This window comes from Gordonia jacobaea (assembly GCF_965344965.1).
GTDB lineage: Bacteria > Actinomycetota > Actinomycetes > Mycobacteriales > Mycobacteriaceae > Gordonia > Gordonia jacobaea.
Genome location: NZ_CBDRLS010000007.1, coordinates 113,536 through 171,206 on the forward strand (window position 1 = coordinate 113,536; position 57,671 = coordinate 171,206).

48 protein-coding genes (2 of these 48 only partly in view) are annotated in these 57,671 nt (G+C 65.5%); 18 read left to right on the forward strand and 30 right to left on the reverse strand.

Features of this window, described 5'->3' with window-relative positions; translation table 11 throughout:
• A protein-coding gene (locus ACRVY7_RS20950; protein ID WP_431818502.1) for a hypothetical protein crosses the window boundary here: on the reverse strand, positions 1 to 1,659 show its 5' portion. The gene continues 600 nt to the left of window position 1, outside the view; 1,659 of the gene's 2,259 nt are visible here — the first part of the coding sequence; the start codon lies at positions 1,657 to 1,659; the stop codon falls past the left edge of the window.
• 131 nt (positions 1,660 to 1,790) lie between these two features.
• Entirely contained in the window at positions 1,791 to 2,960 is a 1,170-nt protein-coding gene (locus ACRVY7_RS20955) for a Na/Pi symporter (protein ID WP_431818503.1), read from the reverse strand.
• 208 nt (positions 2,961 to 3,168) lie between these two features.
• On the opposite strand from ACRVY7_RS20955, the gene ACRVY7_RS20960 reads away from it, so the two are divergent.
• Positions 3,169 to 4,725 carry a basic amino acid/polyamine antiporter gene (locus ACRVY7_RS20960; protein WP_431818504.1) on the forward strand — a complete coding sequence of 519 codons (1,557 nt, stop codon included), beginning with the start codon at positions 3,169 to 3,171 and terminating at the stop codon, positions 4,723 to 4,725.
• The gene (locus ACRVY7_RS20965) at positions 4,722 to 5,969 is read left to right on the forward strand and encodes an arginine deiminase (protein ID WP_431818505.1); all 1,248 of its coding nucleotides are present in this window, start codon (positions 4,722 to 4,724) and stop codon (positions 5,967 to 5,969) included. The genes ACRVY7_RS20960 and ACRVY7_RS20965 overlap by 4 nt, the downstream gene beginning before the upstream one ends.
• Positions 5,970 to 5,999: 30 nt before the next feature.
• Here the strand turns inward: ACRVY7_RS20965 and ACRVY7_RS20970 are convergent, their stop codons facing one another.
• The 5 genes from ACRVY7_RS20970 to ACRVY7_RS20990 form a co-directional block, all read right to left on the reverse strand.
• Entirely contained in the window at positions 6,000 to 7,229 is a 1,230-nt protein-coding gene (locus ACRVY7_RS20970) for a lipase family protein (protein ID WP_431818565.1), read from the reverse strand.
• A gap of 116 nt (positions 7,230 to 7,345) precedes the next feature.
• A complete protein-coding gene (locus ACRVY7_RS20975) occupies positions 7,346 to 8,014 on the reverse strand; it encodes a hypothetical protein (protein ID WP_049700208.1) in 669 nt (222 codons plus the stop codon).
• Between the two features lie 5 nt (positions 8,015 to 8,019).
• Positions 8,020 to 10,605 carry an ATP-dependent Clp protease ATP-binding subunit gene (locus ACRVY7_RS20980; RefSeq protein WP_431818506.1) on the reverse strand — a complete coding sequence of 862 codons (2,586 nt, stop codon included), beginning with the start codon at positions 10,603 to 10,605 and terminating at the stop codon, positions 8,020 to 8,022.
• A gap of 268 nt (positions 10,606 to 10,873) precedes the next feature.
• A complete protein-coding gene (glpK, locus tag ACRVY7_RS20985) occupies positions 10,874 to 12,379 on the reverse strand; it encodes a glycerol kinase GlpK (protein ID WP_431818507.1) in 1,506 nt (501 codons plus the stop codon).
• A complete protein-coding gene (locus tag ACRVY7_RS20990) occupies positions 12,376 to 13,134 on the reverse strand; it encodes an IclR family transcriptional regulator (protein ID WP_331436395.1) in 759 nt (252 codons plus the stop codon). Before ACRVY7_RS20990 ends, glpK (ACRVY7_RS20985) begins: the two co-directional genes overlap by 4 nt.
• A gap of 242 nt (positions 13,135 to 13,376) precedes the next feature.
• On the opposite strand from ACRVY7_RS20990, the gene ACRVY7_RS20995 reads away from it, so the two are divergent.
• Together ACRVY7_RS20995 and glpK (ACRVY7_RS21000) are read left to right on the forward strand one after the other, a co-directional pair.
• Positions 13,377 to 14,222 (forward strand): MIP/aquaporin family protein, encoded by an 846-nt coding sequence (locus ACRVY7_RS20995; RefSeq protein WP_431818508.1) that lies wholly within the window; start codon positions 13,377 to 13,379, stop codon positions 14,220 to 14,222.
• Positions 14,223 to 14,272: 50 nt separating this feature from the next.
• Positions 14,273 to 15,790 (forward strand): glycerol kinase GlpK, encoded by a 1,518-nt coding sequence (glpK, locus tag ACRVY7_RS21000; protein ID WP_049700211.1) that lies wholly within the window; start codon positions 14,273 to 14,275, stop codon positions 15,788 to 15,790.
• Positions 15,791 to 15,816: 26 nt separating this feature from the next.
• On the opposite strand, the gene ACRVY7_RS21005 is transcribed toward glpK (ACRVY7_RS21000), so the two are convergent.
• Positions 15,817 to 16,815 (reverse strand): sugar-binding transcriptional regulator, encoded by a 999-nt coding sequence (locus ACRVY7_RS21005; RefSeq protein WP_431818509.1) that lies wholly within the window; start codon positions 16,813 to 16,815, stop codon positions 15,817 to 15,819.
• Positions 16,816 to 16,900: 85 nt separating this feature from the next.
• On the opposite strand from ACRVY7_RS21005, the gene ACRVY7_RS21010 reads away from it, so the two are divergent.
• Complete coding sequence (locus ACRVY7_RS21010; RefSeq protein ID WP_049700213.1) at positions 16,901 to 18,628, forward strand: glycerol-3-phosphate dehydrogenase/oxidase; 1,728 nt, start codon at positions 16,901 to 16,903, stop codon at positions 18,626 to 18,628.
• A gap of 338 nt (positions 18,629 to 18,966) precedes the next feature.
• On the opposite strand, the gene ACRVY7_RS21015 is transcribed toward ACRVY7_RS21010, so the two are convergent.
• The 4 genes from ACRVY7_RS21015 to ACRVY7_RS21030 all read right to left on the reverse strand — a co-directional run bounded on the left by ACRVY7_RS21015 (position 18,967) and on the right by ACRVY7_RS21030 (position 22,577).
• Positions 18,967 to 19,821 (reverse strand): DMT family transporter, encoded by an 855-nt coding sequence (locus ACRVY7_RS21015; RefSeq protein ID WP_431818510.1) that lies wholly within the window; start codon positions 19,819 to 19,821, stop codon positions 18,967 to 18,969.
• 66 nt (positions 19,822 to 19,887) lie between these two features.
• Positions 19,888 to 20,802, reverse strand: coding sequence for a hypothetical protein (locus tag ACRVY7_RS21020; RefSeq protein WP_049700215.1), 915 nt, complete (start codon positions 20,800 to 20,802; stop codon positions 19,888 to 19,890).
• A gap of 56 nt (positions 20,803 to 20,858) precedes the next feature.
• Positions 20,859 to 22,127, reverse strand: a complete 1,269-nt coding sequence (gene serS, locus ACRVY7_RS21025; protein WP_431818511.1) for a serine--tRNA ligase — start codon at positions 22,125 to 22,127, stop codon at positions 20,859 to 20,861.
• A 54-nt stretch (positions 22,128 to 22,181) separates the two neighbouring features.
• A complete protein-coding gene (locus ACRVY7_RS21030) occupies positions 22,182 to 22,577 on the reverse strand; it encodes an ankyrin repeat domain-containing protein (RefSeq protein ID WP_431818512.1) in 396 nt (131 codons plus the stop codon).
• A 58-nt stretch (positions 22,578 to 22,635) separates the two neighbouring features.
• On the opposite strand from ACRVY7_RS21030, the gene ACRVY7_RS21035 reads away from it, so the two are divergent.
• Complete coding sequence (locus ACRVY7_RS21035; RefSeq protein WP_431818513.1) at positions 22,636 to 23,937, forward strand: septum formation family protein; 1,302 nt, start codon at positions 22,636 to 22,638, stop codon at positions 23,935 to 23,937.
• Between the two features lie 14 nt (positions 23,938 to 23,951).
• The gene (locus ACRVY7_RS21040; protein ID WP_431818514.1) at positions 23,952 to 24,302 is read left to right on the forward strand and encodes a metallopeptidase family protein; all 351 of its coding nucleotides are present in this window, start codon (positions 23,952 to 23,954) and stop codon (positions 24,300 to 24,302) included.
• A gap of 56 nt (positions 24,303 to 24,358) precedes the next feature.
• Here the strand turns inward: ACRVY7_RS21040 and ACRVY7_RS21045 are convergent, their stop codons facing one another.
• Positions 24,359 to 25,033 carry a histidine phosphatase family protein gene (locus ACRVY7_RS21045; RefSeq protein ID WP_431818515.1) on the reverse strand — a complete coding sequence of 225 codons (675 nt, stop codon included), beginning with the start codon at positions 25,031 to 25,033 and terminating at the stop codon, positions 24,359 to 24,361.
• On the reverse strand, positions 25,033 to 26,025 hold the full coding sequence (pheA, locus tag ACRVY7_RS21050; RefSeq protein ID WP_431818516.1) for a prephenate dehydratase: 993 nt from the start codon (positions 26,023 to 26,025) through the stop codon (positions 25,033 to 25,035). Before pheA ends, ACRVY7_RS21045 begins: the two co-directional genes overlap by 1 nt.
• Before the next feature lie 227 nt (positions 26,026 to 26,252).
• Between pheA and ACRVY7_RS21055 the strand changes: the two genes are divergently transcribed.
• The 4 genes from ACRVY7_RS21055 (at position 26,253) to ACRVY7_RS21070 (ending at position 31,492) form a co-directional block, all read left to right on the forward strand.
• Positions 26,253 to 27,056, forward strand: coding sequence for a DUF2470 domain-containing protein (locus tag ACRVY7_RS21055; RefSeq protein WP_431818517.1), 804 nt, complete (start codon positions 26,253 to 26,255; stop codon positions 27,054 to 27,056).
• A gap of 216 nt (positions 27,057 to 27,272) precedes the next feature.
• Positions 27,273 to 28,088 carry a CPBP family intramembrane glutamic endopeptidase gene (locus ACRVY7_RS21060; protein ID WP_431818518.1) on the forward strand — a complete coding sequence of 272 codons (816 nt, stop codon included), beginning with the start codon at positions 27,273 to 27,275 and terminating at the stop codon, positions 28,086 to 28,088.
• Positions 28,089 to 28,695: 607 nt separating this feature from the next.
• Entirely contained in the window at positions 28,696 to 29,781 is a 1,086-nt protein-coding gene (locus tag ACRVY7_RS21065; protein ID WP_270485314.1) for an LCP family protein, read from the forward strand.
• A 235-nt stretch (positions 29,782 to 30,016) separates the two neighbouring features.
• On the forward strand, positions 30,017 to 31,492 hold the full coding sequence (locus tag ACRVY7_RS21070) for a MinD/ParA family ATP-binding protein (protein ID WP_431818566.1): 1,476 nt from the start codon (positions 30,017 to 30,019) through the stop codon (positions 31,490 to 31,492).
• A 17-nt stretch (positions 31,493 to 31,509) separates the two neighbouring features.
• Here the strand turns inward: ACRVY7_RS21070 and ACRVY7_RS21075 are convergent, their stop codons facing one another.
• The 8 genes from ACRVY7_RS21075 to ACRVY7_RS21110 all read right to left on the reverse strand — a co-directional run bounded on the left by ACRVY7_RS21075 (position 31,510) and on the right by ACRVY7_RS21110 (position 42,434).
• Complete coding sequence (locus tag ACRVY7_RS21075; protein ID WP_431818519.1) at positions 31,510 to 32,067, reverse strand: RNA polymerase sigma factor; 558 nt, start codon at positions 32,065 to 32,067, stop codon at positions 31,510 to 31,512.
• Positions 32,068 to 32,180: 113 nt separating this feature from the next.
• A complete protein-coding gene (locus tag ACRVY7_RS21080) occupies positions 32,181 to 32,597 on the reverse strand; it encodes a hypothetical protein (protein WP_049700225.1) in 417 nt (138 codons plus the stop codon).
• Positions 32,598 to 32,678: 81 nt separating this feature from the next.
• On the reverse strand, positions 32,679 to 33,095 hold the full coding sequence (locus ACRVY7_RS21085; protein ID WP_431818520.1) for a CD225/dispanin family protein: 417 nt from the start codon (positions 33,093 to 33,095) through the stop codon (positions 32,679 to 32,681).
• A gap of 118 nt (positions 33,096 to 33,213) precedes the next feature.
• Positions 33,214 to 35,475 carry an ATP-binding cassette domain-containing protein gene (locus tag ACRVY7_RS21090; RefSeq protein ID WP_431818521.1) on the reverse strand — a complete coding sequence of 754 codons (2,262 nt, stop codon included), beginning with the start codon at positions 35,473 to 35,475 and terminating at the stop codon, positions 33,214 to 33,216.
• 166 nt (positions 35,476 to 35,641) lie between these two features.
• The gene (locus tag ACRVY7_RS21095; protein WP_431818522.1) at positions 35,642 to 37,159 is read right to left on the reverse strand and encodes a hypothetical protein; all 1,518 of its coding nucleotides are present in this window, start codon (positions 37,157 to 37,159) and stop codon (positions 35,642 to 35,644) included.
• 111 nt (positions 37,160 to 37,270) lie between these two features.
• Positions 37,271 to 39,175, reverse strand: coding sequence for an Hsp70 family protein (locus ACRVY7_RS21100; RefSeq protein ID WP_431818523.1), 1,905 nt, complete (start codon positions 39,173 to 39,175; stop codon positions 37,271 to 37,273).
• A complete protein-coding gene (locus ACRVY7_RS21105; RefSeq protein ID WP_331436388.1) occupies positions 39,172 to 40,605 on the reverse strand; it encodes a GTPase in 1,434 nt (477 codons plus the stop codon). The genes ACRVY7_RS21100 and ACRVY7_RS21105 overlap by 4 nt, the downstream gene beginning before the upstream one ends.
• The gene (locus ACRVY7_RS21110) at positions 40,602 to 42,434 is read right to left on the reverse strand and encodes a dynamin family protein (RefSeq protein ID WP_049700231.1); all 1,833 of its coding nucleotides are present in this window, start codon (positions 42,432 to 42,434) and stop codon (positions 40,602 to 40,604) included. Before ACRVY7_RS21110 ends, ACRVY7_RS21105 begins: the two co-directional genes overlap by 4 nt.
• A gap of 337 nt (positions 42,435 to 42,771) precedes the next feature.
• Here ACRVY7_RS21110 and ACRVY7_RS21115 point away from each other — a divergent pair, with 337 nt between their 5' ends.
• Both ACRVY7_RS21115 and ACRVY7_RS21120 read left to right on the forward strand, forming a co-directional pair.
• Positions 42,772 to 44,019 carry a DUF7373 family lipoprotein gene (locus ACRVY7_RS21115; protein ID WP_431818524.1) on the forward strand — a complete coding sequence of 416 codons (1,248 nt, stop codon included), beginning with the start codon at positions 42,772 to 42,774 and terminating at the stop codon, positions 44,017 to 44,019.
• A 4-nt stretch (positions 44,020 to 44,023) separates the two neighbouring features.
• Entirely contained in the window at positions 44,024 to 45,310 is a 1,287-nt protein-coding gene (locus tag ACRVY7_RS21120; protein ID WP_431818525.1) for a DUF7373 family lipoprotein, read from the forward strand.
• Positions 45,311 to 45,314: 4 nt separating this feature from the next.
• On the opposite strand, the gene ACRVY7_RS21125 is transcribed toward ACRVY7_RS21120, so the two are convergent.
• The 5 genes from ACRVY7_RS21125 to ACRVY7_RS21145 form a co-directional block, all read right to left on the reverse strand.
• Positions 45,315 to 46,301, reverse strand: coding sequence for a DUF5926 family protein (locus ACRVY7_RS21125; RefSeq protein ID WP_331436386.1), 987 nt, complete (start codon positions 46,299 to 46,301; stop codon positions 45,315 to 45,317).
• Positions 46,302 to 46,325: 24 nt separating this feature from the next.
• Positions 46,326 to 47,117 carry a glycerophosphodiester phosphodiesterase gene (locus ACRVY7_RS21130; RefSeq protein ID WP_270485058.1) on the reverse strand — a complete coding sequence of 264 codons (792 nt, stop codon included), beginning with the start codon at positions 47,115 to 47,117 and terminating at the stop codon, positions 46,326 to 46,328.
• On the reverse strand, positions 47,114 to 47,905 hold the full coding sequence (locus tag ACRVY7_RS21135; RefSeq protein WP_431818526.1) for a DUF4328 domain-containing protein: 792 nt from the start codon (positions 47,903 to 47,905) through the stop codon (positions 47,114 to 47,116). Before ACRVY7_RS21135 ends, ACRVY7_RS21130 begins: the two co-directional genes overlap by 4 nt.
• 286 nt (positions 47,906 to 48,191) lie before the next feature.
• The gene (locus ACRVY7_RS21140; protein WP_049700235.1) at positions 48,192 to 48,551 is read right to left on the reverse strand and encodes a rhodanese-like domain-containing protein; all 360 of its coding nucleotides are present in this window, start codon (positions 48,549 to 48,551) and stop codon (positions 48,192 to 48,194) included.
• 430 nt (positions 48,552 to 48,981) lie between these two features.
• Complete coding sequence (locus ACRVY7_RS21145) at positions 48,982 to 49,824, reverse strand: S49 family peptidase (protein WP_431818527.1); 843 nt, start codon at positions 49,822 to 49,824, stop codon at positions 48,982 to 48,984.
• A 72-nt stretch (positions 49,825 to 49,896) separates the two neighbouring features.
• Between ACRVY7_RS21145 and ACRVY7_RS21150 the strand changes: the two genes are divergently transcribed.
• Complete coding sequence (locus tag ACRVY7_RS21150; RefSeq protein WP_431818528.1) at positions 49,897 to 50,640, forward strand: VOC family protein; 744 nt, start codon at positions 49,897 to 49,899, stop codon at positions 50,638 to 50,640.
• A 24-nt stretch (positions 50,641 to 50,664) separates the two neighbouring features.
• On the opposite strand, the gene ACRVY7_RS21155 is transcribed toward ACRVY7_RS21150, so the two are convergent.
• Positions 50,665 to 51,735, reverse strand: a complete 1,071-nt coding sequence (locus tag ACRVY7_RS21155) for a winged helix DNA-binding domain-containing protein (protein WP_431818529.1) — start codon at positions 51,733 to 51,735, stop codon at positions 50,665 to 50,667.
• A 127-nt stretch (positions 51,736 to 51,862) separates the two neighbouring features.
• Between ACRVY7_RS21155 and ACRVY7_RS21160 the strand changes: the two genes are divergently transcribed.
• Both ACRVY7_RS21160 and ACRVY7_RS21165 read left to right on the forward strand, forming a co-directional pair.
• A complete protein-coding gene (locus ACRVY7_RS21160; protein ID WP_197494605.1) occupies positions 51,863 to 52,012 on the forward strand; it encodes a hypothetical protein in 150 nt (49 codons plus the stop codon).
• 267 nt (positions 52,013 to 52,279) lie between these two features.
• A complete protein-coding gene (locus ACRVY7_RS21165; RefSeq protein WP_005206140.1) occupies positions 52,280 to 52,909 on the forward strand; it encodes a superoxide dismutase in 630 nt (209 codons plus the stop codon).
• A 656-nt stretch (positions 52,910 to 53,565) separates the two neighbouring features.
• Here the strand turns inward: ACRVY7_RS21165 and ACRVY7_RS21170 are convergent.
• Both ACRVY7_RS21170 and ACRVY7_RS21175 read right to left on the reverse strand, forming a co-directional pair.
• On the reverse strand, positions 53,566 to 54,312 hold the full coding sequence (locus ACRVY7_RS21170; RefSeq protein ID WP_431818530.1) for an energy-coupling factor transporter transmembrane component T family protein: 747 nt from the start codon (positions 54,310 to 54,312) through the stop codon (positions 53,566 to 53,568).
• Positions 54,309 to 56,501 (reverse strand): ABC transporter ATP-binding protein, encoded by a 2,193-nt coding sequence (locus ACRVY7_RS21175; protein ID WP_431818567.1) that lies wholly within the window; start codon positions 56,499 to 56,501, stop codon positions 54,309 to 54,311. Before ACRVY7_RS21175 ends, ACRVY7_RS21170 begins: the two co-directional genes overlap by 4 nt.
• A gap of 163 nt (positions 56,502 to 56,664) precedes the next feature.
• Here ACRVY7_RS21175 and ACRVY7_RS21180 point away from each other — a divergent pair, with 163 nt between their 5' ends.
• Complete coding sequence (locus ACRVY7_RS21180) at positions 56,665 to 57,189, forward strand: peptidase (protein ID WP_251721540.1); 525 nt, start codon at positions 56,665 to 56,667, stop codon at positions 57,187 to 57,189.
• 119 nt (positions 57,190 to 57,308) lie between these two features.
• Positions 57,309 to 57,671 carry the beginning of a TMEM165/GDT1 family protein gene (locus tag ACRVY7_RS21185; protein WP_431818531.1) on the forward strand. 366 nt of this gene lie beyond the right edge of the window, so 363 of the gene's 729 nt are visible here — the first part of the coding sequence; its start codon is at positions 57,309 to 57,311; its stop codon lies beyond the right edge, outside the window.

Here is a 57,671-nt window from a genome sequence, read left to right on the forward strand (position 1 = left end):
GGTCAGCATTGCCGTCGCCCCGATCATCAACAGCGGCAACACCACTGCGCGACGACCGTCAATGAGGATGAAGCAGATGCAGATTCCCGCTGCCGCGTCGCCCAACCACGCCATGTTCGACGGTGCAAGTCCTCCATTGGCAGACGGTGCCCCACTGATGAGCGGACTCACTGCCGCGACTGTTCCGGCGGCAATCATCCCGACGTAGCCCACGGCGACAACCCTCGCGGGCAAGCGTCCGCCGCGCCGGCCTGCGCTGGTGAGCGTGATCAGCACCGCGGCGACGATAAGCCAGGCAGCGAGTGCGGGCGCGACTGCACGCGTCGACCACCCCGTACGAAACGTGGTTGCCAACAGTGCGACGGCGAAGAACTCGACGAGCAGGATCGGTACCAGCCGCACAGCTATCCCGGATATCGAGTCGGCCAAGATGTTTCGGCCGTCGACGCTCTGCAACGGGGGCACCGTGAGCCTCACCCTGGTTCCCTCACCCGGGGCTGATTCGACATCGACGAGCACCATCGCGTCGCGGGCGCGCAGACTCAGTGCGCGGACGAGGGTCGCGGTGTCGTCGATACCAACACCTTCGTCGCTGATGACGACTCGATTGTCGGACTCGTCGACCGAGATGCCCACTCGGTCTGCTCCGGAGTGCTTGGCGGCGTTGATGATCGACTCACCTATGACACCGATGATTTCTTGCCTTCGCCACTGCGGTTGCCGCGCCACCAGTGCGTCGAGTTCAGCGTGCCCGTGCACCACAAGGTCGATGTCGAGGGTTTCCGCGTAGCCGACAAGGTCGGAGATCGTCGGTGCACCAGGGATACGGAACCGCTCCAAGGCATCGATCGCGCGGACGTCGGCGGCACATCGCGCGCGTATGGCATCGCAGCCGCTGACGATCGCCCCGTTCGCCACGGCGCCGAGCGTGTTCACCACGGTGTCGTGCAGAACGCGGGACTGATGGCTGGCGAGCTCGGCCACGGCGATGCCTCGGACCACCGTGCACTCGGTACGTTCACGAGACGACCGGTGATTGTCGGTCAGCTCGGCGATGTCACGCCAACCCGACGTGAGCAGCGCGACGGCGGCGGTGGAGCACAGGGTGTAGACGGGGATGACCAGTGCGTAATACGAGGTGAACGCATAGGGGTGTGCGGCGCTACCAAAGCCGATGGCGAGGCCCGTCACTCCGGAGAGAACCCCGGCCCCCACCAGTGCGGTTCGCGGCGTCCCCAGTAGCGCGGCGACGATTCCGACGCACAGGCATACGTTCAATACGAGCCGCAGCGCACCGATGCTCGCGCTGTCTGCCGACACCGCGAGCGCGACACACACCAACGCCCACGTGGTCACGGGCGCCCACGCCGATGACCGCAAGGCAACGGTTACCAGCCAACAGCACGCGTGTACGACGAACAGAACACGAATTGCAGTTGCGTGCTGAAAAGAATCCGCGAAATTTTCGAAGACGAAGAACTGGGCCACCGACATAACGCCCGACCACATGAGTGCTGCCGAACGCAATACCCGGGTCACTCCCGTCGAATACGACTCGGAGGTATCGGGCTCACGGTGCACCGGTGAACGCCAGTGCCACAACGGTTCGATGTGCCGATCAGACTGTCGGGCACGCAGCGAGAGCATCGAATCCGACATCTACTCACCTCCGCGCACGAGCGTCTGTCGGGATACTCCCAGAGTGCACGGCGTCGCGCTTCGCAGACAGTCGAATAAGGGACAAAGGTCCTACACACAGATAAAAAGTCCCTGCGGAAACCGACCGAAGCTCAGAAGATGATGCTGAGCACGATCACCGACAGCGGCAGGGCGATGAACACCGATATCAGATACGTCGCCAGGAATCTCTTGTTGTCAACGGAGCGATCCGCGAGCCATTCCGCACATCGGAGCGGAATCCATCGAAGGAACGGGACTCCGAAGATCACCGCCACAGCCGCGACGTTGTACACAACATGAACCAATGCGGTCTGCAATCCGGTCTTCGCGTTGGCTCCGGTAACCGCGAAAGCCGCGAGTAGAGCGGTCAGAGTGGTACCCAGATTGGCGCCGAGCGTTACCGGGTACACCTGCTTCGGTGTGATTGCACCGGTACCGACAAAGGGTACGAGAATCGTATTCGTGACTGTCGAGGACTGGGTCATCACGGTCACACCGAAGCCGGTCAGCATCGCTCGCATCGGACCTCGGTCAACGGCGACCATGAGTGCGCTCCGAGCGCGTCCGACCATCAGATCCTTGAGGAGCGTGGAGAGCAGCCTGATGGCGAAAAAGATCATCGCGATGCCGACCAGAACAACGAGAAGTGCGCCCAGGTATTGAGAGCCGATCCCGCCCACGACGTCGACGACGAGAGTCACCACGGGACGCGTCAGCCAACGAATGACATTCATATTCGACGGATCGGGAAGACTGCTGCCGTACAGCAGATCGGTGAGCCAGCCCGAAATACGCGCCAGCGGGTGAAAGATCAGTTCCAGCGGAAAGAAGATCAACAGCGCCAGCATGTTGAAGAAGTCGTGAATTGTCGACGCCATCAGGGCACGGCGGAACTCCTCACGCGAACCGACGAAACCGAGCGCGACAAAGGTACAGGTAACCGTGGTACCGACGTTCGACCCCATGACGATGGGCACCGACTCGTTCACTGTCAACGCACCCGTACCCACTGCGGTGACGACGATCGCGGTGACTGTCGTCGACGACTGGATGATGACGGTGGCAAGCACACCGACGGCTAGTCCCACAAAGGGATTGCCTGCAAAGGCGAAGAGCTGATGGGCGCGTTCATCGCCCAGCATGCGAAAGCCTCGCCCGATGACGCTCACAGCGCTGATGAGAAGCAACAGTGCAAGCACGACTGCGAGCCACAGACCGGTGGTCCGGAGCACCGATCGTCGAGAAGCGGACTCGCGCTTGGGATTTGGAATCACAGCCATGGCGCCACCGTAGAGACAAGGCCGATTCACGCGTGGTGAACATTTCGTGCACGAATGGCTAACGCCGTACCCGCACACGGCCGCGACCTGCGTAAAACTGCCGGGCGCGGCCTCCGTGACCCCCGAAGTGCGGACACGATTCCGACGGCCGACGACATGACCGCGATGCAGTATTGACCCGCAGCCACCCGACCCCAGGAGCGCGCACATGGCGACTGCCGAACCTGCCACGACCGCCAACGACTCCGACCAGAAGGTCAACCTCCCGACGCTGACCGCGATGGTGGTCGGATCGATGGTCGGATCGGGAGTCTTCTTGCTTCCCAGGCGATTCGGAACCGAGACCGGAGTACTCGGGGCCATCATAGCGTGGGCCATCGCAGGCACCGGAATGCTGATGCTCGCCTTCGTGTTCCAGCGACTCGCGGTGCGCAAACCGACGCTCGACGCCGGCATCTTCGCCTACGCCAAGGCCGGATTCGGCGACTACGTGGGTTTCAACTCCGCGTTCGGTTTCTGGGCGTCGGCCTGCGCGGGAAACACGTCGTACTGGGTGCTCATCATGGCGACGACGAGCGCACTGTTTCCCGCACTCGGTGACGGTTCGACCGTGCTCGCAGTGGTGTTGTCGTCACTGGGGTTGTGGCTCTTCTTCTGGATGATCAGTCGCGGGGTCAAGCAGGCCGCCATCATCAACCGCATCGCAACGGTCGCCAAGATCGTCCCGATCCTCGTCTTCATCGTGCTGGCCCTGGTGATGCTGGATGCAGGCTATTTCAGCGACAACTTGTGGGGCGGCAACGGCATCGAGGTCGGGTCGCTGTGGGAGCAGGTCAAGGGAACCATGCTCATCACGGTCTTCGTGTTTCTCGGGATCGAGGGTGCGAGCATGTACTCCCGATTCGCCAAGAAGCGCGAAGATGTCGGGCGGGCAACAGTTTTCGGCTTCATCGGCGTGCTCGGCGTGTTCGCCCTGGTGACCCTCGTCTCCTATGGCGCGATGCCGCAGGGCGAGCTGGCCGACATCGATCAACCGTCCATGGCATCGGTGTTGGAATCCCTTGTCGGCGAGTGGGGTTCGGTCTTCATTCGCATCGGCGTCATTCTCTCGGTACTCGGCGCTTATCTCGCCTGGACACTGATGGCCGCCGAGGTTCTGTACATCCCGGCGCGCAGCAACGACATGCCCCGATTCCTCAGCCGCGAGAACAAGTCCGGCGCCCCGGTACCGGCCCTCGCGTTCGCGACCGGACTGGTGCAGATCCTCCTCATCGTGATCCTCTTCGTCGACGACGGCCTCGACTTCATGCTCGACCTCACCGCCGCGCTGGCGCTCCTCCCGTACCTTCTCGCGGCCGCCTACATGCTCAAACTGACGCTGACACGCGAGACCTACGGTCCCTCGGAGAGTGGAGCCACCACGAGTCGTCGCTCGGTCGATATGGTGATCGCGGCCGTGGCGGTGATCTACACGGTCTTCCTGGTCTGGGCCGCGGGCTGGGACAAACTGTTGCTGTCGTGCATCCTCTACGCGCTCGGCACGATCCTCTACATCGTTGCCAGGCGTGAGCAACGACTTCCGATCTTCCGGCCTGCCGAAGCCGTACTGTTCGGCGTGTTCCTCGTGGGTGCAATCGGTGGAATCGTCTATCTCGCAACGGGTTCGGAAGACATCTTCGACCATCCCGAACATGAACGGCACTCCTACTACGTCGATGACCCGACCGCGCACCATCATCCCGACAACACGAAAGGCACACCATGACCACAGCAGCATCTCTCTACGGGGTCCATTCCGAAGTCGGCAAGCTGCGCAAGGTGCTGGTGTGCGCACCGGGACTCGCGCATGAGCGCCTGACCCCGTCCAATGCGGACGACCTGCTCTTCGACGACGTGCTCTGGGTCCAGAACGCCAAGCGTGACCATTTCGATTTCATCACCAAAATGCGTGACCGTGGCGTCGACGTCGTCGAACTGCACAACGTGTTGACGGAGACGATGGACATCCCCGAAGCACGAACCTGGCTACTCGACCGCAAGATCGTCGCCAACGAGACCGGGCTCGGTCTGATCGGCGCAACTCGCCAGTTCCTCGATGAATGCGACTCCCGCGAACTGACCAGATTCCTCATCGGCGGACTCTCCACCGTCGACCTACCCGTCGAGTTGAGGCCGAGTTACGTAGCCCTCGTCGACGAGGCCAACGGCCGCGGCGAATACCTGATGCCTCCGCTGCCCAACACGCTCTACACCCGCGACACCACCTGTTGGATCTACGGCGGTGTCACCCTCAATCCACTCTTTTGGCCTGCACGTCACGACGAGACGCTGCTCATGAAGGCGATCTACGAATTCCATCCCGACTTCGTCGGCGCCCAGGTCTGGTGGGGCGACCCCGAAATCAACTGGGGCTCTGCAACTATCGAGGGGGGCGACGTACTGATACCCGGCGACGGGGTGGTCCTCATCGGGATGAGTGAGCGTACGTCGCGGCAGGCGGTCACGCAGGTCGCCGTCGAACTGTTCGCGCGCGGTGCTGCGAGCAAGGTAGTGGTCGCGAGCATGCCGAAACTGCGGTCGGCCATGCACCTCGACACCGTGTTCACCTTTGCCGATCGGGACCTCGTGTCGGTCTATCCGCAAATCGTCGACGCGATCCGTCCCTTCACGCTCGTTCCGTCCGACACCGCACCGGGCGTCGAGGTCATCGCCGAGTCGGACCACTTCCTCACGGTTGTCCGCAAGGCACTCGGCCTCAACGAACTCCGCGTGGTCGAGGCGGGAGGCAGCGCATACGATTCCGAGCGACAGCAGTGGGACAGCGGTAACAACCTCGTGGCCGTCGAGCCCGGAGTCGTGTTCGCCTACGACCGCAACACCTATACCAACGGACTGCTGCGCAAGCAGGGGGTCGAGGTCATCACCATTGTCGGCGCCGAACTCGGTCGCGGACGCGGCGGCGGTCACTGCATGACCTGTCCACTCATCCGCGACGGACTCCCCGCGTGACGCCGAACGGCGCCGCGCGACTATCGCTTGTCAGCAGCGCGGCGCCGGCCGGCCGGCGAACCTGTCGTTGAGGTACGCGAACGCATCACCGGTCCACGGCGCGAGCGCCTCGGCATGGTCGAGGCCCTTGTACACATGGATCGACGTGGAAAGTCCACGCGCACAGTAGCTTCTGCTCAGCCCCACCACATCGGCGGTGAGCATCACACCGTCGCCCCGACCGTCCTTGTCGCCGACGCCGAGCATCATGGGCGTTCGGGGTGTGCCGAGAGAACCCATCACGTTCGCCTTGATCGCCGCGGGGATACCCGGAACGTCGAGGAGTGACGGGTACTGCGGGAGCAGCAACGACGAATCGGTCAGGTTGGGGTACTTGCCGAGAAAGTTGTTGATGCACTCACCGCGGATGTCGCCGAGCACCTGAACCCCCTTGGGCGACAGGTACTTCTCGATGCCGATGCCGTAGGTCTCGTCGTAGACGCTCATGAGCGCGGGGATCACCGCCGACCACCGCGTGGTCCCGTTGACATAGGCGAGGTTGTTTGCGGGGTTGACCAGCACACCACCCGCCGTCGCACCGACCAGGTTCAACTCGGGGGCATACGACGGCGCCAACTCGGCTCCGAATCCTGTCGGGATGGACCCGCCCGAGTATCCGTAGAGGCCGACCGGCGTCGAGGCCGGAGCGCGCAGAAACCGTTGTGCCGCACGGATTCCGTCGAGCGCGGCGTGCGCCGATTCCTTCCCGATGGTCCACCGCATGTTGGGACCCTCGTAGTCGGGAACCACCACCGTGTAGCCGGCCGAGACCATCGACGCGATCATCGTGACATCGACCGCACTCGACGACGACTTGCCACCGCGCAACGTGTACGACGGATCGCACTGGCTGCCGAGCGCGTCGTAGAACTCGTGATACGAGATCATGCGTCGCGGCGTCCCGGGCCTGCTGCCCGGCGGCGAGATGATCGTGGTGACCGTCGACGACGGCGCCCCGAAGGCATCGTTGGTCCGGTACAGCAGTTGCGTGCCCGTCGCGGGCAGGCTCGTGCCGTTCGTGCCGAGCGTCACCACACGCGACGAGATCACCGCGCCGGGCCGCAGCCCACCGATCGGCTCGCTCGGGGTGTAGAACGGGTCGTTCGCAGGCGTAACCGTTGGCGCCGCAGCGGGACTCGCGGCCTGCCCGGTCGACGGGGGTGCCGCCGACGCCGAACCCGCCGAATACCCCGAGTACCCCAGCAGCGACAATGACAACACAAGCGCGACGACGACCGCTCGTACCAACACCGACCGTCGACTCACATCTACTCTGCGCACCCGCTCAAACTAGAACAGCGCCACCATCCGCGCAGCACGATCCACCAAGACGACGATCAGACGACGCCCCCGCGGGTCACTTCGATTGCGCGTTGCTCGATATCGGCGTCGGTCGCAGCGGACAGGTCGATCGCAGCGACGCCCAGAATGCGGTCATAGACGGACTTGTCGTGTTCTGCCAACCACTTCGAGAACTGCTCGGCGACGTCGGCCTTGCCCTTCCCGTGCCCGAGGAGAACGAACGAGCGGTCTTTCAGATCGAGCTTGATCGATCCGGACAATTCCTTGAAGAAGGCGTCGAGCTCCTTCTCGTCGTCGCGGCCGGTTGCGCGTTCGACGGTCCGCAGGTGACGCGCGACGGACTGCTTGTCGCGCACCTGTTCCGCGGCGTCGGTGACCTTCACCTCGTCGAGGTCGTAGGACAGAATCCGCGCGCCCTTGGCGTCGACGGTGACCACGGCCAGATCTCCCTCACCCTGGTCCTCAGGCTTGGCAGCCAGCAGGTGGCGAGCGAGCTCGATGTCCTCGATCGACACGCGCCCGTCGTGCGGGCGGTGAAAGACTTCGCGATGCCCGTTGAGCGATACCGACAGACGGTCGCCGTGCTCCTGCTCGACCTCGTCCGCGACGTCCTCCCACATGTTGATGAACTGCGTCCACTCGATGTCGCGCGGAGCGGGATGTCCGAGGATGGCGTCGCGTGTCTTGCGGTTGTGAGCGTTCACGTGTGTCAGTTCTCCTGTGCCGCACCGGATGCGGCTGGTTGTTGGGATTCCTTTGTAGCGGACGTATCAGTCTTGGTCGGTTCTGCGGACGTCGCGGGCGCCTCAGCGAGCTCGTCGGCCGGAGCCGAAGCCGCTGCGTCCTTCTTCACCGACAGGGTGAGCCTCGGCTCTCCCGCGTCGACGACGACAGTGTCGCCGGGTTCGACCGCACCCTTGAGCACGAGGTTCGACAGCTCGTTGTCGAGCTGCTTCTGAATCAACCTCCGCAGTGGGCGCGCACCGAACTCCGGCTGGTAACCCTCTTCGGCGAGTTGATCTTTCGCGGCGTCGGTCACGTCGAGTCCGATGCTCTGCGACTTCAGCATGCGTCGCGTTCCGTCGAGAGTCAGGTCGACGATCTGGCGTAGTTGCGTCTTGTCGAGTCGATCGAATACGACGGTCTCGTCGATCCGGTTGAGGAACTCGGGACGGAACCGCTGGCGCAGCAGATCCATCACGTCGGGGACCACCTTCTCCACGTCACCGTCGGGTGCGTTGAGGATGAGATCCGAACCGATGTTGCTCGTCATGATCACCAGCGTGTTCTTGAAATCGACTGTGCGACCCTGACCATCGGTCACCCGACCGTCGTCTAGCAACTGCAGCAGCACGTTGAACACGTCCGGGTGTGCCTTCTCGATCTCGTCGAACAGGATCACCGAATACGGCTGGCGGCGAACCTTGTCGGTGAGCTGACCGGCGTCGTCGTATCCGACGTATCCGGGAGGTGCACCGACGAGTCGTGCGACGTTGTGCTTCTCCTGGAACTCGCTCATGTCGAAGCGGATCATCCGGTCCTCGTCGCCGAAGACCGCTGCGGCAAGGGCTTTCGCTAGTTCCGTCTTGCCGACGCCGGTCGGCCCGAGGAAGAGGAACGATCCGATCGGCCGGTTGGGATCGGAGAGTCCAGCCCGCGCCCGGCGCACTGCCTCGGCCACGGCGGTCACCGCCTTGTCCTGGCCGATCACCCTGTCGTGCAGTGTGTTCTCGAGGCCGAGCAACTTCTCGCGCTCCTCGGTGGTCAACTCCGACACCGGGATTCCGGTCTGCCTCGACACCACCTCGGCGATGTCCATGACGGTCACCTCCGGCGTCGGCGACTGACCCGCGGCACCGGCATTCGCGCGCTTCTCGTCGATCTCGGTCTTGAGTTGGTTCGCGCGCTCGTAGTCCTCGTTGGCGACGGCCGATTCCTTCTCGCGTTCGAGGCGAGCGACCTCCTCCTCGAACTCTCGCGTCTCGGGGTCGGGAGTCTTGGTACGCAACCGGACTCGCGCACCCGCCTGGTCGATCACGTCGATCGCTTTGTCGGGCATGAACCTGTCGGTGACGTAGCGGTCGGTCAATTCGGCTGCGGCGACGAGGGATTCCTTCGTGTACCGCACCTGGTGGTGTTCTTCGTAGACGTCGGCGAGACCCTCGAGGATCTGGATCGTGTCGTCCACGGACGGTTCGGAGATCATCACCGGCTGGAAGCGACGTTCGAGTGCCGCATCCTTTTCGATGTACTTGCGGTACTCGTCGATCGTCGTCGCGCCGATGGTGTGCAACTCGCCCCGGGCGAGGGCAGGCTTGAGCATGTTGCCCGCATCCATCGAACCCTCGCCGCCGGATCCGGCGCCGACGATGGTGTGCAGTTCGTCGATGAACAGGACGAGTTCGTCGGAGTGCTCCCGCACCTCGTCGAGCACCTTGGTCAGCCGCTCTTCGAACTCACCGCGATACTTGGCGCCCGCGACCATCGAACTCATGTCGAGCGCGATCACGCGTCGCCCCGCGAGCGTCGACGGGACGTCGCCGTTGACGATGCGTTGCGCGAGACCTTCGACGATCGCCGTCTTTCCGACGCCGGGATCGCCGATCAGCACCGGGTTGTTCTTCCGACGCCGCGAGAGGATCTCGATGGTCTCCTCGATCTCGTCGTTGCGGCCAACCACGGGATCGACGTTGCCCTCCCTGGCCTGTTCGGTCAGATCGCGCCCGTACTCGTCGAGTGTCGGGGTGTCCGACTGTGCTGCAGGCTTGGCCTCGGCCTTGCGTCCCTCCTCGATTCCCGCCCCGCCCTTCAACACTCGCGCAGCCGGGATGTCCGACGGCAACATCGCGATGCCGAGGAGCACGTGCTCCGGCCCCACGTAGCCGACGTTCGCACGAGCCGCCTGCTGCTGCGCATTGCGCAGCGCCTGCCGCGCCGCGGGACTCAGACCGGGACTCTCGTCGCTGGTGCCGCCGCCGTCGACCGAGGAGATCGCCTGCATCTGCGAGGCGACGGTTTCCGGGTCGAGGCCGGTTTGCTCGATGATCGAACGCGACGGCTCGACCTGCGTGGCGCCGTACAGGAGGTGCTCGGGGGTGATCTCGGCGTTGCCCCATTCGACGGCTGCCTGCGCGGCCACCGAGACCAGTCGCTTGGTGTCGTCGCTGAACAATCGATTGACGTCGACGCGCTGTACCTGCGGACGGGTACCGCTGCTGCCGAAGAACCTGTTGAAGATGTCGCCGAAGGCGTCGTTGCTGCTGAAAGGGTCGCTACCAAACCATGATTCGGACAAAGCTTCCTCACTTCACTCGGGCGCGACTTCACTGAGCATTCACTGAGCACGAATTCAGGAGGGCACGCGCAGTTTTCGTGTAGCCATGCGGATGTCTCGGCAGCAGCGACGTGGCCGGAGCCGACACAACGGAACTCCCGGGACGTCGATCGCCCGTCCCGGTCACGCGAAGAGGAACCTCAGTTTCGACGTTAGCCGCTATGTCGAAGCTTTGCCACGAGATCTGCAATGCACCCGACACCGCCGCATCTCGATCGCGTCTCGACGCTCAGACGTCGGCGAGCGCTCGACGCACCGCCGACTGCCAGCCCGCCGCTTCCCGACGCCTGCGCTGCGGATCCATCGCCGGCGTCCACGACGCCGCGACGTGGCGGTTCTCCCGCAGCGAATCGAGATCGTCCCAGTAGCCGACGGCCAGTCCCGCGGCGTATGCCGCGCCCAGCGACACCGTCTCGGAGACGAATGGCCTGATGACCGGAACGTCGAGGACGTCGGCGACGTGCTGCATGAGCAGGTTGTTCGCCGTCATCCCACCGTCGACGGCCAGCCGCTGCAGTTGTATCCCGGCGACGTCGCGCATCGCTTCGACGACGTCGGCCGTCTGCCACGCGGTGGCCTCGAGCACCGCGCGGGCAAGATGCCCCTTTGTGACATACGACGTCAGCCCGGTGACGATTCCCCTCGCCTCCGAATTCCAGTGCGGCGCATACAGTCCGGAGAAGGCGGGTACCACGTAGCAGCCGCCGTTGTCGTCGACGGTGCGCGCGAGCGTCTCGATCTCCGGCGCGGTGTCGATCAGGCCGAGTTGGTCTCGGCACCAGTTCACCAACGAGCCCGTCATCGCGATCGGACCCTCGAGTGCGTACACCGGAGCCTCGCCCGGCAGGCTGTAGGCGATGGTCGGCACGAGGCCACGTGCCGACGGGACAATCGACGTTCCCACGTTCATCAGCACGAAAGCGCCTGTGCCATAGGTACATTTGACGTCACCGGGAGCAAAGCACGTCTGGCCGAACAATGCCGACTGCTGATCTCCGAGGGCACTGGCAATCGGCACGCCGGGCAGGACGCGGGCACATTTGGCATACACCTCGCTACTGCCGACGACCCGCGGCATCATCGCCTCCGGGATGTCGAGGAGACGAAGCATTCGTGAACTCCAGTCGCGTCGTCGAAGATCGAGCAACAGGGTGCGACTGGCATTGGTGACGTCGGTGATGTGGATGCCGCCCTTGGGGCCACCGGTCAGGTTCCAGATGAGCCAGGTCTCCAACGTCCCGAAGAGAACCTCGCCGTGCTGGGCCGACGCTTCCGCGCCGCCGATGTTGTCGAGCAGCCAGCGCAGACGCGGCGCGGCGAAGTAGGTCGCGGGGTCGAGTCCTGTCACGTCGCGGATCTCGCTGGCATGCTCACCGAGTTGGTCGACCATCGGCCCGGTACGCGTGTCCTGCCAGGTGATCGCGGGGGCGAGGGGGCGGCCGGTACGCCGATCCCAGATGACCGTCGTCTCGCGTTGGTTGGCAACGCCGAGCGCGACTACGTCCGACGGGGTTCGGCCGGCGAGGGCCAGCGCCTTGGGTACGACCTTCTGCACGTTGACCCACAGCTCGTGCGCGTTCTGCTCCACCCAACCGGGCCGCGGGAACGACTGCTTCTGCTCGAGTTGGGCGATCGAGACCATGCGGCCGTGCCTATCGAAGAGCATGCAGCGCGACGACGTCGTGCCGACATCGATCGCCGCGACGACCGAACCGTCGTTGGCCTTCACGCTCACCGCGCAGCACCCAACTCCCGGTCGATCGACGTCGCGGCCTGTCGCATCTGATCGATCACGACGTTGCGCGGCAGCGTGCCCGACCGAAAGATCGTCGACGGCGGTCCGACGACGACGAGCGCGCCGATCTCACCGGGCCTGCGACCGTGGACGGGGACGGCCGTCGCCGCACTGCCGCGTTCATATTCTCCGTGTTCGGTGGCCAGTCCGGTTTGACGCACGGTGGCGATCTCGGCGGCGAGATCGGTGCGAGAGACAACGGTGTCCGAGGTGAACCTGTCCAGAATCATGTTGCGCAACAACCGATCCCGATTCTGCGAGTACGCAAGAAGCAACTTGCCGCCAGCCGATGCGTGCAACGGCACGCGCTCGCCGACGCGCATCCGCTGGGGCGAGTCGTCGGGCCTGAAGACGTGATGCACGACGACAGCGGCGTCGGTGTCGAGCACCTCGAGCCAGACCTGCATGTCGAGCATCGCCGCCAGGGTGTCGCACCACCCCATCGCCGCCGACCGCAACACGTTGCCGTCGAGATTCGACGGCGAGCCGTTGTGGTGCACGCCCGTGAGGTAGGAGCCGTCCTCGTCCTGATCGACATAGCCGATATCGAGAAGGGTGCCGAGGATGCCGTGCACCGTCGCCTTCGGTAGGCCCAACTCGGCCGCGATCTCACGGAGCGACAACGACCGCGGACTGCGCTCGAGCAGGTCGAGCGCGGCAGCGGCGCGCTGGATCGACTGGATTGGTCCCGGCACCTTGCCTCCTCCCTGGAGTCCCACTGGTCCTACAACTGGTCCCGTGAGCCTTGTGAACGTGCTCCGTTTGCTCGACTTTACGGCCGCTTACACTCCTTGCGATCGAGAATGGCCGACCTTCGTTCGACATTGTCGAACGACAATCATTGATCTGGGTCACAGTCTCGGCATACTTTCTCCTCCATCCGGCTGGTACCGACAACACCATCAGGACATCGAGCCGGTCACAAAGGAGTGAAACCATGACGAAGAAAACCCCGCTGGTGGGTGAACTCTCCGCAGAATGCCTCGGCACGATGATCCTCATCTTGTTCGGCTGCGGTGTGGTTGCCCAGGTCGTCTGCGGAGGCTTCCCCAAGACGCTCGGTGCGGGCGACCACAACTCGATCGCATTCGCGTGGGGCTTCGGCGTCGCGCTTGCCGTCTATGTCGCGGGTCGCCTCAGCGGCGCGCACCTCAACCCCGCCGTCACCATCGCCCTGGCCGCGTTCAAGGGCTTCGACCGCCGCAAGGTCGCACCGTTCATCGCCGCGCAGATGGTTGGCGCGTTCATCGGAGCGCTGATCGTCCGCTACACCTACGCCGACCAGATCAAGGCGATCGACCCCGACCACACCAAGGCGACTCAGGGAATCTTCTCGACGTCCCCGGGCAGCGGCGTCTCGCTGACCACCGCATTCATCGATCAGATCGTCGGCACCGCGATCCTCGTCGCCGTCATCTTTGCCCTGACCTGCGTGGTCAACAATCCTCCGCTGGGCAACATGGCGCCGCTGATCATCGGCATCCTCGTCGTCGCGATCGGTATGGCATGGGGCACCAACGCCGGCTACGCCATCAACCCGGCCCGTGACTTCGGTCCGCGACTTGCGTCGCTGATCACCGGATACGGCGACGCGATGTACTCCGCGAACGGTCCGGAACTCTACTTCTGGATACCGATCGTCGCGCCTATCATCGGTGGACTACTCGGCGGGGCGATCTTCGTCTTCGGCATCGAACGCTTCCTCCCGACAGAGGGCGACGACAGCCAGGAGATCGGTGTTTCCGAACCCACCGAACCCGAGCACATCAGCGCGCGACACTGAACACACTCATCACCTGACACCTGACTTCATCGAGAACGAGAGATACACCCATGCCAGATTTCGTCGGTTCCGTCGACCAGGGAACCACCAGCACCCGATTCATGATCTTCGACCACGCCGGTAACGAGGTCGCCCGCCACCAACTCGAACACGAGCAGATCCTCCCCCGCGCCGGCTGGGTCGAGCACAACCCGGTCGAGATCTGGGAGCGGACATCGGCCGTCATCCAGACTGCACTCGGCAAAGCCGGGCTGACCTCGAGCGACCTTGCCGCCCTCGGCATCACCAACCAGCGCGAGACCACCGTCGTCTGGGACCGTCGAACGGGACGCCCGTACTACAACGCGATCGTGTGGCAGGACACCCGCACCGACAAGATCGCCAGCGCACTGGAACGAAACGGACACGGCGACACCATCCGACACAAGGCGGGACTGCCGCCTGCCACCTACTTCGCAGGCGGCAAGATCCAGTGGATCCTCGAGAACGTGCCGGGCGTCCGTGAGGCGGCAGAGAGCGGCGACGCCATCTTCGGCACCACCGACACTTGGCTCACCTGGCATCTCACCGGCGGTTATCGCGGCGGCGAACACGTCACCGACGTGACCAACGCGAGCCGCACCATGCTGATGAACCTAGAGACCCTCGACTGGGACGACGAACTGTTGTCCCTGTTCAACATTCCGCGCGCGATGCTTCCCGACATCCTGCCGTCGTCGAGCCCCAAGGCCTTCGGTGTCACCGAATCGACCGGACCGCTCGCAGGCGAGGTTCCCATCACCGGCGTGCTCGGCGACCAGCAGGCGGCGACCGTCGGCCAGGTCTGCTTCGCCCCCGGTGAGGCCAAGAACACCTACGGCACAGGCAACTTCATGTTGCTCAACACCGGTACCGACATCGTGCGGAGCAAGTCGGGATTGCTGACCACCGTCGCCTACCAGCTCGGCGAGGAGAAGCCCGTATACGCACTCGAGGGCTCGATCGCGGTAACCGGCTCCGCCGTCCAGTGGCTGCGCGATCAGCTCGGAATCATCAGTGGCGCATCACAATCCGAGGCACTCGCGCGCCAGGTCGACGACAACGGCGGCGTCTACTTCGTGCCTGCCTTCTCCGGCTTGTTCGCTCCATACTGGCGGTCGGATGCGCGCGGCGCGATCGTCGGACTCTCGCGATTCAACACCAACGCACACCTCGCGCGTGCCACCCTGGAGTCGATCTGCTACCAGACGCGTGACGTCACCGAGGCGATGACCGCCGATTCCGGTGTGACGCTTGATGTTCTGAAGGTCGATGGCGGCGTCACCGCCAACGAACTGTGTATGCAGATCCAGGCCGATGTGCTCGGCGTTCCGGTCAGCCGACCGGTCGTGGCCGAGACAACGGCACTCGGCGCGGCGTACGCGGCCGGGCTGGCCGTCGGGGTCTGGAAGAACACGGACGAACTACGCGAGAACTGGAACGAAGCCCGACGGTGGGAGCCGGAGTGGGACGAGAACCAGCGCGAAGCCGGTTACAAGCAGTGGCGCAAGGCCGTTGAGCGCACGCTCGACTGGGTCGATGTGGACTGACGATGTCACCGTTGCCCGGCTGCCATTCACCCGCCGCGTCGCACATGGTGCGTCGTGTCGCGGTGGATGAGCAGTCGGGCGAGGTTTTCGTCGAGCACGATGTCCGTGATCAGTCCCGCTGCGAAAGCGCCTTCTGTCGCAGCGGCTTTCGACTCTCCCGACACCACACAGATACGACGGGGGACGGCCCGGATCACGTCCAGGTCCGGGCCGGAGGATCGCTTGTTCAACTCGATCCCCGCGTCGCTGCCGTCGTGTCGGTAGAACACCGTCGCGACGTCGCCGACGACCCGCTCGGAGCGCAGCGACGCAAAGTCGGCGGGCTCGAGGTAGCCGCCGGTGTAGACGTGGCTGGGGACGTCGGCGTCGGGGGCACCGAGCCCGAAGAGCGCGACGTTCATCGTCTGCTGGACGTCGAGGACTCGCTTGGTACTGCGCTCGTGCCACAGCGCGACTTTGGTGTTCGGGTCGTCGAAGAACGCCGGCACCGGGAACTGTTCCACGCGAGCCGAATACGCCGTGGCAAACCTACGGAGGATCTCGCTGGCGTAGTCGATTCCCGAACTCGTCGGGTTACCCGCACCGTTGAGCTGCACGATCTGCGTGTTCCACAGTTCCTTTGGCACAACATGTCTGCTGACGACGCTGATCGTGGCGCCCCAGGCGATACCGAGCGTCGTATTGGCCTCCAACATCCTGCCCAGCGATCGCGCCGCTTCCTGCCCAACGCGCTCGAGTCGGTCGGCGTCGGACATCTGCGCGGTCGTCGGCACGACCGCTGCGTTGACACCGAAGCGTCGGCCGAACTCGTCGGCAACCTCGCCGGTTCTACCCGCCGGCGCGTGGATCGTGATGTCGACGAGGCCGGTGGCGCGGGCGAAGCTCAGCAGTCGCGACACCGACGACCGGCTCATCCCCAGCTCGCGACCGATGGCTGCCATGTCGAGGTCTTGCATGTAGTACAGATGCGCCGCACGCACCGCGAGCGCACTGCGCTTCGGATCGTCGGCCGCGACTCTTTCCACCCCACACGTTCTACCAGCAAAACCCACCCTTGCACATATGTGCAGAAATATTGCTCTTATGTGCAGTGACCATCAGGATGGAATCATGACCGAAAACACCACCTCGACCGCACCGCTCCGGCCAAGCGTCGCGACGCTCACCGAGCGCCCGTCGGCACAGGTCCTCATCATCGGTGGCGGCATCAACGGCATCTCCACATTCCGCGACCTCGCACTGCAGGGCATCGACGTCGTGCTCGTCGAGCGCGACGACTGGGTCAGCGGCGCGTCGTCGGCGTCGAGCCACATGATCCACGGCGGTATCCGCTACCTGGAGAACGGCGAGTTCCGACTCGTCCGTGAGTCGGTGCACGAGCGCAACGGCCTGCTCGAGATCGCACCCCACTACGTGAAGCCCCTCGAGACCACCGTCCCGATCTTCTCGACGTTCAGCGGAATCCTGAACGCGCCGAGGCGTTTTCTCACGCACAACACCGGCAAGCCCAACGAGCGGGGCGCGGCGTTGATCAAGGCCGGACTGGTCATGTACGACGCCTTCTCCGGCGCCGGTAAGCGCCGGGTGCCACGTCACAAGTTCCGCGCGGGCGACAAGGCTCGCGCCGACATGCCGCGACTGAACTCCGGTATTCGTTACACCGCAACCTATTTCGATGCCTCCGTGCACGATCCCGAGCGTCTGGCACTCGACGTCCTCAAGGACGGCCTGGCCACCGGCCCGCACGCCCGTGCGACCAACCATGTCGAAGCCATCGCGATTCGCGACGGCGAGGTGGTGCTCGCCGATCGTGTCAGCGGCGAACAGTTCACCGTGTCTGCCGAGGTCATCGTGAACGCGAGTGGTCCGTGGACCGATCTCACCAACGACGCGCTCGGTGGTGATACCCGATACATGGGTGGTACCAAGGGATCTCACATCGTTCTCGATCACCCCGACCTCGTCGAGGCCACTCGTGGGCGCGAGATCTTCTTCGAGCATTCCGACGGTCGCATCGTGCTGATCTACCCGCTCAAGGATCGAGTCCTGGTCGGCACCACCGACATCGACGCCGACCCGAGCACGCCGACGCGGTGCACCGACGACGAGATCGACTACTTCTTCGATCTCATCAAGCATGTGTTCCCGGATATCGCCGTCTCCCGCGACGACATCGTGTACTCGTTCTCAGGCATCCGCCCGCTGCCCCGCCACGACGACACGACACCGGGCTTCGTCTCGCGCGACTACAACGTCGAACGTACTGAGCTGCCCGGGGTTTCGGTGCCGGTGCTGAGCTTGGTCGGCGGTAAGTGGACCACGTTCCGCGCCCTCGGCGAGCAGTTGTCGGATCGCATCATGGAGCTGCTCGGCGCTGCCCGGCAGGTCTCGACCGTAGGACTGCCCATCGGCGGCGGCCGCGACTACCCGACCACCGACGCGCAGCGTCGAGCATGGGTGGCCAGCCGACGCGGCGACGTACCCGCCGACCGCGCCGATGAGCTGCTCACCCGCTACGGCACCCGCGCCAGCGAGGTCATCGCAGCGATCACCACCGGCCCCGACGCACCGCTGCCCGCCAGCGGACTCTCGACCGCCGAGCTTCGCTACATGATCGAGACGGAGCAGGCCGTGCACATCAGCGACATCCTGCTGCGCAGAACCGATCTGGCCTTCGTCGGCGGAGTGACCGCGGCCGTACTCACCGAGCTCGGCGACGCCATGGCCGAAATCCTCGGCTGGGACGGCCAGCAGCGCGCCGCCGAAATCGAGGCCGCCGTCGAGAATCTCAACGACGCCCACCGCGTGCAGGTGACGGCCAGCACGGCCAGCGTCTGACCGCTGGGTGCTGGTGATCTCGACAAGCTCGATCAGCGGTGGTCAGCCCGATCAGCGGTGAGCAGCTCGATCAGCGGTGGTGCCCCTCCGCTGGTTGAGCGGGCGTGCCCCCGCTGGTTGAGCGGGCGTGAGCGCAGCGAACACCCAAGTCGAAACCACACCCACCGCGGCGAGTGATCTCGACAAGCTCGATCAGCGGATTGGCTCGATTAGCGGTGGTCAGCCCGATGCGCGGTGGTCCAGCCCGATCAGCGGTGGCCAACCCGATCAGCGGTGCTGGCCCCGCTGGTTGAGCGGGCGTGAGCGCAGCGAACACCCGAGTCGAAACCACCCCCGCGTCAGGCCGCGGACTCCGTCGCCTCGACGGCAGACGACGTCGCGACGACGATCGCTCCGCTCACCGCGGCGGCGAATGCGATCAGCGTCGGCACCGCCCAGCCGGGACGGGTGCTGTCGCCGAGCAGCGCAATTCCCAGCGCGCTGGGAACCACCGTCTCGCCGACCACGATCGACGCCGCCGCGGCGCTGACCGCTCCTGTCTGCAGCGCGACGGTGAACAGATAGAACCCGCCCACGCCGCAGATCACCACCGCGTACGCGGCCGGGTCGGTGAGTATCGTGCCGACGTCGAACGGGTCGACGCCGTCGAGAATCCTGATCGCCACGGCCATCAGACCGAACAGCGCACCGCCGCCGAGTCCCGCGACAACGGCGACTCCCCTCGGAATCACTCTGGTCACAGCGGTGACCGCCAAGAAGAGACCAACACCCACACCGAGCAGTGCCCAGTGCAGCCAATTGTGGTCGCGGTGGCCCTCCTCGCCGGCACCGATGCCGAGCACGACGAGCGCGATCACCACGACGGCCACCGCGGTCCACTCTCGACGGCTGAGCCGAGCGTCGAGGACCAACGTCGCCAACACCGCGGTGACAACCAGGTTCGCACTCACGATGGGTTGCGCGAGGAAGAGCGGAATGAGCCTGTCCGCAACCAGGTTTCCCGCGAAGCCGATCCCGTCGAGCGCCAGCCCGAGCAGGAATGACACCGTGAGCATGGCGGTGACCGTCGAACGCAACGACGGTGCGGCCCCGACCGTGCCATCCTCGACGCTCTGCGCACCTCGCGCCTGCAGGACCGACGCCGTGCCGTACGCCAACGCCGCGAGAATCGCGGCAACGATGCCGATGACCATGCGGTTCAGTATTCATCATCCGCGTGGAGAGAACGGGACGTCACGGCAACGCGACGGCCGAACGTATCAGCTGCCGTGCCCGTAGCCGGCGGGGAGGTTGACCGATTCCGCTTTCTCGACAGCCGTCACAGCGCCAGACGATGCCAGGATCACGCCGCCGACGACAGCGGCCACGAACGCGACGATTGCGGCAGGCCCCCAACCGGAGCGCGTGACATCGCCGAGAAAGATGATGCCAACGGCACCCGGAAGCACCGTTTGTCCGACGACGAGTGCCGCGGCCGCGCCGTTGACCGAACCCGTCTGCAGCGCAACGGTGAACAGATAGAAGCCGCCGATGCCACTGATGAGGAGCGCATAGAGGGCGGGGTCGGTGAAGAGCACTCCCGGCTGCAACGGTGAAACACCCGTCAGCACACGGGAAGCCACGGCCATGACCCCGAAGATCGCGCCCGCGATCAGTCCCGCGAATGCCGCGATTCGGCGCTTGAGCACTCGAGCTCCCACGATGCCGATCACGATCAGCAACGGTCCGGCAACGAGCGTCGCCCAGCCCATCCAGGCGTCGTAGTCGGAGCCCTCGCGCCCGGCAGATATCGCGAGCAGGATCAGCGAGAGGATGACCACCGCCCCCGAAACCCATTCTCTCCAGGTGAGACTCACCTTCAGCACGATCGCGGCGAGTACCGCGGTCGCGACCATCCGCGCAGAGATGATGGTCTGCGAGAGGAACAGCGGGATCAGGCGCGCGGACACGATGGTTGCGACGAAACCGACGATGTCAAACGCGAATCCGATGAGGAACGGCACCGTCAGCATGGTCGCCGCAGTGGAGCGCAGCGTCGGATGTGGTGTGTTCGAACGCAATTCGGTCCTGTGCTGAGCCCGCTGCGCCACCCGCTCCGCGCCGAGCGCCTGTAAGACAGATGCCGCCGCGAACGAGAGCGCGCCGATCACCGCGACGATGATTCCGAATGTCATTGCGACACCAGCACACACCGCGAACGAGTCGCCGTCACACCACGCGTCATGCGGCGCTACTGAGTCTTGGCGTTGGGCTTGAGCACGTCGGTACCGACGAACCGCGCGAGTTCTTCGGGCAACACAACCGAACCGTCGGCCTGCTGATGGTTCTCCAGGATGGCGACGAGCCACCGTGTGGTGGCGAGCGTCCCGTTCAAGGTCGCGGCGACCTGCGGCTTACCCGACTCGTCGCGGTACCGGATAGACAGGCGACGCGCCTGGAACGTCGTGCAATTCGACGTCGAGGTCAGCTCGCGATACGTCTGCTGGGTGGGAACCCATGCCTCACAGTCGAATTTGCGCGCGGCCGACGACCCGAGGTCGCCTCCGGCAACGTCGATGACCCGATACGGGACGTCGATCGCGGCGAGCATCTCCTTCTCCCAGCCGAGGAGCTTCTGGTGTTCGGCCGCGGCGTCTTCGGGCTTGCAGTAGACGAAGCCCTCGACCTTGTCGAACTGGTGCACGCGGATGATGCCGCGAGTGTCCTTGCCGTAGCTACCCGCTTCGCGTCGGAAGCACGTCGACCATCCGGCGTAGCGCTTCGGGCCGTCGGAGAGGTCGATGATCTCGTCCATGTGGTAGCCGGCGAGCGGCACCTCCGACGTTCCGACGAGGTAGAGATCGTCGTCCTTGTCGAGGTGGTAGACCTCGTCGGCGTGTGCGCCGAGGAAGCCGGTTCCGCCCATCACTTCCGGCCGGACCAGCACCGGCGGGATCATCAGCGTGAACCCGTTGGCCGTGGCCTTCTGCGCGGCCATCGTGAGCAGTCCGAGCTGCAGCATGGCGCCCTGACCGGTCAGGAAGTAGAACCGCGAGCCGGAGACCTTCGCGCCGCGCTCCATGTCGATGAGGCCGAGTGACTCACCGAGTTCGAGGTGGTCCTTGGGATTCTCGATCTCGCGCGGCTGGCCGACGTGCTCGAGAACGACGTAGTCGTCCTCGCCTCCGGGGGGCGCACCCTCGACGATGTTGGAGATCGCGCGCTGCGCGTTCGACGCGGCCTCGTCGGCCTCGTTCTGCCGCGCGACAGCAGCCTTGACCTGATCGGCGAGCTCTTTGCCCTTGGCCAGCAGCGCGGCCTTCTCGTCGCCGGATGCTTTGCCGACCTGCTTACCGAGAGCCTTCTGCTCGGAGCGCAGCGAGTCGGCTTCGACGATGGCTGATCGACGCGTCGAGTCGGCGTCGAGCAGAACGTCGATGAGGCCGGGGTCTTCTCCGCGGACGCGCTGCGAGGCGCGGACGAGGTCGGGGTCGTCGCGGACGATTTTGAGGTCGATCACGCCTGTCAACGATACTGGAGCGCCCGGCGGGCGGATCGTCGGACGTTGCCGCGGTTACTGCCAGTGCCCGCGGTAGTCGGCTCGGCCGAACATCGACGCCGCGTCGTCGGCGCTCGGGGTTCCCGCGAAAGGGTCGGCTCCGGCCTTCACCAATGCCGCGACGACGTCGTCGAATCCCTTGAACACGGCACCCGCGAGCGGTGTCTGGCCCTTGTCGTTGGCGAGGTCGACGTCGGCGCCGCGCTCGGTGAGAGCCGTCACCGCCTCGACGTTGCCGTGGTACGCGGCAAGCATCAGCAACGAGTCACCCGACTGATTGCGCAGGTCAACGGGCACGCCGGCGTCGAGGTAGGCGGCGAGGGATGGGGCGTCGCCCGAGCGGGCCATGTCGAAGAGTCGTCCGGCCAATTCCTGGACGTCGGCACTCGGTTCGGGGTCTTCTGCGCTCACCCGTCCGAGTCTAAGCACAGGTATCGGCGCACCCGGACGCTCGGAAAGTGCATGATGGATGCCGATGAACGACGATCCCGACAAGGTGTCCGACGACGAGATGCCCGACCCCTCGGCGACCGACCACGTCGAACCGGTCACCGAGCAGTTCGAGCCGGTCACCGAAGAGTTCGAGCCCATCGGTGCCGAAGCGGGCGTTGAGGCTGGGGCGGAAGAGAGCGACGAGCCGGAGACCGACCGACCCGTCGTCGAAGACGAAGCAGCCACCGCAGAACCCACGCGTCGACGCGGAGTGAGTGGAGTACTCGCCGCGAACCCGATGCGGGTGGTGCTGGCGGCGATAGTGATCGGCGCGATTGTCGCGGGCGGTATCGCGTTTGCGCTCGGCTCGTTCACCGACAACGGGAACGTCGGAAGCACTGACATCGGCGAGAACGAACGTCTGACACAGAACGCGTTCACGCGATCGGTCGCCGGTGACTGCCTCGACTGGCCCGACGGGCAGCCCGGCCAGCCGTCGAAGGTCGCGTGCGATCAGCTGCATCGCTTCGAGGTGGCCGGTCCGCTCAACACCGCGCTTCTTCCCGGATCGGAATTCGGCGACTCCGCGGCGTGGCCTGGGGCCGAGCGACTCGCCGCGATTCGCGACGAGCAGTGCCCGGTCATCGTCGACGACTATTTGCAGGGCAAGCTCGACCCGCAGGGACGCTTCTCCGTCGGGATGATGTATCCGTCACAAGCTCAGTGGGACAAGGGTGCTCGTGAACTGCGCTGCGGATTGCAACAGACGGGCAAGGGCGGCCAGCCAGACCAGGTGGCGGGACGCGTCATCGACAACGACCAATCGTTCTCGTGGCCACCCGGCACATGCATCGGTATCGATCAGCAGACTCGACGCCCCACGGTGCCCGCCACCGTCGTCGGCTGCAGTGAACCGCACGCGTTCCAGACGACCGGCATCGTCGACCTTTCTGCGCGCTTCGGAAATCGGACGTCGGGTAAGCCGTGGCCGCAGATCGATGATCAGAACAAGTTCTTGGCCGGGATCTGCCCGGCGCAGGCGCAACGATTCCTCGGCGGCAAGGAGAAGCTCGACGCCACCACACTCAACACTCAGTGGTCCGTCATCAGCGAGCCGAGCTGGCTCGCGGGCAGCCGCAAGGTGGTCTGCTACATCGGGCTACCCGATCGCGGTGGATTCGCGACGCTCGTCGGCGACGCGCGACAGACACTCCTGATCAACGGCAAGCTTCCGGCACCGCCCCCGCAGGCGCCCCCCGGCCGCGTGCTGCCCACGCCCGTCCCACTACCGCCCGGCATCCAACCGAACCCCGAAGAGGTCCCCGCCCCCGCGGGCTGATCAGGAGTACACCCATGCCCGTCGCCATGTCCGACGACGAGTTCGAGGGCCTGGTGTCCGATGCACTCGACACCATCCCGAAGGAACTGACCGACGCCATCGACAACGTGGTGATCCTCGTCGAGCCGAACAACCCCGAGTCGCCGAACATCCTCGGGCTGTACTCGGGCGTCGCGCTCACCAGCCGCGACCACGACTACGGCGGCTTCTTACCCGACACCATCACCATCTACCGCGAGCCGATCCTATGGATGTGCCATACGCGCGAGCAGGTCGTCCACGAGGTCGCCGTCACGGTCATCCACGAGATCGCCCACCACTTCGGCATCGACGACGCCTGGCTCCACGCCCACGGCTGGGGCTGAGGATCGGGGCTTCGGGGCCCGGGCCGGGACGTCGCGCCGCACGCGCCCCCGGCCCGCTACCCCATCGGGTCGGCGACGAGTGGCTCGTCGACGAGTTCGAACGGGGCGCGGGTGGCGCCCCAGCGGTGCGGGACCCACAGTCCGTCGGTGTACTCCAATTCGACGGAGCCGGTGTTGGGCAAATGTGTTGCGGCCGCGAACCTTCCGTCGATCCCCGCGAGGTGTGCAGCGACGAGCCTGATCGCCGCGCCGTGGCTGACAAGGTAGACGTCGCGGGCGCCGGGTCCGCTGAGATAGCGCTGCGCGAGATCGGTGACGGCGGGCAGATACCGCTCGAACACCATCGTGAGCGATTCGCCGCCGGGGATCGGGGCGTCGGGGTCGCCGGAGTACCAACGGTCGATGATTTCGCGGAAGACACCGTGAGCCTCGTCGTCGGTGCGGTCTTCGAGCTCGCCGGCCTGCACCTCGTGCACCCCCGGCACGATATCGGCGTCCGCGCCCCAGACCGACGCGATGACCTCCGCGGTCTGCTGGGCGCGGGTCGCCTGCGAACTCAGGAGCACCGGGGCGTCGGAGTCATCGGTGCGCGTGATCGGATTCTCCAAGCCGTACCGAACCGCTTGTCGCACACCGAAATCAGTGAGCGAGGCGCCGGGTAGTGCGGTGTCGAGTCGACGCATCACATTCGACGTCGTCTCGCCGTGGCGGACCAGATACAGGCGGGCCATCAGTCATCACCATCCTTGACGTCGTCGCCATCTCCCAGTCCTCGACGCATCGCCGAGACCCATTCCTTGCCCGGCCGATGGTCCGGCGGCGGCGAGCCGATCACCCCGCGCGCCGTCCACGACCCGAGGTACACAATGTGTTCGGCTTCGCGGTAGAGCGCTTGGAGCGCTTCGGCAACCGCGTCGTCGTCGATATGCCCGACGGCGTCGAGGAAGAATCGGTACTGCCCGGGATTGGATTCGCCAGTTTCCGGGTCGCGCCGCGGTCGAGATTCGATTCTGGTGAGATCGATTCCACGCGAGGCGAATTGATTCATCGCCGACATGAGGCTACCGGGCTCGTTCGGCAGTTCGAGGATGACGGCGGTGCGGTCGGCGCCGGTCGGCGGCGGAGGCGACACCGGTCTGCCGACGAGGAGGAATCGCGTCGTGGCGTCGACAGCATCCGAAACCTCGTCAGCGATCACGGTCAGCTCCGACAGTTCCGCTGCCAGACGCGTGGTCACCGCGGCGTCGGCCTTACCGGCCGCGACATCTTGTGCCGCACCGGCATTCGACGACGCCACGACGAACTCGGCTCCCGGATACAGCTTTTCGACGGAGGATCGAACCTGTGCCGACGCGACGGGGTACGCGGCGATCCGTCGCACCTGCGACGCATCGATGGCCGTGGCAGCGGCGATGGCGAATGCGACGTCGAGCACGGTTTCGGCGACGACCTGCACGCGCTTGGAGCCGTCGGGGACGAGCGCGTCCATCGTCGCCGGTACCGATCCCTCGAGTGAACTCTCGATGGGAACGCACGCGAAGTCGGCGTCGCCGGAGCGGACCAACGCGATCGCAGCGGCCGGACTGGCCGCCGCAACCTTGGTCACCTCGTCGTGATCGTCGCGGCGCGGGACCCCTGCGGCACCCGTTTCGGTCGCGAGGATCTTGTCCAACGCCATCTCGGTGAAGGTCCCTGCCGGACCGAAGTACGCGAACACTGACACGACCCGAGCTTAGTCGACACAAGGTGAACATCTCCCTGACCTGCGCAGACAAACCGTGGGCCACGAAGAAACGGTCGTCCGACGCCGAGCGCATCAAAGCGCGTCAGCCGTGCGCTCGTCAGATTCCGCGCGATCACAACCATTGACGGATCACCCGAAACGACTTTAGGTTAGGGTTACCTATTATGAGCTGGACAGCACATCAGCCGACCGGGAGTGAGCACCGAATGACACGAGCCGTCACCGACAGACCGACGGACGCCGAGGTCATCGCCACCGCATGTCGAAGGGCGGGAAGCGCGATGCTGGCCGTCGAATCGCCCGTCGAGCCTTCGCAGAGTGCACTGCACAGCCACGAAGCCGACCTCGCCACCCCGACCCAGGTCGACCTGGTCCACCTCTTCGACACACAGGCATTCGTCCTGGTCCCCACTGCGGGACCGGCGATGCGTGCGGCCACCGAGAGTCCCGACGGCCTACCCGCGATGGTCGAGGTCACCGACTGCGCACCCATCGACCTGCGCGAACGGGTCCGCTCCCTGATCTGGCTCAATGGACGGCTGCATCACATCCCGGCCAATCTCGAACGCGACCTCGCCGTCGAGATCGCCACGGAACACCCCGACGAAGGACTCCTCGACATCGGCCACGGACGGTCGATGATGCGGCTGCAGATCGAGACCGCCGTCGTCGCGAGCGGTGCCGGCGCCGCCTCGGTTCCCGCGGACGAACTCGCTCGCGCCGAGCCGGACCCGTTCTGGGAGTACGAGAACGACTGGATCAGCCACCTCGACGCCGCGCACGCCGACATCGTCGGACAACTCGCACGTCGACTTCCGCGTCACCTCCGCCAGGGCCGGGTGCGCCCACTCGGACTCGACCGGTTCGGACTGCGTTTCCGCGTCGAGGGTTCGGCAGGCGACTCCGACGTCCGACTTCCCTTCCCCCATCCGGTGAACGACGTCACCGAGTTGTCGCGGGCGCTACGCAACCTGGCTGGCTGTCCGTTTATGAACAGCCTGCCGGATTAATCGAAGACCACCCCCGCCCAGTCGAATCGGAAGACCCCTCGTCTGACATCGACTGGACTGCCAGGGCGCGCGGTCAGGAGGGCTGCCCGACCGCGCGCCCGACTCTTCCCCTAGTTCCGGCCCGTCGGCGCGACTCTTCCGCTAGTTCCTGACCGACCGCGCTGGCCTCTGCTCCCGTGCCGCCTCGCTCCCAGCCGGCGCCGTAGGCTGTCGGCCATGGTCGACGTGACGCGTGGGATCGCTGCGATCGTCCGACCGGCCCCGCAGCGAGTCGTCGAGGTGGTCGACGACCCCCGCGAGCGACGTGCGCTGATCGTCGAGCTGGTCATCGTCGGTGTATTGACCTTCGGTTTCTCGGCGATCTCGGCCATCCTCTCGCTGATCGAACTGCAGCTGACCAGCGGAGTCGGCAACGCTACGGTCGCGCTCAATCCGAGCCGCTCGTCCGTCGGACTGATTGATTTCCTGCGACAGCTCATGAGCGTGCTCCGACTGTTCGCGATCGCCGGCCTGGGCGTCTATCTCCTCTGGCGGTCCGGCCTGCGCCTGCGCGCCTTGGGACTCGCCCGCCTGAGCGGCCGCGACGTTCCACCGGGACTTGTCCTCGCTGCCGCGATCGGACTGCCCGGGTTGGCACTCGTCGCCGCAGCGCGAGCTCTCGGAATGAACGCTCACCTCGTACCGAGCGAAGTCGACGGTCCGTGGTGGCGCTGGCCAGTGCTGATCGCCATCGCAATCGGCAACGCGGCCGCGGAGGAGATCATCGTCGTCGCCTACTTCATCACGCGCCTACGGCAACTCGGGGCGTCGGAGAACATGTCGTTGGCCGCGAGCGCTCTACTGCGTGGGGGTTATCACCTGTACCAGGGTGTCGGCGCGGGCGTCGGGAACGTCGTGATGGGCCTCGTCTTCGGGCGCTACTACCAGCTCACCAACCGGGTGTGGCCGCTGGTCATAGCGCACGCGGTAATCGATGTCGTCGCGTTCATCGGCTACGCGCTCCTCCACGATCACCTCGGTTGGGTCGGGTGAGCACTCGACGCCATCGGCCCGTGCGCTGCGTGAATGACGCTTGAGGCCTGAGCGCCCGCGTACATTTGATCTGATGAATGAGCCAGATCCGCGCTACATGCGGCGCCGCGGTGGTCCGTCGCCGCACGAGCAGCAGCCGCGGAATCCGGCGCCCACGCCACCTGGAAGAGACCGCGCTCCCGCAGGTCAGCGCCGAAATCCAGCACCTCAGCCACCCGCTGACCGCCGACCGCGCAATCCCGTGCAGCACCCGGTTCGCCAGGCCGACCCGCAGCACCACGCCCCTCGACGCGCCGCACCCCCGAACGCCGCGCCCATACACGCCTACGACCCCACAAGGCAGGTGCCGGGTGCTGGCGGAAACGATCGAGGTCGTCGTGTCGCGGAGTACCAACCTCCGCTGGCATGGTCGGCAGCACCCGACCGTGCCCAACCCCCGCAGCCGGGTCTTCGACGCCCCGCGCCTCCCGGACCCTCACGACAGCCCGCTCCACGCGGCGCTGACCACGCCAAACCCGCCCACGCAGCACCCTCGCACGCGGCAGCGGGTGCAGCCGCGGGTGCCGGGGCCGCTCGCGCGTACGCGCCGACGCAGAAGCCCGAGCCGGTGTCTCCCGACGACCGCCGGTCGCGCGGCGGGTCGTCTGCTCCCCCTCGACGCCCGGATCGGGGTCAGACCGCACCCCCTGCGTCGCCACCTCGACGTGGAAAGCCACGCTTTCGTCGACCACAGCTCGGCCGACCCAGACGCATCGGCAGGATCATCCTGATCATCCTGCTCGTGATCGTCCTCGGATCACTCGGACTGTTCTTCTACTACGACAGCAAACTGCACCGCGTCGACGCTCTGCCCGGTTACGCCGGACGCCCCTCCGACACCCCCGGCACCACCTGGCTGATCGTCGGCAGCGACTCCCGCGAGGGCTTGACCCAACAGCAGAAGGACAATCTCGCGACCGGAGACAGCGACGGGTCGCGGACCGACACCATCATGCTCGCGTACAAGCCCCCCAGCGGTAAGGCCACGCTGATCAGCATCCCGCGCGACCTCTACGTCCCGATCCCCGGTCAGGGCAGCTACAAGATCAACGCGGCGTACAACTTCGGCGGTCCGCAATTGCTGGCGAAAACCATCGAGCAACTCACCGGCATCCGTATCGACCACTACGCCGAGATCGGCTTCGGCGGTTTCGACACCCTCGTCGACGCTGTCGGCGGTGTGAACATCTGCATCGACCAATCCCTCCGCGACCCCAAGGCAGGACTCAACCTGACGAAGGGCTGTCACGATCTCAACGGACAACAGGCACTCGGCCTGGTCCGCACCCGAGCATTCCCCAACGCCGACCTCGAGCGCGTGGTCAATCAACGAAAGTTCCTGTCGGCCCTGATGTCGAAGGCAACCAGCCCCGGCGTACTACTCAACCCGTTCCGTCTGTTCCCGTTCATCAGCGGTGCGGTCGACGGCTTGACCGTCGACAACTCCACGCACCTGTGGAACCTGGGCATGCTCGGGTGGTGGCTGAGCGACGACCCGATCACCACGACCACACCGACCGGTGGGTCTGAGCTGACCGACGACGGCGACTCACTTGCCGTGGGAGACAACACCAAACAGTTCTTCGACGCAATCCGGTCCGGTAAGCAGATACCGAAGGATCTGCTGTCCGATCAGGGCGGCGCAATCGGGTGAATGACGACTACCGCGATTTCAGACTTGCGATTCCGCACCGCCACCCGCCCCGTTGTAACGTCATGGCCGAACTTCGACATTGCGAGGATGTACCGTGACGGCCGACAACCACCGAGCACCACACGTTCCGCCGTGGCTGGCGGGCCCGCCTGCCCCAGCCAGCGGCGATTCGCTGCGCGCACCCGCCACTCCTCGGGATACCGCTGCCGCTCCGGAGGTTCGTGGATCTTCTGAGGTGACTGGGCCCTCTGAGGTCGCTGCATCGCTCAAAGACCATGCTTCTGCTGAAAGCGGCACTGCCCGGCCGGATGTCGCCCCGCAAGAGCACCCACAGTCTCAAGGTGCCCACTCCGAAGCTGCACGATCCGCAGCGCCACAGTCGGAAGCTGGACCGCCGGCGCCACTACCGAGCTGGATTCCTGCCGCCGAGAATGAGTGGGCCAGCGGCCCCGTAGCGGCACCGCAACACCCCGACGCGCCCCACTTCGCGCCGCCGCCTCGTGGCACCATGCCACCGCATGCCGCACCAAACCACGGAGTGCCACCTCAATCACTGCCGCCGCACGCCGGACCCCCTTTCGGGGCACCCCAGCAAGGCCCACCGCAACAAGGCCCACCCCAGCAGGTTCCGCCGCAAGGTGGCGCACCCCAACACCTCGGTGCGCCCACAGAATTCGGGGCCCCCACAGGATTCGGGGCGCCGCCACAGTTCGGCACACCCGTTGCGCCGCAGGGACAGAACGCACCCGGCCTCGACTCCGGAATGCTCCTCCGCAAGGCGCGTCGACCACCACGGTCGGGCTGGCGTCGCACGGTGCACCGCATCTCCGGAGGCACCATCAGCCCCAGTGAGTCGCGGGCGACCGTGTACCACGACGAACTGGTCAGGCAGCTCAATGCGCCGGTCCACGGCGACTTCCGCATCGCGGTGCTGTCACTGAAGGGTGGCGTCGGAAAGACAACCACCACAGTGGGTCTCGGCTCGACGTTCGCCAGCCTGCGCGGCGATCGCGTGATCGCCGTCGACGCCAACCCCGACCTCGGGACGTTGTCGCAGCGGGTTCCCCAGCAGACATCGTCGACGGTGCAGGACGTCCTCCTCGACGACCAGATCCACCGCTACTCAGATGTCCGACGACACACCTCACAGTCTGTCAGTCGACTGGAAGTCCTTGCCTCCGAACGTGATCCGGCTACGGCAGAGACGTTCGACGAGCAGGACTACCGCACGGTGATCCAGGTTCTCGAACGCTTCTACAACATCATCCTCACCGACTGCGGTACGGGACTGTCGCATTCGGCGATGGACGGCGTCCTCGATCTCGCGCACTCGTTGATCATCGTGTCGACGGCCGCCCTCGACGGTGCACGCAGTGCCAGCGCGACTCTCGACTGGCTCGAAGCGCACGGCTACGGCCACCTGGTGTCACGGGCGGTTGTCGTCTTGAGCGGACCCCGACGTGGCAGCGCCAGCATCGATCTCACCCAACTGGCGCAACACTTCCTCGCACGGACCCGTGCCGTACAGGTGATCCCGTTCGACGAACACCTTTCCGAGGGAGCAGAAGTCGACCTCGACCTCCTTGCCAAGTCGACGCGGCGCTCGTTCGTCGAATTGGCCGCAACTGTCGCCGAGGATTTCGCCCTAGTCGGCGACCACCGTCGTCGTGACAACGTCGATCCGCGGTCGGCACAAACCTGGCAGCCGTGACGAAATCCGTACGCGCGCTATGACTCGACCGTCGTGTGCGCGCGAAGATACTGTGCGAGCTGTGTGCGCCCGCGGTTGAGTCTCGATTTCACCGTCTGCACGCCGACGCCCTGATGCTCGGCGATGTCGGCGTAGCTGAAGTCGCCGAACTCACGCAGCACAACCGCTTCACGGATGTCGTCCGAGAGTTGTTGCAGTGCTTCGCGTAATTGATCGCGCAGCGCTATCTGCTCGTCGAATCGGGGTGCCGAATCGTCGGCGTCGAGGGTCACCGGCGCCTCGGCGTCGCTGAAGTCGGTGAGGGTGGTATTCGCCTTGCGCTTGCGGATCAGTGCGAGCGCATTGTTGGCGGCGATCCGGTGCATCCAGGTGGAGAACCTCGCCTCGCCGCGGAACTTGTCGAGGTTGCGCCACGCGGCGAGCAACGTTGCCTGGAGCGCGTCCTCAGCGTCGTGCTGATTGCCGCAGATCTGTAGGCAAACGGCCCAGATCTGGTTGCGATGGCCATTGACCAGATCCGCGAACGCGCGTTGGTCGCCGTCGCGTGCCTGCATCACGAGTACCGCTTCGTCCACAGATGCTCCCGATCAATCAAACGCCTCCGCACCGGTGACGGATATGCCACCGGTGCGAAAGACGTGTGCGGTCTTCGAAATTCAGCTCATCGAGCATTGTGCTCATGCGGCGCTCACAGGTGGTAGTCGCCCCCGTCGTGATGTCCACTACCACCGTCGTGATCGCCGTAATCGCCCTCGGCGAGGTCGACGTCGTGCCCGGTTGAATCGTCGTGCTGCAACGTCGGATCGTCGTCGCCATGCAGGACCGCGGGGTCTGCCGACACCGCACCACCGTCGTCGTGGCCGCCCTGATGTTGGTCGTCACCGTCTTGACCGTTTTCGTGATACACGCCGTCTTCGACGACGACGTCGTCGTCAGCGGGCACGTTGGGCTCGTCGTCCATGTCGGGGACGGTGCTGTCGTCTGCGGGAGCATCGGACTCGAATGCGGCGGACAGCGCGTGCTCGAACACCCCGGGCGGAGGGGCCTGCACGTCGTCGGGCGAGATGCCCAGCGCAGTCAGGATGGAGTCGTCATCAGCGCTCATCCGTATCTCCTTCGTTCGTAGCAGGCGGCTGTCGGTTCCACTGCGCGCCGGCTTTCTCGGTTAGATGCTGCCAGGTGTGTGTCAGCCTTGGTACGCCGACATCGATGACACCGCCGATGCGATCACCACGACGTAGAGCACGATCGTGAGTACGAACCCCACCGCGAACATGATCAGGGCGTACTTTCCGAGCTTCTTTGCCTGGTCGGACGCGTGCTGCGCACCGACGCGGTCGCCCGAGATCCACAGCGTCGAGACCCTGCCCGCGTGCCCGAAGGCCGCGAAGGCCAGCGGCCAGAAGAAGATCAGCGCCGCGGCGGCCCAACCCATGTTCGACGACGGGCACGCCGTCGAAAGGCTCTCCTGCACCGACGGGCGCTGCACACCGGAGGCATTCATGTCACGACCCGACGGCCTCATCACGGTGGTGCGGTCATCGAGTCCGACCTGGGCGGCGGCACGGTAAGCGGGCATCGGCTGGTTCTGGTTGGGGTACATCGGATCTCCTCGGCTCGTTCGGTGCGCTTCTCGCACCGTCAGAGATTGGATGCGCCGAGACCCTCCGAATGTGCCGCGCGGCGTCGAAGAATCTTTGTGACATGGGTCACTCTGGTGTTCATCGTTTCAACTGGAGCTTCGACGCCGTGTACGCGATCAGAAGTACGCCGAGCAGCGTGAGCGCACTCGCGGTCAGAAGCGCGTTGCCGAATGCGGGCTCCCAGAGGTGCGCCCCACGCGTCTGTGGGGCCAGCGGCGCGATCGATGGCAGGTCGACCGCCATCGCCGACGCGGCGTACCCCCAGTAGGACGGGAAGAGCCACGCGAGCTGCGACAGTCCCGGTGCGCTGAGTCGAAAGAGCCCGCCGCAGAAGACCAATTGTGAGATGACGAGGATGACCAGGGGCGGCATTGTTTGTTCGTTGGACTTCACGGTGGCCGAGATAGCAAGTCCGACAACCGTACTCACGCATGCGATGGCCGCGACCGCACCGAGCAACTCGGCAGGCGCCGCCCCCACCACACCTCCGGACGGCAGTCCCTTGCCCAGGTAGCAGATCACCACCATCGTCGTCGACTGCGCGATCGCCACGCCGAAGTAGACCCCGACCTTGGCGGTCAGGTACGAGCCGGGGCGAAGCCCTACTGCGCGTTCGCGTTCGAAGATGTCGCGTTCACCGACGAGGTCGCGGACCGTCAGCGCCGTGTCCATGAAACAGGCTCCGATCACCAGGATGACGAGAACCTGAAGCGATTCTCCCGCGGTGTCCTGAGCCGTGTTGACGCCGAAACCGGCACTGCCGGGGATCACCAACGTCAGCAGCCCCAAGACGAGCGGCATCACCACGAGAAAGGCAAGGTATCCGGGATCGGCGAGAATCAGTCGCAGCTGGCGGCGGGCAATGGTGCTCGCCTGGCGCTGAGCACTGGTCTGGGGAGACGTCCGCACAACCCGTGTGCTCGGCGTCGATTGGTGCCGATGCGAGGCGTGCCCGTTGGTTCGCGCGAGATGCCTGCGATAGGCATCGTCGGGATGGCTTGCCACGTAGGAGAATATCTCGGCCCAATCGCTGTTTCCCATCGCGGGAGCCACCTCGTCGGGGCGGCCGCGGAAGGCCGTCTTGCCGCCGGGTGCGAGCAACAGCACCTGATCGCACATGGCGAGGTGCGTCAGCGAATGCGTGACGACGATGACCGTGCGCCCCGCGTCGGCGAGTCGACGCAGCGTCGTCATGACCTGCCTGTCGAGTGCCGGATCGAGGCCGGACGTCGGCTCGTCGAGGATGAGAAGTGAAGGGCCGGTGAGCAATTCCATCGCCACCGAGGCTCTTTTGCGTTGACCGCCGGATAAGGCGTCGACTCGGGTGTCGAGGTGCTCGGACAGTTGGAGTTCATCGAGCACCCCCGCGATCACGCGGTCGCGCTCGGATTCGGGCAGGTCCTCCGGGAGCCGAAGCTCGGCGGCAAACCGAAGTGCCTGCCGCAGAGTCAGTTTGCGGTGCAGCACGTCGTGCTGGGGCACCATGCCGATGCGCGTGCGCAGCGACTCGTACTCTGCGTGGACGTCGTGACCGTCGAACAGCACCCGCCCCGACGTGGGAGCGGTCAGGCCGGCGACAATCTTCGACAGGGTCGACTTGCCTGCACCGGATGGGCCGACGAGTGCTGTCAGCGTTCCCGGTCCAGCGACCAGATCGACGTCGTGGAGGAGTTCTTTGGTGCGGTCGACGACGAGCCCGATGCTCTCGACCTGCAACCCTCCCCAGGAAGCATTGGACCCGACTGCACTGATCCCCGCTGCGAGGAGATCGCCGCCTCGAACGATGAGGTCGGTGTTGCCGACGGTGACCAGGTCGCCGTCGGTGACCGCCGCTCGCCCAAATATCCTGTGTCCGTTGACGAAAGTGCCGTTGACACTGCCGAGATCCTCGAGATGCCGTTCGCCGGGTCCGACGACCAGGCGAGCATGCCGTCGAGACACGAGCACGTCGTCGACAGCGAGGTCGTTGGTCGGGCCACGTCCGATGAGCGTCACCGACGGGTTGTCGGAGTGCGAACCGTGCTCGACCTCTTCGGTCGCGAGCGCAACGACGAGAATCGGTGCCGATGCCGGCGGTCCGAGGTGCACCGACGTCGTCGAGGTGATCGGAAAGTCGACGACCAATGCGCCCGACACGACCAGCGTTGCCCCGTCGACACTCACGAGATGCCATGTGTCATCACGCCATTCGATCGCGAGGTGGTATTCGCGCACATCCCGGTGATCGACGACGATGTCGTTGTCGAGCGCCGCTCCCACTGTCAACCGCGTCGTGTCACCGAGCGCGTACACACACGATTCGACACTCACGCTTCCGGGCATGGGAACAGTGGTTGTCATGGAAGGTCCGCCTTCTCGATGGGTGAACGACGCTCAGGCGCCGCGACCGACACCGGGCGTCAGCCCCGCGATCTGCGATGGGGCTGCCGCCCGGTGCGGCCCGAATGTGTGGTGTCCGGCGAGTGGACGACAGGTCGAACTCCGCCCCGACCAGACGACCTGCCGATCAGACGGAAACGTCTCCGTGGTGATCGTCGTGCGCACCGTGGTCGTCGTAGGAATGCGAATCGGTGCCGTACGTCTCGTGCGAGTCGTCGTGCGCCGACGGATCGGACGCGCCGTCGGGGCCGCCATAGACGTAGCTCACGGTGTCGGCGTTGCCATCACCATCGGCGTCGGTGAGCACGGTGTCGGCAACGCCGTCGTTGTCGACGTCGAGTACGGTGGTGTCGAACTTGCCGTCGTGATCGCTGTCGATGAGCTTCACATCGGCGGTGCCATCCCCGTCGACGTCAATGGTCGCGCTGTCGACTTTGCCCTGCTCGTCGAACGTATCGACCTCGCGGACCTGGCCGTGCTCGTCGGTGATCGTGCGAAGGTCCGCGACTCCGTCGCCATCGGTGTCCGATTCGAAGACGGTTGTGCCGTTCTCGCCCGCATACGCAACCGTGTCCATCTTGCCGTCGCCATCGGTATCTCCCTCGAGGAGAGTGACGTTGCCCTCGCTGTCGAGGTAGGCGTTCACCTGATTGCCGTCGTCGTCGCTGAGGTGCACGACGTCGACGTTGCCGTCGCCATCGACGTCAACAGTCGAATCAGCGTGCAGCCCGGTCTGCGACTCCACCGCAGACTTCTCGGATTCCTGCGGTGCAGCATCCTTCGTCGGCGCCTCGGCTTCGGTCGGCGCGCCAGCGTCAGTCGGTGCGGCGTCCTCGGCCGGTGCCTCAGCGTCGGTCGGTGCAGCAGCGTCGTCAGCCGGCGCAGCAGCGTCAGTCGGGGCAGCGGCCTCTGTCGGGGCAGCGGCCTCTGTCGGTGCAGCGGCCTCTGTCGGTGCAGCAGCGTCCTCGGTCGGCGCGGCATCCTCTGTCGGGGCGGCATCCTCGGCCGGTGCAGCGTCGGTCGGTGCAGCAGCGTCCTCAGCCGGTGCAGCGTCCTCAGCCGGTGCAGCGGCGTCCTCAGCCGGCGCCTCCGCGTCCTCGGCCGGTGCCGGGTCCGACGGCGACGAGTTCTCGGATTGGGCGTCGGCAGGGCTCGCCTGGGCGTCCGGGGCGGACTTCTCGTCGTAGGGCTCGTCCGGGCTGATACTCGGCTTTGCATCCTGCTCAGACGTCGAGGCAGTGGCCTCAGTGGGCTCGGTGCTCGAATCCTCGGCGCTCGGAGCCTCTGTGCTCGAGTCCTCGGCACTCGGGGCCTCTGTGCTCGAATCCTCGGTCGGAGCCTCTGTGCCCGAATCCTCGGTCGGAGCCTCTGTGCCCGAATCCTCGGTCGGAGCCTCAATGCTCGAATTGTCAGCGTTCGAGTACTCCCCGTTGGCGGATAGCGTTCCCGCGGGCTCGCCGTTCCGCGTGTAGCTGATGTCGCCGTTGTCCTCGAAGGTTGCGACGATCTTGTTTCCGGCGTCGTCTTGCATCTCGACCTTCTCGGGAGTCCCGTCCTTGTCGGCGTCTTCGACGGAGACGACGGTCAAGTTGCCTTCGACCTCGATGTTGTCGGCGATGTTGCCGGGATCTCGGGTCTCGCTCATGTCCGACTTCTTTCTCTCGAGCCCGTCATCTCGAACGGGCTTACTGATGCGTGCAGGGTTTGGACGCTTTCAGGGATTGGATGCGACCGGATGCGTGGAATGTTCCGCGGATCAGGAAATCAATCCGGCGCGACTCAGATACGTCTTGCCGTCGGCGACCGATTCGAGTCCGAACGTGGTCACCTGGAGGTTGGTCGACGTGTTCGCGTACGTCGCGATGTACGAGTTGGTGCCGCCATCCGGCTTGATCTCCGCGGCCGACACGCGGGCGGAATCCTCGACCAGCGTGCCCTTCCCGTCGCTCTGGGTTCCGTTGCGGAGCGAGGTGATCGAGCTCTGCGCTCCCGTGGAGTCAGACGAAAAGCTGACGAACCCGTCGATTCCCCCGTAGGACTTCTTCTCGAAGAACGACCCCAACGGTCCGTCCTCCTTGATGTTGCACATCATGGAGAGCGCGCCATTGGTGGTGAAGTCGCTCTTGCGGCAATCTTCGACGCCATCCTGCAACGCCGACGGCAGGAGGCTGTAGAGCTGCTTCTCATCTGTGACGATCGCACTACCATTCGCCGCCGTCTGCGTGGCGGCCGTCGAGCTTTGCGCCGCTTGGTTCGGATTGTCATCTCCGCCACCACGATTCGCGAGGGCAATGCCACCGACCACGATGCCGGCCACCGCGACGACCGCGACACCGACGAGCGCGACCCGACCCCACTTTCGTCCGCCCGACGACGCCGGTGTCGGCGACGGCGTCGCCGCAGCGCGCTGCCCGGCGGGCGCCTGCGATGCACCGGCGGGATATCGGCCGTCTGCAGCCTGCTGCGCGGTCGGCGCCATCAGGTCGGCTGCGGCCGGGGCGGCCGGACGCTCACGGGTGTCGGCGGCACGATCGCCGACCGCTGTCACCAAAGCGCCCTGTGCAACAACGGTTTTCGGGTCGTCGAGCGTGGCGACGGGACCGACTTCACCGAGCCGCTGCTGGATGAGCGGAATCCTCGACGACCCGCCCGTCAGGTACAGGGCGGTCAACTGTTCCGGATGCGTGATCCCGGCGTCGAGCAGCGTTGCCCTGGTCAGACGCAACGCCTGCTCGGCTGCCGGCGCGATCAGTTCGTCGAATTCGTCGCGGGTGATCTGTAGGGTTTGCCGACCCTGCGGTGTGTTGTTGATCGTGATGGTCGCCGAGGGGGCTTCGGAGAGCAGCTCTTTGGCGCTGCGGATGGACTCCTGCAGGCTCTGCATGACGTCGACCGGCGCACGCCGACGCAGCCACTCGACCAGTTCAGGGTCGCGGTCGGCGAGGCGTTGCTCCACCCATCGCTGGATCAGCGCATCGATGTTCTTGCCACCAAGGCCGTTGTCACCGCGTGCCGCGATCACCTGGAACGCATTCGGCCCGGTCACTGTGAGTACCGCGATGTCGAGGGTGCCGCCGCCGAAGTCGAAGACGGCGATCCGCGCTCCGGGCTGCATGGCGTGTGATCGGCTGTAATGCGCTGCGGCGGCGCGTGGTTCGGAGATGGTCGTGATGCGCGAGCCGTCGATGCCCGCACGCATCGCCGCCTCGGCGAGTACGCCGACCTGTTGTGGCGCCCAGGCCTCGGGATGGGTCAGGACGACCTGCGCCGGCAACTGCCCCGCGTGCGCTGCTTTGCCGCGGGAGATGATCGCCGACATCACCGCGGCCACCGGCAGCGCCGACGGCATCGTGTAGCCGGCGATCACCGTCGTGGGGGCACCCGTGATCAGTCGCTTGGGAGAGGCGACGAAACCGACCGGATTCTGCTGCGCGAGGTTGCGCGCGGGCTCACCGACGGAAATCCGTTCGGGGGAAGCGACATACACGCTCGACGGCATCAGATTGCTCGTATGCGAGAGCGACAGCGTCTCGATACTTCCGCTTGTCGCACCCGAATGCGCGGCAGCGGAATTCGACGTACCGAAGTCGATGGCGAGAATCCAGGTCGGTGACATATGCGTGTGGGTGTCCTGTGTGTTGCTCGGTGAGCGGTTGCTCATCTGGTGGCGGTCGGTGTAGTCAACGGGGTGTAGCTGCGGATCAGGGTGACGATGGCGGCATCCTCTGCCGCCGAGCTCGTGGCGAGTGAACGCTGGTGCGCCATCGCCAGACGACGCTGTGCCTCTGCGGCGACGGCATGCGACGGTGCCGACGGGGGTAGCCCGACGCGCCCGGCCGCTGAAGTTGCACGGAGGATGGTGTGCAGTTCCTCGGTGACCGCCGCGTTGGGGTCGGTACGGAGCATGCGCTGGTAGTCCTCGAGGACGGTGACCAGATGCAACTCCGGCTTGTTGCGAAGTTCCATCGTGAGCGTCCGAATGTGATCGCGCGCCGGATGGGTGAAAGCCAACTGATCGAGTCGGGCAAGAATACGGTGTGCCCGATGGAGAACGGCATACCGGGCTATCGACGTGGTCAATTCGCCGCGCAACTGCCCGATACCCGACAGCGACATCAGCCAGGCATTGAGCTCCGACGCTCCGCGCGCGGCGATCTGGCGACCGTTGAGCACGCCGTATTCCCCGAGTAGACCGAGCAATCGCGCGCGTACCTGCGGCGACAGTTCACTGCGGACGTCGTCGTTGTCGAATGTGCGCACCACGTCGAGCCTGGACAACGGCGCGAGCCGCGCCAACGCCGACGCGAGATCCTCGGTCAGCATGCCGGTGTGGCTGGTTTGGGCCATGAGTCCAGAAATCGCCACGACATCGCTGACCGTCTCCGACAACTGCTTGGCCAGAACGCGCGCGTGGTCGGCGGCGTACGGAATCGGGTCGCGTCGTCCGAGTGCGCCCTCGCCGAACGAATCGGCTCGAGACAACACTCCGAGCATGTTGAGCGGCGTGAATGGGAGTTGGGAGAGGAACTCGATCTCGTCGGTGCGCGGCGCGGCGTCGAACAGAAAGACCGCGGCGTCGGCGTCGATGGACGCCGTGCGCGTCTGCTCGAAGCCGTCGATCACGGCGCGCCTCGTCGCCGAGTCGTTTTCGGTTGTCAGCGTCGACAATCCGGGCGTGTCGATCAGCGTGAGCTGTCGCAACGACGCCGACGGCATCCACCGCTCGACAAACTGGATCTCCGACGACGGCAGCGGTAGGTCGACCGGCTGGTGAGCCGCGACGGTGACGCGATGGCGTCGGCCGTCGATTCCGACGATCTCGGCACGCGACGGGCTGCCATCGGAGTAGACAGTGACGACGTTGGTGGCCTCGAGCGCAGCGGTTTCGGCGACCGGCGCCCCGATGAGCGCGTTGACCAGCGTCGACTTGCCTGCCTTCAGCCGTCCGACGATGACCACGCGGGGCGGCGACCACAGGATGGTGCCGATCGAGTTGGCGTGCTCGACGAGGTCGCCACCGAGACCGGCGAGTTGTCGTAGACCGCGGTCGAGAGCGGCGTGCACCGGATCGTTGCCGGAGGACGTGGTCATCGTTTCACCTGAGCCAGGTACTTCTCGGCCGAGGCGATCCGCTTGTCGACAACCTCGAGGTTCGACGTCAGACGAGTGACGGTTTTGTCGCGCGACGCGGAGTCGGACTGCGCCGCCTTCTGAACCTCGTTGATCGTGTTCTGCAGGGTCTCGATGTTCTCGCGCAGATAGTTTCGATAGCGGATGACGATCTCGGGCCGCGCCTGCGCGACGGCACTCTCGAGGAGGCGCCCGGTTGCTGCCTTCGTCGCTCCGATGGTCTCCCGCAGCCAGGTCAGCAGGTTCGCTTTGCCTGCTCGGATCGCACGGAAACCCAGATTCACGCCGACCCACACCGTGCCGACCACGACGCCGACACCCATCAGAGCGCTCAGTCCGAGTATTCCGCCGAGCGTCGATGATCCGACGACACCCATCGTCAGCAGCGTCGGATCGAGCAGACCGTGCCGCTTGCTCGCGACCTGATGTGTCTCGATTCGCTTGTCCTGCATGGATTCGACGATCTGCGAGCGCAACTCTTCCCACACGGTGGGGTCGTCGGTGAATCGCGGCGCGACCACGGTGTCGTGGAGTCGCTGCAGGAACTCGGCGAGAGTCTGCGCCATCGCCAACTGGAGGTCGGCGTGCATGTCGGCGGTGAACTTCTGTTCGCTGCGGCGCAGCACCTGCATGCCGTGTTTGTTGACGTACAGGGTCCACTTGTCGCGCACGTCGTCGAGGCGTCGTTCGAGACCATCGACCGCCTGCTGCCGCAGCAACGTGAGGTCACGGGCGAGGTACTGCTCCCATTCGCGTGCCTGCTCCTGCAATTCGGTGAGCCTGTCCCGCTCAGCGGTGAGGTCGGGCAGCGCCTTCGCGCCGGCCTGCACGGCGTCGAGTTCACGAGAGATCTTGGAGCGCAACACCTTCAGACCTTCGAGGCAGGTGCGCACCGCGTCGGCCTCCGGCAGCTCGGCTGCGGCGTCGAGTCGTCGGGTGAGTTCGGAGCGCAACGTCGCGATGCCGCTCTCGTGCTCCAGCCGCTCCTGCTCTGCGGGGTCGGCGAGTTCGGTCGAGAGCGACGCGAGAAGGCTCGACACCCCGAAAACCGGGAATGGACGCCCGATCTCGCGGGTCAGCAGGCGCTCGTTCTCACCGACGATCTCTCGCCAGCGTCGAAGATTCTTGTCGGTTTTCGTCACCACCACGATCACCGAATCGACCGTCGACGAAGCCTCGCGGACGAACTCCATCTCCGGGGCAGTCAACGGCGACGACGCGTCGCACACCAGAACCAGCACACACGCCTGCTGGGCCGACTGCGTAGCCAGTTTGGCCAACCCGACGTCGAGCCCGCCAACCCCCGGGGTGTCGACCATCGTCATGTCGGAGACCCGTGCCGTCCGCACCGCGACCGCGGCCGACGTCGGAAGCTCCTCGGCCTGTGGATCGCGGACATGCGCACCGTCGGTGGTCACCCACTGCGCGAGTTCGTCGACGGGCGTGGTCCGCGACGTCCCGGACGGAAAGAACAGCTCGGCCGTCTCGTCGACGTCGAGGGCGGAGTCGACGGTGACCGACACCGCGGTCGACGAGGTCACCTCGACACCGACGGGACACAGATCCCGTTGCCCGACGAGGGCATTGACCAGCGAACTCTTACCCCGCTGCACCTCTCCGACGACCACAACCGTGCGGGCTTGCCGGTCGCGGGCGAGTTTGGCGGCGGCGACGTCGGCAAGGGTGTCCATCTTGTAGGCGCGGAGCACCGTCGAAGCGGCATCGACAATGGCCGACGCGTCGCCGGCAGCGGATTTCCGCTCCGTCGCACCCTGCGCCTGTGCAGCCATTCTCTCGCCCCGTACCCGATCGTTTATGCCTCGACGTCGCTTATGCCCGGACGTCATTCATGCCCCGACGGATTCGCCGCGGCGCCGCGTTGCCGGTACACCGCTTCCGACCGAAACCCCATCCGCGGCCCGACAGGGCGTGAGTCTAACGTCCTGCCGTTGGCACTGTGCCATCTAGATGACGTGAATGACACGGGCAGCGGTTATCGGGGCGTCGTGTACTAGCCTGCTGAGCGAAGTGAACAATTCGGTCAGTGGCCGGAACCGACCGATTACGCAGCACCGGAGGGGGGCGAAAAACGTGATGGCTGGCATGCGCCCTGGAACGCGTGCAGCGATGACCAGCGCACTTGCAGCGCTGATCTTGCTCAGCGCCTGTTCTGTCGACGGGCATGCCGTGAACGACTCCGACCCTGCCGCGAGCGCAGCAATCGACGTCAAGTCGCTCGACACCGGCAAGTACCCCACCGAGCCACGCAAGCCGTTCGGCAAGCCGACCGTCGAGAATGTCCTCCAATACGAGGGGCAGCGGATGGCGCAGTTCATCGTCGCGCCCTTCGAAATCGACCGGGACCTCACTCAGATGGGCTTGCCGACACAGATGCTCTTCAGTCGGTCGAGCAACGTCAAGGCTGTCGTCGGCGAGGACGTCGGCGGAGTTCCCGCCAACGAGAACGTCTTCTACGGCTATGTCGCCTCGGCGTCGACTCCTGACAGCATGTTGCGCACCGGGACCAAGCGCTCACTGAACAATATGGTGGCGCGATACCTGACCGCGGCCGACGCCACCGCGGCCGCGAACCAGATGGCAGATGTGTACGGCAAGCGACCGAAGACCACGCCGGTTCGCCCGGCCGGATTGTCGGGAAGCCGTGTCCTGACATCCCCCGGCGGCGAGCCGGGCAACACCTCGATGGCGTCGTTCACCGCCCACAACACCTACGTGCTCGTCACCTCATACACGGTCGACGACGCTCAGAAGGACATGCTCGAGCCCGCGATCAGCAAAGCGGTCAATCTGCAGAGCGCACTGATCGATCAGTTCCCGGCGGCGCCGACCAAGGAGGAAGCGGCCGCACACACGCGGCCTTCCCAGAAGCTCCTCATGGACCAGAGCCGCGTTCTGATCTATGCGCTGCCCTATAGCGACAAGGAACTCGAAGAAGGCGATATCGCCGACACGAATATGGGCAACGTGCGAGCCGTTTACGGCCCTCGGGCGATGTCGTTCAGAAGTGACGATCCGCCCGGCACCTTCGCGCTCTTGAACGAAACCGGCTCGACGGCCAACGCGGTCGAGCGGTCGACCGTCTACCGGGCCAAGACCGCCGATGGCGCCAAGAAGATCATGGACACCCTCGCCACAGGCAACAAAACCCGCGGGCGCAAGTCGCAGCCGGCACCACCCAACCTCCCCGGCGCGCGATGCGCTCAAGAGATCGCGCGCAACCTCACCCAATACTGGTGCGAGGTTCAGGTAGGCCGCTACGTCGGCGAGGTCTTCGGCGATGACCTCAAGGACGTCCAGCAGCAGGCCTCCGCTCAGTACGTGATTCTCACCAAGGCCGATCAGAATGCGAACTAACAACATGAAGAGAGCACCGATGCGTCGTAAACACGTTGTCGCGCAGACAGTTTCACTGTTCGCCGTTGCCGCCGCACTCGCGGGGTGCACCGTCGACGGCAACGCTGTCAACGACTCCGACCCGGCAGCGAACGCGGCCGTCGACGTCAAGTCCCTCGACACCGGCAAGTACCCGACCGAACCTCGGAAACCATTCGGTGAGGCAACCGGAGACGAGGTCGTCACCTACGACGCGCAGCGGATGGCGCAGTACATCGTCGCGCCGTTCGAGATCGACGCCGACCTGACCAACATGGGTTTACCGATGCAGGTTCTCTACAGCACGACCAATGTTCGAGCGGTCGTCGGAGACGACGTCGCAAATGTGAAGGCCAACGACGCGATCCTCTACGGCTACGTCGTTTCGGCCTCTACGCCTGACGAGACGATTCGGGCGGGCACCAAGCGGGAACTGAACAACTTCGTGACCCGCTACATCACCCCCGCCGACGCCACCGCCGCGGCGAATCAGATGGCCGACGCCTATCTCAAGCGCCCCAAGGCCACCACGGTTCGCGTCGACGGGATGTCGGGGAGCCGGGTGATCTCGGTCCCCGGGAATACCAACGGAACCACCGCCCTCGTCTCCATCACCGCGCACAACACCTACGTGCTCTTCACCTACTACCAGACGACAGACGCGCAGAAAGACCAGCTACAGCCTGCCATCAAGAAGGCCGTCGACCTGCAGACCGCACTGATCGATCAGTTCCCGGCCACGCCGACCAAGGCCGAACGGGAGGCACGCAATCAGCCCAAGAAGCAGCTGATCATGGACCAGAACCACATCCTGATCTATGCGTTGCCCTACACCGACCAGGAGATCAAGGACGCGAAGGTCAAGACGCCCAATCCGGGTAACGTCCGAGCGGTGTACGGGCCGCGATCGATGTCGTTCTTCTCGTCGGATCCGCCGGCAGACTTCCGCCTGCTGAACGAGGTCGGATCGACCGCCAACGCGATGGACAGGGCCACCGTCTACCGGGCAAAGACCCCCGAGGGCGCGAAGAAGATCATGGACACCTTCGAGAATTCCAACCGTGCGCGCGGAATGAAGCCCGTGCCCGCACCCCCCAATCTTCCTGCGGCGCGCTGTCTCTCCGAGGTCACCCAGAACGTCACGGGCTATTGGTGCGAGGTCAGCTATGGCCGGTACGTGGCCGAGCTGGTCGGCACCGACCCCAAGGACGTGTACCAGCAGACCTCTGCCCAGTACGTCATCTTCACCAAAGCCGACCAGAAGGCAAACTGAGCGGTCAGCGAATCGTCACCTGGCGGGTACGCAGCCCATCTCGTGAGCTGCGCTCGTCGATGGTCAGATCGCTTGTGGCGGTGAGCGCTTCGGCGAGCCAGGCGTCGAATTGATCAAGGCCGGGATACCACTCTTCGTGGTGCATCTCGTTGTCGAGATCGAAGACGGGCACCAAGAGACCATGCGTACGGAACGAACCGGCGAACCGCGAGCCCTCACCGAGCGTGAGGTGTCCGGCCGCGTGTAGGCGCGCCAGCGCGTTCATCAGTACGTCCTCGGCTTCTGGGCGTACCCACCGGAGATGTGCGCGATCGCCTGCGTCGACCCACCACGGAGCGCCGACGCCGCTCTTGGGGTGCAGCCTCGCTGTCGGCAGCACGGTGTCGCTTGCGCGCTCGACCATCGGAGCGATCTCGGCGGGCACCTCGGCGCCGTCGGGGAACCACCACGAGAAGTCGTCGTGGACGATGATGTCCAGCGGCGCATCGGCTTTCAGGACGTCGGCGAGCGTACCGTCGTACTCCGACGCCGGACCCGCGTACTCGTCGCCGATCTTCGCGTGCGCAGCCCATGAAATCGACTGGGCGAGAGCAGAGTTGACGTCATCCGGATCGGGATCGGTTTGCGTTGCCGCGACGCCCTGGGGCGCGGTTCGGAATTCACGCACGACGGCGGGGACGGCACCGGGCAGGATGGTTGCCAGCAGCACCTCGTTGCGCTCGCCCGGTTTGGGGGCGGGACGGGGCGCGTTGTCGGGCATCACCGACGTGGGTTCCGGCCATGTCGGCCCCGGCTCGATGAGGTCGAGTACCGCTGTCGCGGAACTGACGAACGACCGCAGTGCCACCAGGTCGCACTCGGCCGCAAGGCCCGCGAACGGACGGGGTGAGGGCTCGAGTGTCGCTGCAGCGCGGGCCTTTCGCGCGGCTACACGCTCTGCTCGGTTACTCCCGGGACGCGGACCGGATCCTCGTTTGCTCTTCTTGGCCATGGGTCCACCCTCTCACGTTGGGGATCAGTCGACGGTCACCAGCCAGTCACGGACCTTGGCCGGTCGATTGGTGGCGACCCAACGCACACCGAGGTCTGCGCAGAGTTGGACGTCGGCCTGCTCGTCGACCGTCCAGCAGTACGTGACGCGTCCGGCGGCCGCGGCCTTGTCGACGATCTCGGGGTGCATGCGGAGCGTCTCGACCGACGGTCCGATTCCGGTCGCACCGACCGCGGTCGCCGCCGAACCGCCAAGGACCCGGGCCGTGTCGCCGAGCAGGATCGTCGGCAACATCGGCGCGTGACGTCGAATCCGCCACACGCCCGCCGACGAGAACGAGATGACCACGGCGCGGCTGTGATCGGCCGACGGCGGTGTGGCAACGCCGAATTCGTGCAGCGCCTCGAGGAGTTTCTGCTCGACGAGACTTCCGAAACGGACGGGGTGCTTGGTCTCGATGAACAGACGCACGGGGCGTCGCCAGTCAAGAGTCAGCGTAAGCAGCTCGCGCAGCGTGAGCACCGACGCGGGCGCGTCTGCGTCGTGCCAACTGCCGAAGTCAAGCTCACGGAGCTCCGCGAGAGTCATCTCGCTGACCACACCGGAGCCATTCGACGTGCGGTCGACGGTTCGGTCATGGATGCAGACGAGTTCGTGGTCGGCGGTGAGCCTGACGTCGCATTCGAGGCCGTCGGCACCCTGGTCGAGCGCAAGTTCGTATGCGGCAAGGGTGTGTTCCGGCGCCTGCGACGACGCGCCCCGATGCGCCACGACGGCGGGTTTTCCCGACCGCGACACCTTCTCGACGGTGCTCACGCGACCGCCACCCACCGCTTCTTGACGACGGGCTCGTCGGCAACGAGGACGTTCGGCAGGTGGCGCGACGCCCAGAATGCGAACGCTGCGGACACCGCTGCGCTGATGGTGATCAACGCGAGGGCGTCGGCGCCGGTCTGGATCGAGCCGGAGGCCAGCGAGACCGCCCAGGTGATGGCCGCCCAGATGGCCAGCGCGTTGACGAGCGCCCAAGCGACCCAGAGGCGGTCGAGTGCCGCTCGCGTCATGCCGTCTACGCCTCGTTCGCGCCAGTCGTCGGCCGCCGCGTTCGCCGCCTCATGCAGCAGCAGCGGAGCTCCGATCACGTTGACCACCGGGATACCGGCCAGGACGATGATCTGCCAGCGTGGGCGCGGATCGCGGCGTCCGCGGTGTCGATAGGCGTGTTCGCGCACCGCGATCAACCAGCGCACAGTGGCGACGAGGGTACTGATGACGGCGACCAGGGCGACGAGTCCAGCGAGGATGACCAGGGCGCCGCTCACGACGATCAGCCACGCCGGCAGCGGGGTGCCCCGATTGATCACCAGCAGGATGTAGCGGAGGAGATGCACCACGGCCGACGCGGCGAGGGCTCCTGCGCTGATCACGAGCGCGCTCCGCAGTGTCTCGGACGCGCGCTCGGCGGGAGCGTCAAGCCGATGTTCGTCGATGGGATCGTCGCGCAGTCCCCAGCGCGGCAGGTAGGTGTAGCGAGGGATCAGTTGTGGACCGCGATACAGCTGGGGTCGACGCTGCGGAAACGATTCGGGTGGTCGCCTGGCCACCCAGCGCACGTTGCGGCTGCGGTACATGCGAGGCGCTTGGGTCTGTTGTGGACGCTGCTGGGGCGCGGGCCGCGGCGCGGCGCGGCGGTTGACCGGCGGCCCGGCGGGGTGTGTGGGAGGCCCTGCGGTGGGCGTGGGCGGCCCCGACTGGCGCGGGACCCGCGCGGCCGCCTGAGCGGACTCGACCACGACGAGGTTGCCGCCGCAGCGCGGGCAGTGCTCGCGCCCGTCCCGGTGCGGTGCCTGGATGCGGCACCGCGGACACATGTCGTACATCGTGCCGCCGCTAGTTCGCGTCCGGAGAGTTGCCGGAACCCGTGTCTCCCGGTCCCGTCTGCACCGGCTTGTTGTTCTCGATCCACGCGATCATGCCGCCGCGCACACACGAACCGTCGATTCCCGCCTGCTCGAGGTACTGCAGGACACGCATCGAGCGTCCGCTGGAATGGCAAATGACGAGGAGTTCTGAGTCCAGGTCGATCTCGTCCAGTCGGCCGGGAATCTCGCCGAGGGGTATATGCACTGCGCCTCGGACGTGCCCCGCGTTCCATTCGTCGTCCTCGCGCACGTCGAGGAGAACGCGGCCGGGCTCGTCGGTGAAGTCGTCCGGCAACTCGGTCACCGGTACCTGTGGAATGTCGCCCATGCTCACGTTTCCATGTTGGCACATCGCGCAGGGGCGGAACTGCCACCTCGCCTGAACCCGACGGTCACGGTCTCGTCGAGGCTCGCTGATGCTTCGAGCGTGTCCGTCGTGCGCGGGACGCGCAATTTGACAGCGTGCGGACGAGCGAACGCCATCCACATCCCGCTATGTATGTCTGCATAACGCTATCCACATGCCAGTTTGACAAGCGTCGCTTTAGACAACTCGGACGAGTGTCAACCTGTGAATGAGGCTGTGGATTTGTGGACAACTCGAGCTCGGGTGTCCACAACGTGTGATGCCGGTCACTAATTCGCAGGTCAGCCAGTATATTCTCTTCACATCAGTGAAGTTGTCGGCGCCGTCGTAAACGATCTGGTCAAGATCACAAGCCCTGTGGATAACGTGGGGACAACTGTGGATGGTTTGCTCAGCGGAACTCGATCCGCTGAGTTTTCTCCACAGCGGATAGAACTCCCGAGACGACAGCATCGGTCAGCGCAGCTGCACCCGACGGGCCGCTGAGCAGCCGAGCGAGGATCGGCTTCGGGGCGGAAATCACCGTGATCTCGACGTCGGGGTAGCGTTCGGCCACCACCGATCGCATCACTCCGATGCCGTCGACGAGCCCGACATCGCGGGCCTTCGCGCCGATCCAGATGTCGCCGTTGAACAACTCCTCGTCGGTACCGGCGAGCTTCTTTCCCCGCCGCTGCTTGACCCACGCGATGAACGCCTGGTGCAGCTCGGACTGCATTCCCTTGAGCCATTCGACGTCGTCGGCGTTCTCGGGAGAGAAGGCATCGAGCCTGGCCTTGTTGTCGCCCGCGGTGTAGAGCCGACGCTGCACCCCGAGCCGTTCGATCACCTCGTTGAAGCCGAAGCCGGACGAGACGACGCCGATCGACCCCACGAGTGAGGTGTGCGCGGCGAAGATCTCGTCGGCCGCGCACGCGATCCAGTAGCCACCGGACGCCGCGATGTCTTCGCAGAACGCCAGAACCGGCACGCCCTTCTCGGATGAGAGCTGTCGGATTCGCTCGGCGATGTACTCCGACTGCGCGGGCGAACCGCCCGGCGAGTTGATGACGATCACGACGGCCTTGACGCGCTCGGTCTCGAAGGCGCGTTTGAACATCGGCTCGACCGAGTCGATGGTCATCCCGCGACCCGCCCCGACATGTCCGATGACGCCATCGAGGCGCACCACCGCAACCTTGTCTGCGCGGGACTTCTGGAACTTCTTGACGATCTCGCCGAGTGGCCCATTCATTGGATCGAGTCTAGTGCGCGAGTCCGACACCTCCCCGACGCGACGCTCGAGCCGACCGTAGACTCTGGAGCCGTGGACATCCGGTGGCTCACGGCGTTTCTGGATTTTCCTGCCGACCAGTTCGGCGACGAGGTCACGTTCTGGCGTGCGATCGCCGGCAGTACGGTGTCACCGCCACGCGGCGACCACCGCGAATTCGCAACCCTCGAACCGTTCAACGGCGACCCGCACCTGCGTGTGCAGCGGGTGGGGTCGGGCCCGGGCGGCGTGCACCTCGACCTCCATGTCGACGACCCGAGGACATCTGCGCTCGAGGCCGTCGAACTCGGCGCTCACATTCGCGACGACCTCGGCGAGCTCCTCGTGCTCGAATCGCCCGCGGGGTTCATCTTCTGCCTCGTCGACTGGGCCGGCGAGTCGTCGAGGTCACGACCCATCCGATGGCCCGACGACACGATCAGCATCATCGACCAGGTGTGCATCGACGTTCCCGCGAGCCTGTTCGACCGTGAACTCACCTTCTGGGCACAGCTCACCGGCAGGCCGACGCAGCCCGTCTCACGGCCCGAATTCGTTCGGCTACAACGCGATCCGCACCTCGCCGTCGGAATCCTGCTTCAGCGAGTCAACGCCGGCGGCCAGATGTCGGCCACCGGGCACGTCGATCTCGCAACGAACTCGGTGCAGCAGGAGGTGGCTCGCCACGAGGACTGGGGTGCGCGGGTCGTCGAACGTTTCGACAATTGGACGGTCATGGCCGATCCCGTCGGGCGGCCGTACTGCATCACGTCCCGCAATCCGCGTACCGGCAACTAGCCGGACCCGAGCTGCGCGGCGATGTCAGCGGCTCGCTCTGAACTCACGCAGGCGCTCGACCTCGGTGTCGAGTTCTGCGCGCTGTGCCCGGGTCAGTTCGGAAAACAATTCGACGTCGACGTCGGGTCCGTCGCCCGGGCGCCACGTCCCGGCGAGCCGGCCGTCGACAAGCACGAACCCCGGCGAGCGGCCGTTGGGTGTGACGGTGCGTCGGTAGGCGGCGTCGTCGGCGATCCGGTAGCGGTCGGCCTGTGCGACGAGGATGTGGTCGAAGGGTGCGATCAACCGCAGCGGCGCCGGTTCGTCCGCGTCGGCGAGTGCGAGGCCGTCGAGGTCGAAGAGGACTTCACCCGCGGGTCCCTCCAGTTCCACGAGTTCCCAATCGGCGGCCATCTCGTCGAGCAGTGGGCGAAGGCGCGTGAGCCCCGACCACGTCGCGATCGCCTTGGCCGAGGCAGGGCCGAAGCCGCGAAGATACAGGCGTATCAACTCTTTTCGAGCGTCGTCGCCGACGAGGGCCGGCTCACCGGGACCGATCCAGTCGTCGAGGAGTTGATAGGTGGGCGCGCCGCTGCCCTTCCACAATCCCCGCGGAGGCACTTGGACGAGCGGCAGTCCACACCGCGCATGGGCGGCGAGCGCAGCCGGATCTTCGTCCGGATGCCGTTGCGCCAATAGGCTTTTCAACTCGGCACCGCCGAGTGCTCGACCGCGGAGCAGCTCCGCGGCGTCGGCGTGAACCGCCTCGGGCGTCGACGAGACGAGCGCATGGCTTCGGTTGGAACGCACTCCGGCGTCGATCGTGTCTTGCGCCAGCGCACGAATCCATCGTGCGTCGAGACCGTCGAGCAAGAAGACGGTGCTTCGCAGTAGCGCGATCCTGACCACTTCGCGGTCGGTGAGCAGAGCGTCGAGCTCGTCGGGCCGAAAGTCGTCGATCCGCGACGCGAGCGCATAGAAAGCGCTCACTGGATCCTGCGATTGGATACCGACGATGCGGTCGATGACCTCGATGGCGTCGTCGCCGACTCTGGTCAACAGATGCTGCCGCGAGAGCAGGGTCCGATTGGCCTGCCTCGGCGTGATTTGAGTCATAGCGTGAAGTGTGTCTACTATTCTGGCTAATCGCACATCGCTGTGATGCCAGTCACTATTCTTGGTTCTGGCGTCGCACCGGCAACGCGCAGCCGCACACGATCGACAACTCGGGACGAGGTTCTCCATGGCCGTCAACGCTTCGGGACAATCACGGGTGACGCGATCGCGTCGCGGTGTTCCGAGCGCGGCCTACAACGTCCGACAGTCGTGCATCACCATTGGACTCAGCGTCGTCGCGTTACTGGTGCTCCTCTTCGCGCTGATTCTCTACTGACATCAATCCCATTGGGGCGCAGCCCTTCTCGTTGGCGCCCGGCTCACATAGGCCTTCCGATACTTCAACCCGACTTGAAGTTAGTTGGGTCGTGTTTGTTGCATTCCCCCACTGTCTGCGGAAGGCTGGAACTACCCGCGCGAGCGTCCACAACACTCAGTGAAGGCCCCGCGCGAGCCCAAGAGCAGTAGCCGAAGCAGTGCCCGACGGTATGAACGCTCGCAGGTTGAGCACAGACTCGAAGGTTTGAGCAGAGAGAGGAAACCCGTGGCTGAATACACCTTGCCGGATCTTCCATACGACTACGCGGCACTCGAGCCGCACATCTCCGGCAGGATCATGGAGCTCCACCACGACAAGCACCACGCGACCTATGTGAAGGGCGCCAACGACACCCTCGCCAAGCTGGCCGAGGCTCGTGAGGACGGCAGCATCGCCGGAAAGGTCTACGGACTCTCGGCGACCCTCGCCTTCCACCTCGGCGGTCACACCAACCACTCCATCTTCTGGAAGAACCTGTCGCCCAACGGTGGCGACAAGCCGGAAGGCGACCTCGCCGCCGCGATCGATCAGCAGTTCGGCAGCTTCGACAAGTTCCAGGCGCACTTCACCGCCGCTGCCACCACGCTGCAGGGTTCGGGCTGGGCGATCCTGGGCTACGACACCATCGCAGGCAACCTGGTGATCCTGCAGCTCACCGATCAGAGCGGCAACATCCCCGCCGCGATCATCCCGATCGTTCTGCTCGACATGTGGGAGCACGCCTTCTACCTCGACTACCAGAACGTCAAGCCCGACTACGTCAAGGCATGGTGGAACGTCGTGAACTGGGCCGACGCCGCTGAGCGTTTCGCCACCGCGACGAAGCAGGGCCCCGGCCTGGTCGTCCCGGCCTGATTTAGCAGTACACACGCGCGAACCACACGCGGCGGCCACCTCCGGGTGGCCGCCGCGTTGCGTTGCGGGTGTTTGGCCGTGCTTCCGCCGCTGGTCGAGCGACACCGCCGATCGAGCGCGTCCCCGCTGGTCGAGCGCCCACCGCTGGTCGAGCCTGTCGAGACCACTCCCGCTGGTCGAGCCTGTCGAGACCACTCCCGCTGGTCGAGCTTGTCGAGACCACCCCCACCGGTCGAGCTCCCACCGCTGGTCGAGCTTGTCGAGACCACCCACTGGTCGAGCACGTCCGCGCTGGTCGAGCGCGTACCCGCTGGTCGAGCCTGTCGAGACCACCCCCACTCGTCGAGCACGTCCCCGCTGGTCGAGCTCCCACCGCTGGTCGAGCTTGTCGAGACCACCGCCCCGCGGTCGACTGTGCCCGCGAAGGTGGTTTCGACTCGGGTGCTCGCTGCGCTCGCGCCCGCTCAACCAGCGGGAACAGGGCCCACCCGCGAGAGTGACCTCGACAGGCCCGGCCGCTGAACCCGGGTCGACGCCGCCGATCAGTATGACGCGCAGCCCGAAAACCACGGCCTAATGTCATACGGATCGGGCGTGGGGCTGGTCGAGTTCCCGCCCGCTCAACCAGCGGGAGTGATCTCGACAGTCGAGGCCACCTACAGCACGACGGAGAGCGTGATCGCCACGGCGCAGACGATCGCGAGCAGCACGAGTGCGATCACGTCGCGCCGGTGCGGGCCGGCCGTCGTGGCGGTGAGTCGGCCGGTGCCGCCGCGGGCGGTGATCGCCTCCGCCATCTCCGAACTCCGACGCAGCGCCGACGACATGGCCGCGGTCACCATGTCCATGATCCCCATCTCGGCCGACGGGTGATCCGACCGCCCCGAGGTCGGGCGCAGCCGATGGACCGCGACGAGTAGTCGGATCTCGTCGATCAGCAGCGGCAGGCCACGTAGACAGAGGGCGATGCACACGGCCCATTCGTCGACCGGCATCTTCAGCTTTCGCAGCGGCCACATCAGCCGTGAGAGAGCAGGGGCGACCTCGGCCATCGGGGTTGTCCAGATGACCAGGATCGAACTCGCGACCAGCACCAGCCCCAATGCGGTGGCACGGAGGAAGAGGATGATCGCCTCGAGACCGAACGACGCATTGACCGCGGCGCCGACGGCGATCAGTCCCCAGAACCACCAGGGTGGTCGGGGAAGCGCGCCGACGGGGATTCCGGCGATGATGGCGGTGACCAGCATGACCCCGGCGACGAGCCCCAACGACGGCCAGGTCGGCAGCACCACGGTCATCAGCCCCAGCACGAACACGCCGATCAGCTTGGTGCCCGCCCACAGTCGATGAATCGGAGAGTCGCCGGGCACCTGCCGCAGCGGGATGGTCCGCATGCTCATGGCATCCTCCATTGCGTCGGGCTGTCTGCGCCTGCCGGGTTTTCTGCGCCTGCCGGGTTCTCTGGGCCTGTGTAGTGACCTGGGCCGGCAGGGTCGTATCCGGGCGCCGGGTCGGGCACCAGTGTTCCGTCGGCCAGGCGCACGCGTCGGGTACACAGTTGGCCCAGTGAGGCGAAGTCGTGCGAGATGATCACGATGGTCATCCCGCCGGCGCGGAGTCGCGCCAGCAGTGCCACGACGTCGTCGCGCGCCACGGGGTCGAGACCTGCGAGCGGTTCGTCGAGGATCATCACCTGAGGCGCTCGCGCGATCAGTCCGGCGAGCACGACACGTCGCATCTGCCCGCCGCTGAGCGCGTCCACTCGACGGATCGCCATGGTCCGTGGGAGGCCGACGGATTCGAGCGTGTGCGCCACCTCGGTCGTGCCGATCTTGAGACCGCCCACCGCCATGATGTCGTCGCCGACGTTCTGCTTCTGCAACTGCAGCCGCGCGTGTTGGAACGCCAGCCCGACCTCGCCGACGTGCTTGCTCACCGGCTCGCCCTGCCCTGGTCGTTCCGGGAGGTAGAGCAGGCAACTGCCCTCGGTCGGCTCGATGAGTCCCGCCATGATCCACGCGAGAGTTGTTTTGCCGGAACCGTTTCCGCCGACAATCAACAGCCCCTCGCCCCGATGCACCGTGAGGTTCACATCGTGGAGCGCGTTCACTTCCCACGGCGATCCGCGCAGATACGTGTGTCCGACGCCGCTCAACGACAGGACCGGCTCGCTCGTCGGCTCCGGACCCGAGACCACGTCCCCGCTCGACGCCTCGTGCCACGACGCGTCGAGTTCGAACCTCTTGGCGGCTCCCGCCTCGACCTCGTGCAACTCCGACAACCAATTCGGGCGATACGGCACGATGCGACCCGCCACGAGATGCACAACCCGGTCGGCGGCGACCGCCTCGATCGCCCTGTGGGTGATCATGACGACGGCGATACCGCGAGTGCGCGGAAGATCGCTGAGTACCTCGAGGAGTTCGGCGCGACCGGCAGGGTCGACCATTGACGTCACCTCGTCGGCGATGAGCAGCGCAGGATCGCGAGCGAGAGCAGCCGCGATGGACAGCCGCTGCTGCTGACCGCCGGAGAGGTCGGAGGTCTCCCGGTCGCCGAGCCCCGCCAGTCCCACCTCGGCCAGCAGACCGTCGACGTCGACCTCGGTTCCCTCCGGCAGTCCCCATACGACGTCGTCGGCAACGCGCGCACCGAGCATCTGCGTCTCGGGACGCTGCAGCACCATCGCCGTTCCGCGGTGCATGCCGAGCCCCGCGGCGCCGGGTCGGTGCACCGCTCCGCTCGTCGGGCGCCGACCCGCGACGATCTTCGAGAGCGTCGACTTGCCCGACCCGTTTGCTCCCACGACAGCGATGAACTCGCCCGGTTCGATCCGGAGGTCGATGTCGGCGAGGACTTCGGGTCCACCCGGCTGGTAGGAGAAGCCGACGCGGTCGAGCTCGAGTGGCAGGGGTGCCACCGGTCGATCGTCGTCAACGGCGTCGTCGAGGGTGTCTTCGCTGGGGATGTCGGCGAGCCGATCGATCACCGCACCCAGAATCCACCAGGCCACCACCATCGTGATGAAGGTTCCCACGCCGCCCATCACCCAGATCCAGACCCACCAGTACTGCTCGATGCTGTGGCGTAGCCCGTTGATGCCGTCGGCCAACGGCTGTGCCGACGGCACCTTCTCGACCCACTTGGCGAGTCCGCCGATGGTGTTCGTCGTCGCTTTGATCACCAACTCGCGCAGCGGCACCAGCACCAGCAGCACCACGACCGACACACCGCCGATCAGAGGAGCCGCTATCGCCGATACCCCCAGGAGCGTCGGCCAACCGTGTCCGCGACGTTTGATCTCGCCGACGATGCCACCGACGACTGCGGCGGCAAGCAGTGCCGTCGCGGCCCTGGTTCCGGCCATCGCGAAACTCACGGCCGCGGTGGATACGGTCGCCGCGACCATCGCGCGGGGCCGAGTACGGGCCCCGATCAACGCGAGCGGAACAGGCGCGAGCACACGAACAGCGCTGGCCAGCGGGATGACCGATCCGATGACGACCGCCGCGACAGCAAGGCCACCGAAGATCGCGATCCAGGCGATCTCGAGCGGACGCAACGCGCCGCGAGTCTTTGCGTCGGGCATTTCGGACGGTGAGTGCACGTATCCATAGTGCCTGGTGACCCCGACCACGCCTGGGCCGCGTCTGCCGTTACTTCGTGTAAACGAAGCGTCACAACACGGCGCTTCGACTGGACGACGCCGCGCAGTGGGTGGATTCTCATCTCACGAACAGGGAGGTCAGAACATGCAGTCCTCTGTCCCGATCGGACTCACACCGGTTCAACAACACGGGCATCTCAACGGAATCCTCATCTCCGGACGCTGGCCGGAATCGACCCTCGAGTGGACCCAGACGCTCGTCGCCTCGGTGCGGATCGCGTGCCGCCCCGGCTTCCTACCCACCACGACGATCTTCCGAGTCGTCGAAGAACACCCCGACGACCTCGACGAACCCGCCGTGGGCATGATGGTCGCGATCGGAAACGTCGTCGACGACAGCTTCGTCGAAGCAGGCCGATTCGACAGCAATCCACCCGCGTTGGTGATGCTGCATCCGCCGTCGCGCACCCGTCCCTCGCTTCCCGAATGCGCCGACGTCGCGTCGGGTTGTGTGTTGCTTCCCGGACTGCCGGAACTCGGGCTCGAACACCGTGCCGGGTGGGCCGAAGCCGAAGCCGACGGCACGGTGGTCAACCTGCGCAACAAGGTCGGGATCGACCCCAACGCCGACCCCGACACCGCCGTCCTGGCGATGCTGCTCGTCGCCTGAGAGAGTCCGAACGGCCGTTTGACGGGTACCCGAACTTCGGATTTTGTGCCCCCTACCTGCACAAATGCGGGTTTGCGATCTGTTGCAATCGCAGCTGAGGTCTGGCTAACCTCGACTTCATGATTGCTGCCCTCCTGTTGAGCTTCGGCGTGATCTTTGTCGCCGAGCTGGGCGACAAGTCGCAGCTGATGGCCATGACGTACGCCCTGCGTTACAAGTGGTGGATCGTCCTGCTCGCGATCACCGTTGCTACGACCGCCGTCCACGCGGTCTCCGTGTTCTTCGGCCATTTCCTCGGCCTCTCGATCCCGACGAACGTCATGTCGATCGTCGCGGGTATCGCAATGTTGATCTTCGGCCTCTGGACGCTTCGCGGCGACAGCCTCGACGACTCCGAGCAAGGCAAGGCCGACCGCGTCGGCAAGTCGGTGTTCTTCGCGGTGATGTCGTCGTTCTTCCTCGCCGAACTCGGCGACAAGACG

Excerpts from the sequence above, each read along its gene's own strand:
- ACRVY7_RS21060 (WP_431818518.1), top strand. The coding sequence starts at position 27,273 with ATGGTCGACGTGACGCGTGGGATCGCTGCGATCGTCCGACCGGCCCCG.
- ACRVY7_RS21085 (WP_431818520.1), bottom strand. The coding sequence starts at position 33,095 with ATGTACCCCAACCAGAACCAGCCGATGCCCGCTTACCGTGCCGCCGCC.
- ACRVY7_RS20955 (WP_431818503.1), bottom strand. The coding sequence starts at position 2,960 with ATGGCTGTGATTCCAAATCCCAAGCGCGAGTCCGCTTCTCGACGATCG.
- ACRVY7_RS21140 (WP_049700235.1), bottom strand. The coding sequence starts at position 48,551 with ATGGGCGACATTCCACAGGTACCGGTGACCGAGTTGCCGGACGACTTC.
- ACRVY7_RS21010 (WP_049700213.1), top strand. The coding sequence starts at position 16,901 with ATGACCGAAAACACCACCTCGACCGCACCGCTCCGGCCAAGCGTCGCG.
- ACRVY7_RS21180 (WP_251721540.1), top strand. The coding sequence starts at position 56,665 with ATGCAGTCCTCTGTCCCGATCGGACTCACACCGGTTCAACAACACGGG.
- ACRVY7_RS21080 (WP_049700225.1), bottom strand. The coding sequence starts at position 32,597 with ATGAGCGCTGATGACGACTCCATCCTGACTGCGCTGGGCATCTCGCCC.
- ACRVY7_RS21115 (WP_431818524.1), top strand. The coding sequence starts at position 42,772 with ATGACCAGCGCACTTGCAGCGCTGATCTTGCTCAGCGCCTGTTCTGTC.
- ACRVY7_RS21015 (WP_431818510.1), bottom strand. The coding sequence starts at position 19,821 with ATGGTCATCGGCATCGTTGCCGCGATTCTCGCGGCGTTGGCGTACGGC.
- ACRVY7_RS21175 (WP_431818567.1), bottom strand. The coding sequence starts at position 56,501 with ATGCCCGACGCAAAGACTCGCGGCGCGTTGCGTCCGCTCGAGATCGCC.
- ACRVY7_RS21145 (WP_431818527.1), bottom strand. The coding sequence starts at position 49,824 with ATGAATGGGCCACTCGGCGAGATCGTCAAGAAGTTCCAGAAGTCCCGC.
- ACRVY7_RS20995 (WP_431818508.1), top strand. The coding sequence starts at position 13,377 with ATGACGAAGAAAACCCCGCTGGTGGGTGAACTCTCCGCAGAATGCCTC.
- ACRVY7_RS20965 (WP_431818505.1), top strand. The coding sequence starts at position 4,722 with ATGACCACAGCAGCATCTCTCTACGGGGTCCATTCCGAAGTCGGCAAG.
- ACRVY7_RS21110 (WP_049700231.1), bottom strand. The coding sequence starts at position 42,434 with ATGGCTGCACAGGCGCAGGGTGCGACGGAGCGGAAATCCGCTGCCGGC.
- ACRVY7_RS21090 (WP_431818521.1), bottom strand. The coding sequence starts at position 35,475 with ATGACAACCACTGTTCCCATGCCCGGAAGCGTGAGTGTCGAATCGTGT.
- ACRVY7_RS21100 (WP_431818523.1), bottom strand. The coding sequence starts at position 39,175 with ATGAGCAACCGCTCACCGAGCAACACACAGGACACCCACACGCATATG.
- ACRVY7_RS21170 (WP_431818530.1), bottom strand. The coding sequence starts at position 54,312 with ATGAGCATGCGGACCATCCCGCTGCGGCAGGTGCCCGGCGACTCTCCG.
- ACRVY7_RS21105 (WP_331436388.1), bottom strand. The coding sequence starts at position 40,605 with ATGACCACGTCCTCCGGCAACGATCCGGTGCACGCCGCTCTCGACCGC.
- ACRVY7_RS21045 (WP_431818515.1), bottom strand. The coding sequence starts at position 25,033 with ATGGCCCGCCTGTATCTGGTCCGCCACGGCGAGACGACGTCGAATGTG.
- ACRVY7_RS20960 (WP_431818504.1), top strand. The coding sequence starts at position 3,169 with ATGGCGACTGCCGAACCTGCCACGACCGCCAACGACTCCGACCAGAAG.
- ACRVY7_RS21020 (WP_049700215.1), bottom strand. The coding sequence starts at position 20,802 with ATGACATTCGGAATCATCGTCGCGGTGATCGGCGCGCTCTCGTTCGCG.
- ACRVY7_RS21125 (WP_331436386.1), bottom strand. The coding sequence starts at position 46,301 with ATGGCCAAGAAGAGCAAACGAGGATCCGGTCCGCGTCCCGGGAGTAAC.
- ACRVY7_RS21035 (WP_431818513.1), top strand. The coding sequence starts at position 22,636 with ATGCCGATGAACGACGATCCCGACAAGGTGTCCGACGACGAGATGCCC.
- ACRVY7_RS21155 (WP_431818529.1), bottom strand. The coding sequence starts at position 51,735 with ATGACTCAAATCACGCCGAGGCAGGCCAATCGGACCCTGCTCTCGCGG.
- ACRVY7_RS21055 (WP_431818517.1), top strand. The coding sequence starts at position 26,253 with ATGACACGAGCCGTCACCGACAGACCGACGGACGCCGAGGTCATCGCC.
- ACRVY7_RS21095 (WP_431818522.1), bottom strand. The coding sequence starts at position 37,159 with ATGAGCGAGACCCGAGATCCCGGCAACATCGCCGACAACATCGAGGTC.
- ACRVY7_RS21120 (WP_431818525.1), top strand. The coding sequence starts at position 44,024 with ATGAAGAGAGCACCGATGCGTCGTAAACACGTTGTCGCGCAGACAGTT.
- ACRVY7_RS21160 (WP_197494605.1), top strand. The coding sequence starts at position 51,863 with ATGGCCGTCAACGCTTCGGGACAATCACGGGTGACGCGATCGCGTCGC.
- ACRVY7_RS21040 (WP_431818514.1), top strand. The coding sequence starts at position 23,952 with ATGCCCGTCGCCATGTCCGACGACGAGTTCGAGGGCCTGGTGTCCGAT.
- glpK (WP_049700211.1), top strand. The coding sequence starts at position 14,273 with ATGCCAGATTTCGTCGGTTCCGTCGACCAGGGAACCACCAGCACCCGA.